This is a genomic window from Polyangium spumosum, assembly GCF_009649845.1.
GTDB classification, from domain to species: Bacteria; Myxococcota_A; Polyangia; order Polyangiales; family Polyangiaceae; genus Polyangium; species Polyangium spumosum.
Window position 1 is genome coordinate 284870 of sequence record NZ_WJIE01000010.1, and the last position, 43190, is coordinate 328059.

The 43190-nt window shown below is 70.2% G+C and carries 36 protein-coding genes and 1 rRNA gene (1 of these 37 cut by a window edge); 18 read left to right on the plus strand and 19 right to left on the minus strand.

Features of this window, described 5'->3' with window-relative positions:
- Positions 1-187, minus strand: partial view of an ATP-binding cassette domain-containing protein gene (locus GF068_RS30580; protein ID WP_153823028.1) — the start only. 1334 nt of this gene lie to the left of the window's left edge; only the first 187 of its 1521 coding nucleotides appear in the window; its start codon is at positions 185-187; the stop codon falls past the left edge of the window.
- A 239-nt stretch (positions 188-426) separates the two neighbouring features.
- Here GF068_RS30580 and GF068_RS46535 point away from each other — a divergent pair, with 239 nt between their 5' ends.
- Complete coding sequence (locus tag GF068_RS46535) at positions 427-1323, plus strand: fibro-slime domain-containing protein (protein WP_153823029.1); 897 nt, start codon at positions 427-429, stop codon at positions 1321-1323.
- On the opposite strand, the gene GF068_RS30590 is transcribed toward GF068_RS46535, so the two are convergent.
- Positions 1310-1792, minus strand: coding sequence for an STAS/SEC14 domain-containing protein (locus tag GF068_RS30590; protein WP_153823030.1), 483 nt, complete (start codon positions 1790-1792; stop codon positions 1310-1312). The two genes, GF068_RS46535 and GF068_RS30590, sit on opposite strands and share 14 nt — an antisense overlap.
- 136 nt (positions 1793-1928) lie before the next feature.
- Here GF068_RS30590 and GF068_RS30595 point away from each other — a divergent pair, with 136 nt between their 5' ends.
- Together GF068_RS30595 and GF068_RS30600 are read left to right on the plus strand one after the other, a co-directional pair.
- Positions 1929-3197: a PAS domain-containing protein gene (locus GF068_RS30595; protein ID WP_153823031.1), complete on the plus strand. Its 1269-nt coding sequence runs from the start codon at positions 1929-1931 to the stop codon at positions 3195-3197.
- A 69-nt stretch (positions 3198-3266) separates the two neighbouring features.
- Positions 3267-4343, plus strand: a complete 1077-nt coding sequence (locus GF068_RS30600) for a hypothetical protein (protein ID WP_153823032.1) — start codon at positions 3267-3269, stop codon at positions 4341-4343.
- Here the strand turns inward: GF068_RS30600 and GF068_RS30605 are convergent.
- On the minus strand, positions 4309-4809 hold the full coding sequence (locus GF068_RS30605) for a DUF2243 domain-containing protein (protein ID WP_153823033.1): 501 nt from the start codon (positions 4807-4809) through the stop codon (positions 4309-4311). The two genes, GF068_RS30600 and GF068_RS30605, sit on opposite strands and share 35 nt — an antisense overlap.
- A 5-nt stretch (positions 4810-4814) precedes the next feature.
- Positions 4815-5153 carry a hypothetical protein gene (locus GF068_RS30610; RefSeq protein WP_153823034.1) on the minus strand — a complete coding sequence of 113 codons (339 nt, stop codon included), beginning with the start codon at positions 5151-5153 and terminating at the stop codon, positions 4815-4817.
- Between GF068_RS30610 and GF068_RS30615 the strand changes: the two genes are divergently transcribed.
- Complete coding sequence (locus GF068_RS30615; protein WP_153823035.1) at positions 5136-5795, plus strand: hypothetical protein; 660 nt, start codon at positions 5136-5138, stop codon at positions 5793-5795. The genes GF068_RS30610 and GF068_RS30615 overlap by 18 nt on opposite strands.
- Positions 5796-5810: 15 nt before the next feature.
- Here GF068_RS30615 and GF068_RS30620 read toward each other — a convergent pair whose 3' ends face one another.
- The gene (locus GF068_RS30620; protein ID WP_153823036.1) at positions 5811-9830 is read right to left on the minus strand and encodes a serine/threonine-protein kinase; all 4020 of its coding nucleotides are present in this window, start codon (positions 9828-9830) and stop codon (positions 5811-5813) included.
- A gap of 204 nt (positions 9831-10034) precedes the next feature.
- A complete protein-coding gene (locus tag GF068_RS30625; RefSeq protein ID WP_240807605.1) occupies positions 10035-10826 on the minus strand; it encodes a TetR/AcrR family transcriptional regulator in 792 nt (263 codons plus the stop codon).
- Between the two features lie 97 nt (positions 10827-10923).
- On the opposite strand from GF068_RS30625, the gene GF068_RS30630 reads away from it, so the two are divergent.
- Positions 10924-11319 (plus strand): VOC family protein, encoded by a 396-nt coding sequence (locus tag GF068_RS30630; RefSeq protein ID WP_153823037.1) that lies wholly within the window; start codon positions 10924-10926, stop codon positions 11317-11319.
- A 2-nt stretch (positions 11320-11321) separates the two neighbouring features.
- On the opposite strand, the gene GF068_RS30635 is transcribed toward GF068_RS30630, so the two are convergent.
- Positions 11322-11888 (minus strand): hypothetical protein, encoded by a 567-nt coding sequence (locus tag GF068_RS30635; RefSeq protein ID WP_153823038.1) that lies wholly within the window; start codon positions 11886-11888, stop codon positions 11322-11324.
- A 37-nt stretch (positions 11889-11925) separates the two neighbouring features.
- A complete protein-coding gene (locus GF068_RS30640; RefSeq protein WP_153823039.1) occupies positions 11926-12792 on the minus strand; it encodes a LysR family transcriptional regulator in 867 nt (288 codons plus the stop codon).
- Between the two features lie 76 nt (positions 12793-12868).
- Between GF068_RS30640 and GF068_RS30645 the strand changes: the two genes are divergently transcribed.
- Entirely contained in the window at positions 12869-13471 is a 603-nt protein-coding gene (locus GF068_RS30645) for an RNA 2'-phosphotransferase (RefSeq protein WP_153823040.1), read from the plus strand.
- A 27-nt stretch (positions 13472-13498) separates the two neighbouring features.
- On the opposite strand, the gene GF068_RS30650 is transcribed toward GF068_RS30645, so the two are convergent.
- Positions 13499-14593, minus strand: coding sequence for a multiheme c-type cytochrome (locus tag GF068_RS30650; RefSeq protein ID WP_153823041.1), 1095 nt, complete (start codon positions 14591-14593; stop codon positions 13499-13501).
- A 307-nt stretch (positions 14594-14900) separates the two neighbouring features.
- Here GF068_RS30650 and GF068_RS30655 point away from each other — a divergent pair, with 307 nt between their 5' ends.
- The 3 genes from GF068_RS30655 to GF068_RS30665 all read left to right on the plus strand — a co-directional run bounded on the left by GF068_RS30655 (position 14901) and on the right by GF068_RS30665 (position 18791).
- A complete protein-coding gene (locus tag GF068_RS30655; protein WP_153823042.1) occupies positions 14901-16283 on the plus strand; it encodes a hypothetical protein in 1383 nt (460 codons plus the stop codon).
- Positions 16284-16467: 184 nt separating this feature from the next.
- Positions 16468-17043: a hypothetical protein gene (locus GF068_RS30660; RefSeq protein ID WP_153823043.1), complete on the plus strand. Its 576-nt coding sequence runs from the start codon at positions 16468-16470 to the stop codon at positions 17041-17043.
- Between the two features lie 143 nt (positions 17044-17186).
- A complete protein-coding gene (locus tag GF068_RS30665; protein ID WP_153823044.1) occupies positions 17187-18791 on the plus strand; it encodes a S53 family peptidase in 1605 nt (534 codons plus the stop codon).
- A 21-nt stretch (positions 18792-18812) separates the two neighbouring features.
- On the opposite strand, the gene GF068_RS30670 is transcribed toward GF068_RS30665, so the two are convergent.
- The gene (locus GF068_RS30670; RefSeq protein WP_153823045.1) at positions 18813-20087 is read right to left on the minus strand and encodes an efflux RND transporter periplasmic adaptor subunit; all 1275 of its coding nucleotides are present in this window, start codon (positions 20085-20087) and stop codon (positions 18813-18815) included.
- On the minus strand, positions 20084-23254 hold the full coding sequence (locus tag GF068_RS30675) for an efflux RND transporter permease subunit (RefSeq protein ID WP_153823046.1): 3171 nt from the start codon (positions 23252-23254) through the stop codon (positions 20084-20086). The genes GF068_RS30670 and GF068_RS30675 overlap by 4 nt, the downstream gene beginning before the upstream one ends.
- 126 nt (positions 23255-23380) lie before the next feature.
- On the opposite strand from GF068_RS30675, the gene GF068_RS30680 reads away from it, so the two are divergent.
- Positions 23381-24271, plus strand: coding sequence for a LysR family transcriptional regulator (locus GF068_RS30680; protein WP_153823047.1), 891 nt, complete (start codon positions 23381-23383; stop codon positions 24269-24271).
- On the opposite strand, the gene GF068_RS30685 is transcribed toward GF068_RS30680, so the two are convergent.
- From GF068_RS30685 to GF068_RS30695, 3 genes are all read right to left on the minus strand, one after another.
- On the minus strand, positions 24268-25815 hold the full coding sequence (locus tag GF068_RS30685) for an alkaline phosphatase D family protein (protein WP_153823048.1): 1548 nt from the start codon (positions 25813-25815) through the stop codon (positions 24268-24270). The genes GF068_RS30680 and GF068_RS30685 overlap by 4 nt on opposite strands.
- Before the next feature lie 73 nt (positions 25816-25888).
- Positions 25889-27136, minus strand: a complete 1248-nt coding sequence (locus GF068_RS30690) for a PAS domain-containing protein (RefSeq protein WP_153823049.1) — start codon at positions 27134-27136, stop codon at positions 25889-25891.
- Positions 27137-27153: 17 nt separating this feature from the next.
- On the minus strand, positions 27154-28761 hold the full coding sequence (locus GF068_RS30695; RefSeq protein WP_153823050.1) for a PAS domain-containing protein: 1608 nt from the start codon (positions 28759-28761) through the stop codon (positions 27154-27156).
- A 110-nt stretch (positions 28762-28871) separates the two neighbouring features.
- On the opposite strand from GF068_RS30695, the gene GF068_RS30700 reads away from it, so the two are divergent.
- From GF068_RS30700 to GF068_RS30725, 6 genes are all read left to right on the plus strand, one after another.
- Positions 28872-30035 carry a hypothetical protein gene (locus tag GF068_RS30700; protein ID WP_153823051.1) on the plus strand — a complete coding sequence of 388 codons (1164 nt, stop codon included), beginning with the start codon at positions 28872-28874 and terminating at the stop codon, positions 30033-30035.
- Complete coding sequence (locus tag GF068_RS44495; RefSeq protein ID WP_206079584.1) at positions 30016-31047, plus strand: hypothetical protein; 1032 nt, start codon at positions 30016-30018, stop codon at positions 31045-31047. The genes GF068_RS30700 and GF068_RS44495 overlap by 20 nt, the downstream gene beginning before the upstream one ends.
- A 379-nt stretch (positions 31048-31426) precedes the next feature.
- Entirely contained in the window at positions 31427-32053 is a 627-nt protein-coding gene (locus GF068_RS30710; RefSeq protein WP_153823052.1) for an RNA polymerase sigma factor, read from the plus strand.
- Entirely contained in the window at positions 32050-32826 is a 777-nt protein-coding gene (locus GF068_RS30715) for an outer membrane protein assembly factor BamD (protein ID WP_153823053.1), read from the plus strand. The genes GF068_RS30710 and GF068_RS30715 overlap by 4 nt, the downstream gene beginning before the upstream one ends.
- A gap of 59 nt (positions 32827-32885) precedes the next feature.
- Positions 32886-34037: a choice-of-anchor L domain-containing protein gene (locus tag GF068_RS46540; RefSeq protein WP_206079585.1), complete on the plus strand. Its 1152-nt coding sequence runs from the start codon at positions 32886-32888 to the stop codon at positions 34035-34037.
- A gap of 12 nt (positions 34038-34049) precedes the next feature.
- The gene (locus GF068_RS30725) at positions 34050-35225 is read left to right on the plus strand and encodes a choice-of-anchor L domain-containing protein (protein WP_153823054.1); all 1176 of its coding nucleotides are present in this window, start codon (positions 34050-34052) and stop codon (positions 35223-35225) included.
- Between the two features lie 16 nt (positions 35226-35241).
- Here the strand turns inward: GF068_RS30725 and GF068_RS30730 are convergent, their stop codons facing one another.
- Positions 35242-35544, minus strand: coding sequence for a hypothetical protein (locus tag GF068_RS30730; RefSeq protein WP_153823055.1), 303 nt, complete (start codon positions 35542-35544; stop codon positions 35242-35244).
- Between the two features lie 216 nt (positions 35545-35760).
- Here GF068_RS30730 and GF068_RS30735 point away from each other — a divergent pair, with 216 nt between their 5' ends.
- Positions 35761-39120: a protein kinase domain-containing protein gene (locus GF068_RS30735; protein WP_153823056.1), complete on the plus strand. Its 3360-nt coding sequence runs from the start codon at positions 35761-35763 to the stop codon at positions 39118-39120.
- A gap of 185 nt (positions 39121-39305) precedes the next feature.
- Positions 39306-40583, plus strand: coding sequence for a cytochrome P450 family protein (locus GF068_RS30740; protein WP_170319764.1), 1278 nt, complete (start codon positions 39306-39308; stop codon positions 40581-40583).
- 8 nt (positions 40584-40591) lie between these two features.
- Here GF068_RS30740 and GF068_RS30745 read toward each other — a convergent pair whose 3' ends face one another.
- The 4 genes from GF068_RS30745 to GF068_RS30760 form a co-directional block, all read right to left on the minus strand.
- Positions 40592-40990, minus strand: a complete 399-nt coding sequence (locus tag GF068_RS30745) for a group II truncated hemoglobin (protein WP_153823058.1) — start codon at positions 40988-40990, stop codon at positions 40592-40594.
- A 116-nt stretch (positions 40991-41106) separates the two neighbouring features.
- The gene (locus tag GF068_RS30750; protein ID WP_153823059.1) at positions 41107-41523 is read right to left on the minus strand and encodes a VOC family protein; all 417 of its coding nucleotides are present in this window, start codon (positions 41521-41523) and stop codon (positions 41107-41109) included.
- A 96-nt stretch (positions 41524-41619) separates the two neighbouring features.
- On the minus strand, positions 41620-42618 hold the full coding sequence (locus GF068_RS30755; RefSeq protein ID WP_153823060.1) for a sigma-70 family RNA polymerase sigma factor: 999 nt from the start codon (positions 42616-42618) through the stop codon (positions 41620-41622).
- 449 nt (positions 42619-43067) lie between these two features.
- Positions 43068-43190, minus strand: a 23S ribosomal RNA gene (locus GF068_RS30760); the annotation flags it as partial.

A 43190-nucleotide genomic window follows, 5' to 3' on the forward strand; every position in this document is an offset into this window, starting at 1 on the left:
CACGCCGCACGTGGCCGCGCTCGGGCTTCAGCGTGCCCGCGAAGAGGCCGAGCAGCGTGGTCTTCCCCGCGCCGTTTTCGCCGACGATCCCGGTCCAACCCGGGCCGAGGTGCAGCTCGACGTCCTCGAGGAGCGACACGGCGCTCCCATGGGAAAACGCCACGCGCAGCGCATGAAGCGATATCATATGTTCTCCTGAATCTGGGCCGGCGCTCCCGATGCGGTTTCCGCATTTCGTCGGGCAGGGCGCCGGGCGTCACGGCACGTTCACGGACGGCTGGATTCAGGAAAACAGGCGCAAGGGCGTGGTCCTCCGGAGGGGCGAGCAGGTTAGCAGCCTGCTTCTCCCTCGCAAGAATGAATTTCCGGCTGTACGCTCGCGTTCGTCCGCCAGCGCGGACACATCTGCTTCATCGAGGAGGAAAGATGCTCTTACGATCCACGGCCCTGACACTCACCCTGACCACATCGCTCCTTTTGACCGGCGCCACGATCGGCTGCAGCGGAGGCGGCGGAGATCCCAGCGGCAGCGCGGGGAACGGGAGCTCGTCCTCCGGAGGGCAGGGCGGGATGGGCCAGGGCGGGATGGGCCAGGGCGGGATGGGCCAGGGCGGCGAGGGTGGCATCATCTTCGTCGGCTCGGGCGGCTCGGGCGGCGGCGGAGGCGCGGGCGGCAACTGCACGCCGGAGCTCGTGGGTATCGTGCGCGATTTCAGGGGCTACCCGAACGGTCACCCCGATTTCGAGCATTTCGGCGGCGACGGGTACAAGGGCCTCGTGAAGTTCGACCTCGGGCCCGACAAGAAGCCCGTCTACGCCCCGGAGGGGCCCACGCCGCACTCGACGGGCGCGGCCGAGTTCGACCAGTGGTACCGCGACGTGGAGGGCGTGAACATGTCGATGCCCTTCCAGGTCACGCTGACCGAGGACCCGGCGACGGGCATCGCGACCTTCGAGAGCAACGCGTTTTTCCCGATCGACGACCAGCTCTTCGGCAACGAGGGCTTCGACCACAACTACGGGTTCACGTACGAGCTGCACATGACCTTCAAGTACCAGGGCGGCGAGACGTTCGCGTTCAGCGGCGACGACGACCTCTGGGTCTTCGTGAACAACCGCCTCGCCATCGATCTCGGCGGCCTGCACCCGCCGCAGAGCGACACGCTGAACCTGGACGCGAAGGCCGCAGAGCTCGGGATCGTCCCCGGCAACGAGTACGCGCTCGACTTCTTCCACGCCGAGCGCCACAGCACGGGGTCGAACTTCAAGATCCAGTCGACTCTGAGCTTCACGAACTGCGATCCGATCATCATCCCGAAGTGACGCGCGCCCGGGGCCTCGCCTGCGACGCGGGGCCGAGCTCGGCCCGCGTGGCATTCACCCACGCGAGGGCCTCGGCCTCCTCGTCGAAGAAGGCCGCCCGGAACTTGTCCTCGCCATAAAAGAGCCCGAGCGCCTTCGTGAAGAGCACCATGAGCGCGCGCATGTAGGCGCTCGCGCCGACGAACGCGATACCCGCGATATGGATCGACCTCGTATCCGCCGCCGCCGCCTTGCGCGTGGCCGGGCCCACGGCGTCGAGGTTCGTCACGTCGGCGATGACGAAATACCGCGCGTCGCCGACGAGCTCGTCCGACCACTGGAAGAGCGCGTCGATCACCTCGGCGCTCGCCGTGCCCACCCACCGGACGCGGACGAGGTCCGGAGGAAAGAAGCGCGCGTGGTGAGGGCCGATTTCCAGGGTCAGCTTTTGCTCGATGTCCATCATGTCCGGGCTCCAGAGGGCGCGCATCCTCGCACATCTCGGCCCCTCGGGTCCTCGAATGAGAACGCGCGTGATCGGCCCTCAGGAATCCCCCTACGGACATCCCCTGACGTCGCGGGAACCATGGTAGAGTCCCCCGAACGTACCTCCAGGGACCCTGCGGATGAACGTCGACCCCATCATCGGTGAGCTCCGGGACGAGAACGAGGCGCTCCGGCAGCGTGTGGCGCGCCTCGAGCGGGAGCGCGACGCGGCGAAGCTTTCGCTCGACGCGCAGAGGAAGGAGGCCACGACCGTCAACGCGATTTTCCGCGTCCTGCCGGACCTCTTCTTCCGGATGGAGAAGGACACGACGATCGTCGATTACCGGGCCCGGTCGGACAGCTCCCTGTACGTCCCCCCCGAGACGTTCCTCGGCAAGCGGATGACGGACCTGTTACCGCCGGAGGTGAGCGCCCACCTGGAGCGCGTTTTCCAGGAGGCGCTGGAGAGCGGGAAAGTGCGGGAGACCGAGTATTCACTCCCGATGGGCCCATCCGTGGAATGGTACGAGGCGCGTGTCGTCCCGCTGGAGGGTGAGCAGCTCGTGATGCTGGTACGCCAGACGACGGAGCAGCACCGCAACCGGGAGGCATTGAAGCGGCGAACCGACGAGCTGGAAGAATCGCTGCGCTCCGTCCGGCTCTTCCGCGCGCTCGCCGACAATGCGCCGACCGCCATCGCGGTGACGCAGGTGGGGAAGGAGCCGGTGTATTCGAACGACGCCTGGCGCGCGCTCTTCGGCGCGGCCGATGGTTATGCCGGCGTCGACGTCGCCGCATTCGTGGCCGAGGGCCGCGCGGCCGTGCAGCGCGAGCGAGGCCCAGGGGAGTGCGGCGCGCTCGGGGCGTTCCGGCGGGCCGACGGCTCGATCTTCCACGGGCACCTGACGGAGTTCACCTTGCACGAGGACGGCGGGCCGTCCCACGAGGCGTTCATCCTCACCGACGTGACGGCCACGCTCGCCGCCGAGGAGGAGCGGCGGGCGCTCGCAGAGCAGGTCATCGCGGCCCAACGCGAGGCGCTACGCGCGCTCTCCACGCCGCTCGTGCCGATCGCCCGGCACGTCGTCGCGGTCCCGCTGATCGGCAGCGTGAACGCCGAGCGCGCCGAGCGGCTGCTCGAGGTGTTGCTCGACGGCGTCGCGCAGCGCGGCGCCTCGGTGGTGCTGCTCGACGTGACCGGCGTCCCGCACGTGGACAACGACGCCGCCGACGCCATCACCCGCGCCGCGCGCGCCGTCGGCCTGCTCGGGGCCGAGCTCGTGTTGACCGGCGTGGGCCGCGACGTCGCGCGGACCCTCGTCGAGCTCGGCGCGGATCTCCGCGGGCTCGTGACGCTCGGCAGCCTCGAGCAGGGCATCGCGTACGGGATCGGCAAGAAGAAGCGCTGACGCCCGGCGCGCGGGGCGCGTGGTGGGGCTTCCCGCCGGGCGCGGCTCTGGTACAAGGTTTTTCCCGTGATGAACCGCTCTTCTCTGCTCACCGTCGCCGCGACGCTGGCCTCCTTCACCGCCGCGGGCTGCTTCTTCAACCCCTACGCAGGCATGACCGGGCTCGATCCCGAGGCGATCCAGGCGCAACAAGCGCAGGCGATGGCCGAAGCGCAGGCGCAAAACGACGCGCAGATCCTCGCGCAGCTCGAGGAGTCACGCGCGGCCGTGAAGGCGAGCCCGGGCGACATGAACGCGGCGCGGGTGCTCGCCCAGCGCGTGGGGGCCTGTTTCCTCCTCGGGCTCGTCGAGCGAAAGAAGGTCGACGGCGAGGCGGCGATCGCCGAGGTGGACGCGGCGCTCGAAGAGGCGACCCGGAAGCACCCCGACCAGAAGGCCGAGGCGCTCTCGTCGAAGGGGATCCTGTTCGTCCACGCGAAGCGCAACAAGGAGGCGATCGAGACGCTCGAAGCCTCGATGGCGGCGCGGCCGACGGTGCTCGCGTGCGTGCCGCTCATCAAGGAGCTCGACGACGCCGGGCGATCGAGCGAGGTCGTCGGCCATTGCAAGAAGGCGCGGCCGGCGGCGCGGGACGACGAGGATCGTTACACGCTGCTCGATAGCTGCCTCCGGCACTCGCACGGCGGCGCGGCGGAGCAGGGGCTCGCGTGGGCCGGCAAGGCGGACATCGATTTCTACAACCAGAGGACGGACGAGATCGTCCAGCAAAACGCGGCGCACCGGGCCGAGCAGGAGGCGCACTCGGCGCAGATGCGCGCGGACTTCGACGCGAGCCGGAGGCGCGCAGAGGAGGAGCGCGCCGCGCGGGCGGGGGCGCCGAGCTCGGGAGGCGGCGGCGGTACGTACTCGCTCCGGCTGCACAATAGCTGCTCGCGGACGGTGAAATTGTTCTTCGGGGACAACCCGAAGTTCGGCAGCGGGACGCGGACGTCGCTCGGCTCGAACACGACGTCGTCGTACTCGGGCGGAGCGCCGAAGACGGTATGGATCGTGGACGATCGGGATCAGGGTATCTCGAGCTTCGTGGCGAGCGGATCACAATCGATGCAGATCACGTCGAGCTGCTCCGGGTTCTCGACGTACTGAGCGCGCGCCGCCCCATTCGAATCAGCAGCCATCCGAGGCCGCCGAGCACGAGGCCCGAGACCAGAAAGCCGATGTCCCAGGCGAGCTCGTTCGGGCCCGGCTTGACGTGGTGGATGCCGAAGAGCTGATGGTCGATGAGGCCCTCCACGAAATTGAAGAGCCCCCAGCCGAGCGACAGCGCGCCCACGAAGGTCGGCGTCGATCGGGGCGCGGTGTCCTCCTTGAAGCCACGCCAGAGAAGGCCGAGGCCGATCGCGGTCGTCACCCAGGTGACGGCGTGGAAGACGCCGTCGAAGACCATGTTCACCTTCATGTCCCGGAGGTTCGTCGGCGGCAGGATCGACGAGAGCATGTTGTGCCATTGCAGGATCTGGTGGAAGACGATGCCGTCCACGAACCCGCCGAGCCCGACGCCGAGGAGGACCCCCGCCGCGACGAGGCCCCCGTCTTTTTGAACTCGTTCCATGTGGTTCACCCGTCCTTTCCGATTCCCGCGTTTCGCCCGCGCCCGTGAAAAAGGAACGCCACGAGCCAGACGACCAGGAAGGGGAGGAGCAGGAGAGCGAGGTGGGCCAACGTGTCCGGATCCTCCCGGATGAACGCGCGCGTCCGCCGCGCGAGCGGGCAGTCGGGGCACGCGATCACGAGGGCAGGGCGCGCTGTGACGAGGCAGGCGAGCACGAGGGCCACGGTCGCTGGCATGCGCCCCGAGGTTGCAACGGCGGTGCCCGCCCCGCCGTCGCCGGAGCCGGAAAGGAGCGCGAGGCCCGAGACCTCGTGTACAATCAGCGCATGCTTTTCCCGATCCATCGAGCTTTTTATCTGATCCTCCCCGTCCTCGTGGCCTGCAGCGGAAAGGTCGACGTGGAGCCGACCCCGTCGGGCGGCGGCGGCGGGCAGGGCGGGCAGGGCGGCGGCCAGACCGGCAGTTGCCCCGCGGAGCCGCCCGCTGACGGCGCGCCGTGTGACGTGCCGGCGGAAAAGCCGTGCTCTTACGGCGAATGTTGTCCGCAGACGTTCAACTGCGAGGCGGGGAAGTGGATCGAGCTGCTCGTCGGTTGCGCGCCGCCCGCGCCGTGCCCCGGGTCTCCGCCGCTCGACGGCGCGCCCTGCGCCGGCGGCCCGTGTGGGCAAACCTCGCCGTGCACGTATACCTGTGTGCCGGACGGCGCGGAGATGTTCACCATGACGTGCGGGGACGACAATCTCTGGCACAGCGATACGCCGGACCTCTGCGACGGCGCGTCGACGTGCGGCGGCATGCTGCAATGCCTCCCGGGGTTCGTCTGCGTCGAGAAGCAGGCCTTCGGGACCCAGTACGAATGCGTCTCCAATCCTTGTTTCCCCGATTCGCTCTCGTGCGCCTGCGCGGAGCCGGCCTGCGGGGACGGCTTCACCTGCATCCAGGCCTCGGAGAGCAACGTGCTCTGCGAGTGCCCGGCCTGCAAATGAAGGAGGGGGCCGCGCTCAGGGCCCCTCGGCGTCGGGCGCACGCGCGAGGTCCCGGAGGCGTACGTGCTCCGGGAGATCGTGGTGAAGCGCCCGCAATGTGGGGTCCTCGATCCTCTCAAGCCGCCATTCGAGCCTGCGATGGGCCTCGGCGAGGGCCTCTCGGGCGGCGGGCATGTCCCCGGTCGCCACGCGCGCCTCGATGATGGCGAGCCGCAGCGGCATCTCCGCGTAACCCGCGCAGCCGCCTTGCGTCTCCATCCAGCGAACGACCTCCTCCGCGACCTGCCGCGCTTCGTCCGGACGACCTTCCCCGAGCAGGGCCAGGATCAACGTCCGCTCGATGGCCGGACGCCAGCCGCGGACGTATTGCAGGATCTCGATCGCCTGCTCGGCGGCCTCCCGGGCCTCGACGAACCGCCCCGCGGCGAGGAAGACCCGCGCGAGCGCGCCGTACGCGACGCCGATGGTGTCCTCCATCGCGCGCTGATCGATGAGAAACCTCGCGAGGTCCTCGATCTCCGCCCAGTCCTCCGGCGCGCACCGCTCGGCGAGCACGAGCATTCGATAAAAACGGGTCGTGGACAGGAGGAACTCATCATTCCGGCGGAGGGCGGTCTCCAGGCCTTCGCGCAACCTTCGTGCTGCCGTGTCTTCGTCCCCGAGCGCCGCGAGCGCCGCGACGAGCAGGCACAACGACATGCCCCCCCAGCGCGAGGAGCACGCCGCTGCATACACGACCATGCCCTCGCGGCAGAGCTCGAGGACCGCCCCGAGATCCCCCGTGATGAAATAGGCAAAACATGCCCGCGCCAGGCACATGTGCCCGCGGGCGAGCAGCTCCCCCTCCGGGAGGCGCGGCGCGAGCGCCTCCAGCCGGGAAAGGAGCCGCGCCGCGGGCGCGCCGCTCCCCGTCATCCCGAGCGCGATGTTGGCCGAGCCGAGCAACAGGAGGCACGGGGCCACCGCGTCGGGCGCAGGCTCGAGATCCTCGAGGATACGGACGAGCGCGTCGACCTCGTCCCTCATCGACATGTTCACCGCGATGATCAGGAAGGACGATACCGCGTCGCTCCAGGCGACGCTCCCCTCGGGCAGGAGGGCGAGCGCCTCCTTGCCGATCTGGACGCCCCTGTGCCAGTCCAGGCGCCACATGCAAGCCTCGAACTCGAGGGCGAGGAGCTTCCCGCGTAGCTCACCGCGCGGGTCACACGCGAGGCCTCGCTCGGCGCGGATTCGCATGCTGTCGAAATCGTCCTGCTGGTACGATTGCCTCGCGGCGCTGAGATAATGGACGGCGGCCCGATCGAGGTCGCCGCCTGCGCGGGCGTGCTCGGCGAGGACCATCGGATCCATCTCGCCCACCTGCTCGAGATACGAGCACGCGAGCCGGTGCCCGAGCCCCCGATCCGCGTCGGTCAAGAGTCCATGGGCGGCGTCGCGCAAGAGCACGTGGCGGAAGCCGTATTCGGTCTCGCCGGGGAAACGGCTCCGCGCGCGGCGCTCGAGGATCTCGGCCTGGACCAGCTCGAAGAGCCGCTCGTCCGTGGTGATCGTGTCGTGCTGCCGACCGAGGAGCGCGACGAGCCCGCCGCGCCAGAAGGTTTGTCCAAAAATACTCGCCGCCGAGAGCACGCGGCGCGAGGACAGATCGAGGCACGACAGCCTCGCCTGGAGCATGGCCAGCACGGTCTCGGGTTGTCCCTCGGCTTTGCCCTCGGAGGCGGCGCGGATGAGCTCCTCCAGGAACAACACGTTTCCCGCGGACTGCTCGACGATACGCGTCACGGAGGCCGCGGGCACGTCGGGGCCGAGCACGGCCGTGACGAGCTCCTCGGCGGCCCTCGGGCGGAGCCCCGCGAGCCGGATGAGGTGGACGATGCGCCCGCTCCAGAGCTTGGGGAACACCTCGGTGACCTCGGGTCGGGCGAGCGCCAGCACGAAAAAAGGCAGCTCCCGCCGCTCCACGAGGGCCGCGTCGACGAGCTTGACCGTCGCGGGATCTCCCCAGTGGAGATCCTCGAGCACGAGGAGGACGGGTTTTTCCGCGCACTCGGCGGCGAGCAGATCCAGAAAGGCCCGCTGGATCTGCTCGTGCATGATCTTGGGATCACGAAAGGCCGCGCGGAGCAGGGCGCTCGGCGCCTCCGTCACGACGCCGCACATCGTGGCCAAGAACTCGCCCACCCGCCGCTGATCCTCGGGCGCCACGTGGCGCGCCACGCGCGCGCGGATCTTCTCCTCGCGTCGAGCCGGCGGATCCCCCGGGTCCACCTCGCAGAGTCGACGCAATGCCTCGCAGATCAACGCATACGGCGACCCCGCGCTGAGCGGCGCGCCGCTGCCGAGGAGCACCTCGATCGGGCCTCGTCGCGCGCGCAGCCGGCGCAGAAATTCGTGCCGCAGCCTGGATTTGCCCGCGCCGGGCGGCGCGACGACGAGCGCGCCCGCCGGCTCCGCGTGCTCGAAGGCGCCGTCGATCGCGGCGAAGAGCACGGCGAGCTCCCGCTCGCGCCCCACGCACGGCGTCGGCCGCCCGAGCAAGAGGCGCGATTCGTCCGCCCCGCTCGGGCGCTGTCCGCGCAGGATCGGCCCGTCCGCCGTCCTCGTGATGCCGAATCGAGGCTCGAGCAGCTTGGCGGAGAGGTCGTCCAGAAAAACGCCCGCCTCCGTCGCCGGGCGCGGCTCCGGCTCGGGGTCCTCCGGGGCGATCGCGCCGACGCGCGGGGCGACGATCAAGAAGGCGCGCTCGATCGCCTCGCCGACGAGGGTCTTTTCTTTCAGCACGCCGCGGCCCGTGGTCAAGGCGACGTGGGCCTCGGGCCACGACTCCTGCACGGCGAGCGCGCATAACGCGGCCTGTGTCGCTTGATCCACGGCGCTCTGGGCGGGCGTCACCACGACGACGAGGGCGCCGCTGGCCAGCCATTCGACGCGCCCGCCGAGGCGCAGGAGCCGGGCGCGCAAAGCTTCGCGGTGCGAGAGCCACGCGGCGCGCGCCGAGAGCGTGTCCTCCTCGCCCGAGCTCGGCTCGGCGCCCGAGAGTGCCACGACGACGGAGAGCAATTGCAGGGCGTCTCCGCTGAGCGCCATGGAAGCCGAGAGAGGCGCGCCCTCCGAAGCCTCGGAGGTGTCGTCCGCGAGGCGCGCGAGCTCGTCCCGGAGCGCCGCGGCGTCGGCGGGGCGCCGCGACGGATCCTTCTCCAGCATACGCGCGACGAGCGCGGCGAGGCCCGGGGGCGTGCCGGGGCGAAGGGCCGCGACGCTGGGCGCCTCCTCGAAGAGGACCTTCGCGAGGATCACGAGCGCGCTCGACGCGAAAAAGGGTGGTTGTCCCGTCAAACACTGGAATGCGACGCAGCCGAGCGCGAACACGTCGGCGCTCGGGCCGATCTCGTCCTCGCCGCGCGCCTGCTCGGGGGCCATGTAGCCGGGTGTCCCGAGGAGGGCGCCGGGGCGCGTGAGGGCCGTCGTGGAGAGCGAGCTCCGCGCGATCCCGAAATCGAGGAGCGTGACGCCCTCGACGCGCCCGTCCCGCAGGAAGAGGTTGCTCGGCTTGATGTCGCGGTGGAGGATCCCGCGCGCGTGCGCGGCCGCGAGCGCGTCCGCGACCTTCCGGAGTAGCGTGACGCAATCGCTTGGATCGAGCGGACCCTCCGCGAGGCGCTGGCCGAGGTCCTGCCCGGCGAGCCATTCGAGGGCGAGGTACGGACGGCCGTCCTCGGCCGCGCCGTGCGCGAGGTACGACACGATCCCCGGATGCCCGAGCTGCGACAGGAGCCTCGCCTCCCGATCGAACCGCTCGGAGAGCTCGCGGCTGATCGTGTCCTCGTGCAGAAGCTTGAGGGCGACATCTCGGCCGATCTGCACGTCGCGGGCGCGGAACACCTCGCCCATTCCGCCGCGTCCGGCGGTCCGCTCGAGGAGGAAACGACCGGCGACGAGGGAACCTGGGCCGAGGCGGGTGCCCCCGGGCCCGTCACGTCGAGGCCCCTCCATCGGCGGGTGCGTGGGCGTCTCATTTTTCGTTGGGGGCATGATGTCCACGATTGCGGTCGAACCACCACAATGTGCACACGACTCCCGGTGACGCCAGACCGATTGCGATTTTATCCGCTGCGTTCGCCCCTCTCTTCGATCCGAGGAGTCATGGGCTTGACGCCCTGCTCGTGAAAACCAACATTGGTAGAATGGGCGTTGTATCGCGTGGCCACCGGCGATCGAGCGTGGCCTGACCGCGGTTCAAGCCTTCCGATTTCGCTCGACCAGCCGAGCGAGCCCATCGAGCACGCGATCCATCCCGAATCGATACGCCGCGTCGGCCTGATAGGCCCCGCCCTGGGCCGCCCCCGCCGCTTCGCCGATTCGCGTGGCCCGGGGGAATTTCTCCGGGTCGACCACGCGGCGCAGGAGGTCGGCCTGGGCCTCCCACCACGCCTCGTCCGTCATACCCGTGGCCTCGGGGAGCGCGGCGGCCCCCTCGGCGCTCCGGGCGTTCGCCTGCACGAAGCCGAGGACGAACGTCAACGCGGCGTCAATCTCCACGTCGGACAAACCAAGGCCGTCGAACGCCGACAGCTCGTACTCGTACTTCGTGATCACGCCGGGTCCGAGGGGAGGGCGGCTCGTGCTCGCGTGGACCAGCCACGGATGCGCGGCGTGGAGGGCGCGGTTCTGGTCCGCGATGGAGAGGATCCGCTCGCGAAAGCCGAGCGGATCGAGCGCGGGCCTCTCGGCGCGGAGGTACACCTGATCGATCATCAGCTCGATCAGCTCGGTCTTTCCTCCCGGCACGTAGGTGTAGATGGACATGGGGGACGCGCCCACGGCCTGCGCCACCGAGCGCACGGTGACCGCGTCGAGCCCTCGTTCATCGGCGATCGTGAGGGCCGCCTCGACCACCCGATCCACGGTGAGCGACTGCCGCGGGCCCCGCGTCTTCAGCGGCGAGAGGTGGTGCCGCCACAGGAGCGCGAGCGTTCGCGCAGGATCCGGGGTCGCGGGTTTGTTCGGCGCCATGAAATCGGTCTCCATCCCCTTGACGGAAACAACGTACTCCGTACACTGTACGTCGTACGAAGTTTTGGTTCACCTTCACGAGGGGCTCGCCCCAGGATCGAGGAACACCCGCATGCAAGCAACCACCGCGTCGGCGATTTCGCTCAACGTCAAGGATGTGGAGGCGTCGCGCGACTTCTTCGCCCGGCACCTCGGGTTCGCCGCGAAGATGGCCGCGGACGGCTTCGTCTCGATGGCGCGCGGCGACGTCGGATTCCACGTCATCTTCCTGCGGCAAGGGCTCGCGTCGCTGCAGCCGGAGTCGTTGAAGCACACGCACGCCGGCGGCTTGATCGTAGCGTTCGTCGTGGGCGACGTGGACGCCGAGGAGGCGCGGCTGCGCGCCGAGGGGGTGCCCATCACGACGCCGCTCCAGACCGAGCCGTGGGGCGAGCGGTTTTTCCAGGTCACGGACCCGAACGGCCTCGTCGTGCAGTTCGTCCAGTGGATGACGCCGCCGGAGGCGTGATCTCAGCGCAGCACGTGCACCACGATCCGTGACGAGAGGCCGCCGAACCTCGCGAGCACCTGCCCCTCGCCCTCGTCGAAGGCCCCCGCGAAGCCGGCGTTCTCCGGCGGGCACTTGGCCTCGTCGCCGGCGCACGGCTCGGGCCTGCGCGGCGCGAGGGCGCCGGTGAACGACCACGCGACGGGCGCGCGGCCGATCGAGAGGCGTTGCCCGGTCTCGTCGAAGGCTTCGAGGCGCATCACGAGCGCGTCGCCGCGCTTGACGGCGCGGGTCGCGTCGACGTGGACCCGGCTCGGGCGGCGCACGTCGAGCACCACGACGCCGTGCTCGCAAGGGATACGCACCTGGCCCGGGTCGAGGGCCTCGTAGGTCACGCCCGAGGGATCGAACTGGATCTTCGAACGCGGCCGGGCCTCCGCGACCCGACAAGCGCCGCGGGCCTTCGGTACGTCGTCGCGCGCGCCCACGGCCACGAAAAACACGGTCTCCGCCGGCTTCGCGCAGCTCGGCAGCGCCGCGACCATCGTCAGGAGCAGGGCGGCGTGGGAGAGCGTCTCGTCGCGGCGCATGGGGCGCGCGGAGTATCCCTCGGCAAAGGCCCGGGGATCAACGTCGCGCCGCGGCGAGCAGGCGCTTCCAGACGCGCTCGGCGGCGCCTTCGAGGGGCGCGTCGGCGAGGCGGACGGCCGCGTAGGTTTGGCTCGGCAAGCCGGCGATCGGGCGGCCCACGAGGCCGGGCGGCAGGCGGCAGAAGTCGTTGACGACGGCGAGCCCGGCCCCGAGCCGCGCGAGCTGCAGGGTGAGCGGCCAGCCGCGCACCTCGACGGCCACCTCCCAGCCCACGCGCGCCGCCCGCAGCGCCTCCTCCAGCACCACGCGTTGCGGCTGGCCCTCGGGCGGCACGACGAGCGAGGCGCCTTCGAGATCGGAGAGCTCCACGCGCGGCTTTCCGGCGAGCGGGTGCGCCTCCGGCAACACGAGCATCTGCCCGACGCTCGCGAGCGTCTCCACCACGAGCCGCGGCGGCCGCGTCTCCAGCGGGAGCACGCCGAGGTGCGCCTCGCCCGTGCGCACGGCCGCGAGCGTGCCTGCCGCGTCCCGCACGAGCAGCGAAAGCGGCGTGCGCGCGTCGCGCACCGAGCGCTGCACGGCCTCGCCGATGAGGTAGAGGTACGCGCCTTCGCCCGCCGCGAGCACCACGCGCGTGCGCGGGCGACCCGCGCGCAAGCCCTCGACGAACTCGACCTGCTGCGCGAGCGTCCTCCGGGCGTACGCGGCGACGCGCTCGCCGCCGTCGGTGAGCACGAGGGCGCGGCCGACGCGGCGGTAGAGCGGCGCGCCGACGACCTCCGCGAGCCTCTGGACCTGCGCGTGCAACGCGGGTTGCGAGAGGCCGAGGGCGCGGGCGGCGTGGGTGAAGTTCTTGTGCTCGGCGAAGGCGGCGAAGGCGTAGAGCCAGGAGGTCTCCAGCATGACTATCACCGGAGAGGATAGCTCATCTGAAAAGACGACTTCCGCCGATGACAGGTCCCGCTACCCTCGGGGCCTCATGAACATCGTAGAGCTTAGCAAGAAACTCTCCTGGCTCCTTCGCCACGGGGCGCGTGAGGCCGGCGTATCGATGGATGCGGCCGGCTGGGTGCCCGTGCCCGAGGTGCTGCGTTACCTCCGCATGAGCCGCGCCACGCTCGAGGAGGTGGTCGCGACCAACAACAAGAGCCGCCTCGAGCTCGTCGGCGAGCGCGTGCGGGCCTGCCAGGGCCACTCGACCGAAGACATGCCCATCACGGCCGAGGCGCTGGAGGCGTCGTGGCGGCCGTTCGCGGCCGGCGGGAGCCTCTGGCACGGGACCACCGTCGAGGCGACGGTCCCGATCGCGCAGGAAGGCCTCTGGCCGCAGAAGCGCACCCACGTGCACCTGGCGCCGAGCCTCGAGAGCAAGGTCGGCAAGCGCTCGGCGACCCCGGTCGTGCTCGAGGTCTCGACCGCGCGATTGCGGGAGGCGGGGCAGGGCGTGTGGGAGGCGCAGAATGGCGTCGTGCTCGTGCGGCACGTCCCGGTGTCCTGCATCGTCGACCTGGTCTGCACGACGCGCGCGGCGAGGCAGGTCGAGGCCACGCTGCGGGCCCGCTTCGGCTTTCGGAGGTCGTGATCGAAACGAGGGCGAACGAACCGGCCGTCAATTCGCTCCCCATGGCAATTCCCCCGAATGAAGCAAGACCTCGGACTCGATCTCCGCTTCGGCCGGGTCCGTCCCGTGCAAGGCGGTGGCGACACGTTGATAACGCACCCAATAGGACACGGTCCCGCGCTCGGGGGGCGGTGAGGGGGGCGTGATGTCGAGCTCGACGACCCTGGGATCACGGCCCACGCGATCGTCGCGCGCGAGGTGCCTGCCGGGTCGTCCCGGGACGATCTGGAAATGGCGGGCCAGGTGGCGGACGTCGCGGCGGAGGACGACGCCGCGCTCATTTTTGAGCTCGCAGCCGACCTCGAGGCGGCGGAACAGGTCCCCCGTCGGATAATCGTGCCCCGGCGCGGGCTGGACGAGGGTGACGCGTAGCGTGTCGTCCCCGGCGCGTTCGGCGGTGACCTGGAGGTTCTGGCGCAACCAGGCGGGATCACGGACCTCGGCGAATGCGTGCGAGCGGCGCCCCCCGACGCGGGGCATGTGGCAATCGGCGCAGGGCCTCGCCGACGCGGGCGAGCGCTGGTGCTCGCGCACGGTGGTCTGCATGAATTGCCCGTCGTCGTCGCCGGATCCCAGCGGGAAACGGAATTCATGGCAATACGCGCAGCCGCCCGTCTGGCTGAACGTGGCCGAGCGGCGCAGCGGGTGGGGCGCGCGGACGGCCTGGACTTCCGGAGGCGCCGCGGCCAGGACGACCCCCTCCTCGATCACGTGGCAGGTCACGCAGCCGACCCCGAGCTCGCTCACGGCCGCGGGCGGCTCGACCCTGGGATCCGCCTCCGGGGCGTGACAGCCGCGGCAAAACGGGGTGGGCTCGAGGGCGAACGCCTTGCGATAGGCGGGGTTCGTGTTCGATTGCTGGTGGTGCGAGCCGCGCCATTGCTCGGCCTCGTCGGGATGGCAACCGATACACGTCGCATTGAGCGCCACGGCCGCGTCGAGCCGCATGCGATACGGCCTCGGCATCGGGGAGTCGGGCGCGGCGGGCGCCGAGGTCGCTTGCCCATCCATGACGACGTCGCCGCGGATGCACCCGACGAGGCAACAAACGGACATCAGCAGGGAGAAGGATCCGCGCAGCATGGGGCGAACGGCCAGGGCCGTTTCCCACGTACCACTTTTTTCGAGGGATCGGAACGCTCAGTTCGCGCCCACGTGTATCGGCAGGCGGTCGAGGTACGGGCTCTGGTGGCCCTTTCGCTCGAGCTGTGCGACGAGCTTTTTCCAGGTCGGCTCGGACATGGCGCAGGATGCAATGCAGCGGCGGCGTCGGCGATCGGTGTGGGGCCCCGCTCGTCTTTGGCAAGGGGAGGCGTGCTTCTGTCCCCGGGCCCGACCGAGCGGTCGTGCTTGACAGACGAGCCCCCGTCGGTCTCTCATTGCGACAAACATGGGCAAACGTCATCCGCTCTTTTTCACGGGGGCTTTCGTCACTTTTTGCCTCGCGGCGTGCGGGGACGAGCCCCCGCCTGCGCCGCTCGAGGGCTGCGAGGCGGCCGTCGAGATGGCGGATCCTGCGACGGTCGAGGGGAGCACGAAGCGCGGCGAGCACCTGACCGAGGGGAGCTGCATCACGGGCAAGGGCCCGGAGGTCCGTTATCGGATCCTGCCCACGACGACGGGGATGCTCGATCTCACCCTCACGTCGGACGCCGATCTCGGCATGTACGTGCGTACGACCTGCGAGGAGGCCCAGAGCGAGATTGGCTGCGCGGACCTCGTGAAGGCGGGCGAGCCGGAGAAGCTCAGCGTGCCGGTCGAGGAAGGCGCGGCCGTGTGGGTCGTGATCGACGGGTACGATTCGTCGAGCGCCGGCGCGTTCACCCTCGCGGCCGCGAGCCGGCCCATCACCTGTGGCGACAGCCGCGTCGAGGGCGGGGAGGAATGTGATCCGCCCGATGCGGGCAAGACCTGCACGGCCGATTGCAAGAAGGTCCCGGAGGCGTGCGGCGACGGCGTCGACAACGACGTCGACGGCTTCACCGATTGCGAGGACGCCGCCGACTGCGGGGGCGACGCCGCTTGTCCGCTCGCGATGGCTTGCGGCGCGGCGACGTCGGCCGGGGCAACCCAGAACGGGAGCACGTCGAGCGGCTCCACCGATTTCGCGGGGAGCTGCACCGGCGGCAGCCTGAGCCCCGAGGCGCTCTTCTCGTACGTCCCGCCGTCCGACGGCGCGCTGCTCGTCACCCTGCAATCGGCGACCAACCAGGGCGTGTACGTGCGCGAGAGCTGCGAGGATCCGGCGTCAGAGCTCGGCTGCCTCGACGATCAGCCCGGCGGCGCCGAGGAAGTGCTCGTCGTGCCGGTCGACGCGGGGACGTCGCTCACGATTTTCGTGGACGGGTCGAAGCCGGCGGAGGCAGGCGCGTTCACGCTGCAGACCGCGCTCGAACCTTCGACCGAGGTCGAGCCGAACGACACGTCGGCGAACGCCTCGGCCTACGGCGCCGCGACGTTCGTGGGCACGTTGAGCCCTGCCGGGGATCAGGACTACGTGAAGATCGACGTTCCGGCCGCGGGCGCGACGCTGCGCGCCACGATCGAGGACTTCGGCAATGGTGATTGCGCGAACTTCAAGCTCGACACGGTGGTCGAGGTGTATGGTCCCGACGGCGCGACGAGCCTGGGGCTGAACGACGATTCCGGCAACTTCTGTTCGCTCGCGGAGGCCAAGGCGCTGTCAGCCGGCACGCATTACGTACGGATCGCCGCCTCCGCCAACGCGAAGACCCCCGTCTTTGCGTATCGGCTCACATTGCAAATCCAGTAATCCAAACCCTGGTAACTCGATATTCCAGGAGCGGATTTTTCCGATTCCGAGACAAGTTCGCTTGACAGGACATCACGTCCGAGGGCAGCTTGGTCGTGGAGCATTTTTTCCTTTTGAAATGCTCCACGCTCGGTCGTCCCGAGTCGCCCTCCCTCGAGGCCCCTTCCAGACAGCGGAGAAGCCAATGATGCGTCACGTCATTCCCTCGGTCATCGTCGCGATGTCCTTCACCATGGTTGCAGGTTGTGTCACCTCGATCGAGGAGCCGACCGACGAGGCCTCCCAAGGCGTCGTGCAGTGCGAGGACAACCCCCCGCTCGTCACCCGGACCCAGGGGTTCTGGCAGAACCATAGCTGCGTCGTGAAGGGTGATGCGACGGGCGTCCCGCTCGTGCCGATCGCGCTCGGCGCGAGCGTCTCGCTCGACAAACCGTCGGCGGTGTATGCCTACCTGGACGCGCCCACGCAGGGCAACAAGCAGCTCATCCTCGGCCACCAGCTCGTCGCCTCGAAGCTCAACGCGAAGGCGTTCGGCATCGGCAACGTCGAGTTCGCCGACTATAACGCCGACGGCGTTCTGGAGACCGTGAACCAGCTCCTCGACATCGCCGACGGGCTGTACGATGCGGGCTCCAGCACGGATCGCGTGAAGATGGCGACCATCCTCGACAAGCTCAACAACACGGGCACCGAAGAGGAGCTTTATTTCGATCCGACCTGCAAGTCCGCGCCCGTCTTGCCGCCCCCGGCCTGCGAGTGACAGACCCGCGGGCTCGCATCGCGGCGACGTGATCGAGCTCCTCCCGACGCCCCGGCTTCGCGCGCTCGCGAGGCCGGGGCGTTCGTGTTTTTCGTCCCCGCATCGTCCGCCCCGTCCGCGCGCGGGCATGATATCCTCCTGCAATGCGTACCTCGGCGGTGGTTTGCACTTCCCTGACGCTCGTCCTCGGCTCCGGATGCGGCGAAGAGCCGCTCGTCGGCAACATCGGGAGCGGTTTGCCCGCGCCGATGGAGGGCGTTTACTGGGACCAGGGCGAGTCGGATCCGAAGGCTGGTTTCCGCGCGCTGATGGGGTTTCCCACGCGCGACGTCGAGCGGCTCGAGCTCGCGATCCAGGCCATGTACGATCCGACGAGCGCGAGCTTCCGGCAAACCATGTCGGTCGACGACTGGATGGCCAAGCACGCGCCGGCGGCGGAGGACGTGGAGAAGGTCGCCGCCTGGCTCACGTCGCAAGGTATGACCGTGCAGGTGCGCGGGACGAACCGGCTCCTCCTGGAGTTCACGGGCACGGTGGGCCAGTTCAACGCGGCGTTCCAGACGACGCTCCATGATTACGAACGGAAAAACCCCTCCGCGGGCCGGCCGCCGATCCCGGTGTATGGCTCGCTCTCGCCGCTCATCGCGCCGCCGGAGATCGCGCCGCTCGTGACCGGCGTGGTGACGGTCGACGTGCCGCCCGACGACAAGAAGCTGCCGGGGGAAGGCGGCGAGATCGTCATCGCGACGCCGGAGAACGTCGCGGAGTCGATGTCGGTCGCGCAGGTGGCGCACGCATACGACGTCGACGGCCTGTATGCGCTCGGGGAGGACGGCGCCGGCGTCAAGCTCGGGCTCGTCGTGGGCGCGACGTTCAAGTTCAAGGATTTGCAATCGTTCTGGCGTTCGTTCGGCGTGAACCGCGCCGATCCGATCGTGGTGCAGACGATGGAGCCCATCGCCACGCGGTACCTGGAGACCACGCTCGACACGGAGTGGGCAGGCGCGCTCGCGCCGGGCGCCGAGCTTGTCGTTTATTCGGGGCCCGACGCGCGGAACACTTCGATCGTGTACACCTTCAACGAGGCCGTCGGCCGCGGGGAGGTCTCGGTCCTGTCGAGCTCGTTCGCGCACCGGGAGGAGACCGAGGCGCCCATCATCCACGACCATTTCAACGCCGCGGCGCGGATGGGCGCGGCGATCGGGATGACCATCGCGGTCGCCTCGGGCGACTCCGCGCGGCCGGACATCCCCTCGACGAGCCCTTACGTGACCTGCGTCGGCGGGACGCGGATCACCCTGGGGACCGACCACGAGATCCTGGCCGAGGCCGCGTGGAGCCACGCGGGCTCGGGCAAGGCGCGCCATTTCCCCATTCCCTGGTACCAGGAGGGGGTCGTCACCGATTCGGAGGGGCGACGTGCGGTCTCGGATCTCGCCGTCCAGGGCTCGGCGACGCCCGGCTACTGGGTGTATTACCTTGCCAAGTGGGACCATTACGGCGGCACGTCGTTCTCCGCGCCCGTCTTCGCGGGCATGATGGCGGTGGTGAACCAGCACCGAGCCAAGCAGGGCAAGCCCCCGGTCGGCTTGTTGAACCCGCTCCTGTACCAGTCGACCGAGGTGCAAAAGACCTTCCGCGACATCGTCACCGGAGAAACGGACCTCTTCAGCGCCGGCCCCGGATGGGATTACCCGACCGGCTGGGGCGCGCCCGATATCGCGCTTCTGGCAGAGGCGTTGCCGTGACGCCGACGGCCTGAACGTAGGTCACTTCGGAGGGGGCGCGGCGGTGGGCAGGAGCTCGACCGTCGTGCCCTCGGCGAGCTGCATGTTCGCGAGCTTCACGACGCGCTCGCTGCCTTCGAGCCCGGTCGAGATCAGGATCGTCGCGCCCGTGTCGCGCTCGATCGTGATGGGCACGAAGCGGACCTTGCTCTCCGCGTCGACGACGGCCACGCGTAGCCCCTTCGCGTCGTTGTAGAGCGCGGTCGCCGGGATCTCGAGCACCCGGTGCGGCAAGGGCAAGGTGAGCGAGGCCTCGGCGTACATGCCCGCGAGCAGCTTGTTGTCGGGGTTCGGCACGCGCACCTCCGTGTTCATCGTCCGCGTCGCCGCGTCGAGCGCGCCGGACGTGCGCGCGACCGTGCCCTCGAACGAGACGCCCGGGAACTCCCGCACCGACACCGCGGCCTTCGCGCCCACCTTCACGCTCGGCGCGACGTCCTGCGGCACGCCCACGAAGACGCGCACGGGATCGGTCGCGGCGATGCGGAAGAGCGGCGTGCCGTTGCCCGACGAGACGAGCGCGCCACGCTCGATCGTCCGGGAGACGACCGTGCCCGCGAAGGGCGCGACGATCTTCGCAAAACCCCTCAGATCCCGGATGCGCTGGATCTTCGCCGCCGCCCCCGTGATGGCCGCCTGCGCGACCGTGACGCCCGCCGCGTCGACGCGCGCCTGCCCCTGCCGCTGATCGAGCTCCTGCTGCGTCGCCACGCCCGCGGGCACGAGTTTCTCGTACCGATCGAGGTTCGTCTTCGAGAGATCGCGGCTCGCCTCGGCCCGGACGAGCGCGGCCTTGGCCTGCGTGAGCTCGGCGCTGGCCTGCGTGAGCTCGCGATCGAGCTCGGGCGTATCGATCTCGGCGAGGACCTGCCCCTCCTCGACCTTGTCGCCGATGTCGACGTTCCACTTGCGCACGTACCCGCTGACGCGCGGGTAGACGACCGTCTCCTCGAGCGGCCGGATGCTGCCCGGCAGCACGAGCGAGCGATCACTCGACGTGACCTTGGGCGTCACGACCTCCACGCGCGGCGCGGTGGTCTCGGCGGACCTCACGCTCGCCTCGAGCGCGGCGCGGGCATCACGCTTGGGCAGGTAGGTCGCGGCGAAGACGGCCCCGAGCACGACGACGAGGGCCGCGCACGCGAGGGCCACCTGCGTCCGTGAGAGCGCGGCGGGCGGCGGCAGATCGAAGCCGAGATCGTCGGCCTTCGGGGCGGACGTCTCCTCGGGGCTCGAACGCAGATCGTTGGTGCTCATAGCGACTCCGTGAGCGGATCCGTCATCGGCGGCTTCTTGCGGAGGATGCTGTACATCACCGGCACGAAGAAGAGCGTGGTGACCGTGGCGAGGAGCAGGCCGCCGATGACAGCGCGGCCGAGAGGTGCGTTCTGCTCGCCGCCCTCGCCGAGGCCCGTCGACATGGGGAGCATGCCGATGATCATGGCGAGCGCGGTCATGAGCACGGGCCGCAGGCGCGTCATGCCGGCGGCGAGGGCCGCGGACGTGGCGTCTCGGCCGACCTTGCGTTGATCGTTGGCGAACGTGACGACGAGGATGCTGTTCGCCGTGGCGACGCCGACGCACATGATCGAGCCCATCAGCGCGGGCACGCTCAGCGTCGTCCGCGTGAGGAAGAGCATCCACGCGATCCCCGCGATGGCGCCCGGCAGGGCCATCAGGATGACGAAGGGATCGAGCCACGACTGGAAGTTCACGACCATGAGCAGGTACACGAGCACGATCGCGAAGAGCAGGCCGAAGGCGAGGCCGCGGAACGACGACTCCATGCTCTCGACCTGCCCCGTGACCGTCACCTTCGTCCCGCGCGGCAGCTCGGGCTGCATCCCGTCGACGAGGCGCGAGACCGCGCTCGCGACCGAGCCGAGATCGGTGCCCTCGACGTTCGCCTGCACGTCGTAGGTCCGCGCGACGTTGTAGTGCGTGATGTTCACCGGCCCTGCACCACGCTCGACCTCCGCGACGTTCGAGAGGAGCTGCGGCCGGCCGTCGCGGGTGGCGAGCGGCGTCGCGTTGAGGGCGTCGACCGAGTTCATGGCGTACTGCGGCGTCTGCACGGCGACGAGGTACTGCACGCCGCGTTTGTCGAGCCAGTAGCTCGGCGAGACCTGGCCGCTCGACGAGAGCGAGACGAGCACGTCGCTCGCGACGTCACGCTGCGTGAGGCCCATCTGATCGGCCATCGTGCGATCGACCTCGATGCGGAGCTCGGGCCTCTTCGCGACCTGCGCGAGGTGAACGTCGACCGCGCCCGGGATCTGCTTCATGCGCGCGGCGATCTTCTCCGCGACGCCGTACGTCTCCTCCTCCTTGCCGATCGGGCCGACCACGCGGACGTTGATGGGGGCGGGGAGGCCGAAGTTCAGGACCTGCGTGGTGATGTCGGGGGCGAGGAAAAAGAAGGTCGCGTCGGGGTAGGTCGCGTTGAGCTTCCGGCGGAGCTCCTGGACGTAGCCCTCGGTCGGCTGGTGGCCCTTCTTCAGCGAGATCAGGATCTGCCCGTCGGCCGAGGAGATGAGCGCGCCCTCGCTCAGCGAGAGGTTGATGCCGCTCGCCGGGATGCCGAGGTTGTCGATCATCGTGTCGATCTCGGCGGGCGGGATGACCTCGCGGATCGTGTCCTCGATGCGGGCGAAGCGGTGCTCGCTCTCCTCGAGGCGCGTGCCCGGCGCGCCGCGGACGTGGAGCTTGATGAGGCCCGCGTCGACGCGCGGGAAGAAGTCGCGGCCGAGCAGGGGAAAGAGCGAGGCCGAGGCCGCGACGAAGACGAGGAAGCCGCCCACGAACGCGGCGCGGTGCACGAGCGCCCACGCGAGAAGCTTCCCGTACGACGTACGCAGCCGATCGAAGCCGTGGTTGAAGCGCACGAAGATCCGCCCGAAGACGCCCTTCGGCGCGGCGTGGTGCTCTCCGGCGTGCTCCTCGGCCTCGCGCTGGAGCAGGAGCCGCACGAGCGTGGGGACGAGCGTCCGGGAGAGGACGTACGACATGAGCATCGCGAAGACGACCGCGAGCGCGAGCGGCACGAAGAGCGACTTCGCGGCGCCCGTGATGAACACGACGGGCACGAACACGATGCAGATGCAGAGCGTCGAGACGAGCGCGGGGACCGCGATCTCCTGCGCGCCGTCGACGATCGCGCGGATGAACGTCTTCTTCTGCCCGAGGTTCCTGTGGATGTTCTCGATCGCGACCGTGGCGTCGTCGACGAGGATGCCGACGGCGAGCGCCATCCCGCCGAGGGTCATGGTGTTCAGCGTGTGGCCGAGCGCGTTCAGGATGATGATCGAGACCAGGATCGAGAGCGGGATCGAGAGCACGACGATGAGCGTGCTGCGCCAGCTCCCGAGGAAGAGCAGGATCATCAGCGCCGTGAGCACCGCGGCGATCACGGCCTCGTGCACGACGCCCTCGACCGCGGCGCGCACGAAGAGCGACTGATCGAAGAGCAGCGTGGCCCGGAGCTCCTTGGGCAGCTTCTCCATCGTCGCCGGCAGCATGTTCCGGATGCGCGCGGCGACGTCGAGCGTGCTCGCGTTGCCGTTCTTCAGGATGGTCATGAGCACGCTGCGCTGGCCGTCGACGTGGACCATGCTCTGCTGCGGCGCGTTGCCGTCGCGGATGTTCGCGACGTCGCGCACGTAGATGGTCTTGCCGTCGACGGTCTTGAGCGGCAGGTTGCCGAGCTCCTCGAGCGCGGCGGGGCTCGAGTTCATGACGATGGGGTACTCGTTCACCCCCATCTTGGCCGTGCCCGAGGGCAGGATGACGTTTTGCAGGCCGATGGCGGCGTTGACGTCGCGCGGCGACAGGCCCCAGGCGTAGAGGCGCGCCGGATCGATGTCGACCATGATCTGGCGCTGCTTGCCGCCGTAGGGCCAGGGGATCTGCGCGCCCTTGATGGTCGCGATGTCGGCGCGGATGAAGTTGACGCCGTAATCGAAGAGCTGCTGCTCGCTGAACGACTCGCTCTCCAGCGCGACCTGCATGATGGGCACGCTGGAGGCGCTGTAACGGATGATCAGCGGCGGCGTCATGCCCGGCGGCATCTGGCGGATCGAGGTCTGCGAAGCCGCGGTGATCTGCGCCGTCGCCGCCTCCACGCTCGCGCCGGGCTGGAGGTAGACCTTCACGATCGCGATGCCCGTGAGCGATTGGCTCTCGACGTGATCGATGTCGTTGACGACGGTCGTGAGGAAACGCTCGTAGTTGTTGACGACGCGCTTCTCCATCTCCGCCGGCGGCAAACCGCCGTAGTTGAAGATCACGGAGATCACCGGGATGTCGATCTCCGGGAAGATGTCCGTCGGCATCCGGAGGATGGTGAACACCCCCGTGAGCACGATGAGCATCGACATCACGATGAAGGTGTACGGACGCTTGAGCGCGGTGACGACGAGCCACATGAGCGAATCCAGAGCCCGCCGAGAGCTCGCCCGGAAAAACGGGACGAGCGGAGGGCCCGGGAAGCTTTCGGGGGCGGCTCGCTATCGTCCAATGCATTCCCAGGCATCGCCTGATACCTTCTGGGCATGGAACTGCGTCACCTGCGCTACTTCGTCGCGATCGCGGAGGAGAGGCACTTCGGGCGCGCCGCGCGGCGGCTGCGCATGACGCAACCCCCGCTGAGCCGGCAAATCCAGGAGCTCGAGGCCGAGCTCGGGTTTTCGCTCTTCGACCGCGCGCGGCGGCGGGTGGAGCTCACGCCGGCCGGCGTGGTGCTCCTCGCGCGCGTCAGGAACCTGCTCGAAGGGCTCGATTTCGCCGTGCACGAGGCGCGGCGCGCGAGCGTCGGGGAGATCGGGCGGGTCGCCGTGGGGTACATCTCGTCGCTCGCGTACAGCGGCATCACCGACCTCCTGCGCGCCTTCCACGAGCGTTTTCCCAAGGTGGAGATCGCCCTGCGCGAGATGAGCCCGCAGGCGCAGCTCGACGCGCTCAAGGAGGGCCTGATCGACGTCGGCCTCGTGCGTGGCTCGGTCGACGACGCGTCGCTCGCGTCCGCGTGCGTGAAGCGAGATCCGCTGGTCGTGGCCCTGCCGGCGGGGCACGCGCTGACGGCGCACAAGCGGCTGCCGCTCGAGCTGCTCGCGCGCGAGCCGTTCGTGCTCTTCCCGCGGCAACGGGGGCCGGCGTTTTTTGATCAGATCATGTCGCTCTGCCGGGACGCGGGCTTCACGCCGCGTATCGTGCAGGAGGCGCCGCACCTCGACATCCTGAGCCTGGTCGCGGCGGGCTTCGGCGTGGCCATCCTGCCGCGCTCGATCCGCCGCGCGGGGCGCAGGGGCTTCGTCATCCGGCCCATCGTGGGCTCGCCGCGCGCGGATCTGTTCATTGCGTGGCGCGCCGACGACACGTCCCCGGCCTTGCGGGAGTTCGTCGGGTTCGTGCGGAGCACGTTCGTGGAGAAGGGTGCCGATTAACGCCGCACGGCGAGCGTGGAGAGCGCGATCGGCTGGTCGAAGAGCACATCCCCTCGCTCGTCCTTGCAGACGAGCACCACCTCGGAGCCCGCGCGATCGAGATCGACGTCGACGATCCCGTAATTGCAGCGGTCGATGATCTCGGTGACGAGGTATCGATCTTTGCCGGCGATCGGCTCCATCCAGGGATCGTTCGCGAGCGGGCTCGTCGTGAGCTCCCACCATTCGGGCCCGCGGCGCCCGTGCAGATCGCGGCCCTCCTGGTGGAAGAGGTTCGCCATGTGCAGATCGCCGCTGACGAAGACCACGCCGCGGATGTCGCGCGCCTCGATCTCGCCGAGCAGCCCCTCGAGCTCGCGGGGCGCGTCGCGGCGGAAGCACTCCCATTCCTTCGCGACGGCGGCGTCCGCGAGCACCTGCGTCGGCGAGGCGATGATCTTGACGGGCGCCGTGCTCCGGGCGAGGGCCTCGACGAGCCAGACGAGCTGCGCCTCGCCGAGAAGGGTGTGATTGGGCTGGTTCCTGTGCCAGCGGCTGTCGAGGAGGAAGATCTCGGCCGGGCCCACGCGCGCCGAGGAGAAGATACCCTCGATCCCCTGCGCGCCCCAGTTCGCGTTCGCCCACATGCGCCGGAAGGCGCGCAGGGCCATCTGTTTGCCGGAGAAACGATTGTCGGCGTCATTGGGGCCAAAATCATGATCGTCCCAGACGCCGAGCGTGGGCACGGCGGAGACGAGGCGCCGGAACGCGTCGTTGTTCCGGGCGCGGAGCTGGGCGAGCATCATCGTGTGCTCGCTCTGCCAGTCGAAGCCGTAATAATAGGTGTTGTCGCCGATCATCGCGAGGCAAGCCGGCGCGTCGCGCGTGATCGCGTCGAGGATCGGCAGCTCGTTCTGATGGTAGAAGCAGAGGCACGAGCCGAAGGCGATCCGCGCGGCGCGCGCCTCGCGGGGCGGCGCGAGGGGCAGGGGACGGGCCTTCGTCCGGCCGTGCGTGCTCTCGAACCAATACGTGTACGGGACGCCCGGGCGCAGGCCCTCGACGTGATAGGTCTGGCAGAGCCATTCACTCCACGCGGGCGTCTTCTGCATCCGACAGACCTCGCCGTCGGGCGTCGCGACCACGAGGGAGACGGGGGAGGTGCAGCGGGCCTGGACCCAGAGGCGCGCGTCGCGCTCGGAGACCTCGCCGATCATCGGGCCGGCGAGCAGCGGGCCCTCCGGGTAGCTGTTCCATCCGCCGGGGAAACCGCCCCGATCCACGGGCGCGAGCTCGAGCCGCACGCCGTCCCAGGCGCCGCTGCCGCCGCCCTCCCAGGTGCCGCGGAAGCCATTGGCGCCGCGATGGAACTCCCACGTGAACGTCCCTTCGCTCGAATTGCCCTTTTGCGCCCACGTGCCGCGCACGGTGCTGCCGTGTAATGTGCCCGAGACGGAGCCGTCCTGATGGGTATACTTGCCCGTGACCCGCGCGCCGCGCGCCTCGAGGTGCAACGTGCCGAAGGTCGTGAAATAGGCGCCCGAAATGGGAAGCGGTGCATCCATACGTAAAGCCCTCCCCTCCGCGCGGCAGTCTATCACCTCTCCGCGATACGCGCCGCACTTCGGCGCGGGGACGTCAGCGGGCGCGGGCGCGAGATCGCGTGATCGCGTAGGTCACGCCCTGCTGCAGCGTGCTCAGCGTCTTGAGGCCACGCATGTCGACGCCGAGCTCGATGAGCGCGCGCGCCGCCGCCGGCCGCACGCCCGTGAGCACCACCTCCGCGCCGAGCAGCGCCGCGGCCTGCGCCGCCTGCACGATGCCGCTCGCCACGTCCGCGTCGACCTCGCGCAGGCCCGTGATGTCGAGGATCGCGACCTCGGCCTGATGCGCGCCCACGCCGTCGAGCAACGTCTCCAGAACGAGCGCCGCCCGCGTCGCGTCGATGGCCCCGATGAGCGGCATCAGGACGACCCCGCGCGCGATCGGCAGGAGCGGCGTCGAGAGCGCCCGCAGCGCCACGTGTTGCGCGTCGATGATGTCCTTGGCGAGCTGCGCCCGCTCCTCCTCGGCCTGCTTGCGCGCGGTGATGTCGAGGGAAACACCGCAGACGGCGTACGGCTCCCCGTTCGTATTGAAGAGCGGGAACTTCGAGACCATGTAGATGCGGGTGCCCTCCGCGGTGGGGATGATCTCCTCACTCTCGAGCGGTCGGCCCGCCGCGAGGGCCAACGCGTCGTTGTCGCGGTTCTGCTTCACGGTCTCGGGCGGGAGGAAATCCCCGTCCCGCTTGCCGAGGATCCACCCGCGGGGGAGGTTGCAGTTCTCGTCGAACTGGCGGTTCGAGAAGGTGAACACGCCGTCGAGGTCCTTGACGAAGACGACGATGGGCGCGTTGTCGAGGATGGCCTGCACCTCGGCGCGGCTCCGCTCGAGCCGGTCGAGGTTCTGCCGGTGCACGGTGGCGTCGTGGCCGCTCGTGGCGAGCGCGGCGTAGTGCTGGAGGAGGGCCTCGGAGGCCACGTCGAAGCACGCGGAGAGGCGCTCGATCCCCTCGGCCGCGCCGGGGACCTCGGGCAGGGCTCGCACGCAAGCGCGCAGGAAATGGCGACGGCAGAGGGCGAGGGCGCGGCCGACCTCCTCGGCCGGGGCGCCCTTCGCCGCGAGGGAGAGGACATGCGCCCCGAGCGCCTCGAGCCCCGCCGCGCCGTCGAGCGCGCGCAGGGCCACGCCGACGGCCGCCTCGGCCCACGCCGCGGCCTCGGCCGCCCCTGCCTTCGCGAGCATCGGGAGCTCGTCCAGGGCGTCCCGCGTGATCGCGGCGCTCATCTCGGGCGCCCTGCTCGAAAGAAAAACGAAGGGCCCGGGGACCGTGGAATTGCTCATGGGATTGCCACTCCGGATCAAGACGAACGAGCGGGCGGGCGCGCGCGGGATGACCGCGTGATCGCGTAGGTCACGCCCTGCTGCAGGGAGCTCAGGGTCTTGATGCCGCGCATGTCGACGCCGAGCTCGATGAGCGTACGCGCCGCCGCCGGCCGCACGCCCGTCAGCACCACCTCCGCGCCGAGCAGCGCCGCGGCCTGCGCCGCCTGCACGAGGCCCGTCGCCACCTCGGCGTCGATCTCGTGCAGGCCCGTGATGTCGAGGATCGCGGCCTCCGCCCGGTGCGCGCCCACGCCGTCGAGCAACGTCTCCAGCACGAGCGCCGCCCGCGCCGCGTCCATGGCCCCGATGAGCGGCATGAGCACGACCCCACGCGCGATCGGCAAGAGCGGCGTCGACAGGGCCCGCAGCGCCACGTGTTGCGCGTCGATGATGTCCCGGGCGAGCCGCGCCCGGTCCTCCTCGGCCTGCTTGCGCGCGGTGATGTCGAGGGCGATCCCGCAGACGGCGTACGGAGCCCCGCCCGCGTCGACGAGGGGGAACTTCGAGACCATGTAGATGCGGGAGCCGTCCGTGGTGGGGATGAGCTCCTCACTCTCGACCGCTCGTCCCGCCGCGAGGGCCGCCGCGTCATTGTCGCGGTTTTGCTTCACGGTCTCGGGCGGGAGGAAATCGGCGTCGCGTTTTCCGACCATCCACCTCGGCTCGAAGCCGAAGAGCGCGTCGCACAGGTAGTTCGAGAAGGTGTAGACCCCCTCGAGGTCCTTGACGAACACGACGATGGGCGCGTTGTCGAGGATGGCCTGGACCTCGCCGCGGCTCTGCTCGAGCCGGTCGCGGTTCTGCCGGTGCTCGGTGATGTCGTATCCGCTCGCCACGAACGCCGCGGGCCGGCCCTCGCCGTCGAGGATACGATCGACGTTCCATTGCAGGAGCCGCACCGTCCCGTCGCGCGAGACGACCGGGTTCTCGAAGTTCTTCGTCGGCTCGCCCGCGAGCACCTTGTGCATGTCGGCCCGCACGGCCTCGTGGGCCTCGGGCGGCAGGAAGGCCTCGAAATAATCCTTGCCGAGCGCCTCCTCGCGGGGGACGCCGTACACGCGCTCGGCGTCGCCATTCCAGTCGATGACCTTGCCGTCCACGTCGATGACCACGATGACGCTGCCGATCGCGTTCACCAGGCCGCGGAAGCGCGCCGACCCGTCCCGGCACCGCGCCGCGGCGAGGGCGGCGTAGTACCTCCCGACGGCCTCGTAGGCCGCGTCGAAGCTCGCGGAGAGGCGCTCGATCTCCTCGGCGGCGCCCGCGACCTCGGGCAGGGCGCGCAGCGAAGCGCGCAGCAGATGGCGCCGGCAGAGGGTGACGGCGCGGAGGACCTCGTCGGCCGCGGCGCCTTCATCCCCGAAGGCCACGAAATGGGCGACGAGCGCCTCGGCCCCTGCCTCGCCCGAGACCACGCGCAGGGCTGCGGCGACGGCCGCCTCGGACCACGCCGCCACCTCCGCCGTCCCGGCCCTCGCGAGCCGCGGGATCTGCTCCGCGGCGTCCTGGCAAATGGCGACGCTGATCTCGCGCGCCTGACCCGAGAGGGACGCGAGATACCCGGTGGCCGTACGGTCACGCATCGTCGTAGGGGCTCCAGATGACGAGGCAACCAAACTGCTCACGTTACGTCAAGGGCGAAAGGCCATTCAAGTGGGCCTCGCGGGCGCGAGGGATGGTAGCGTCTCTGCCCATGAGCACGCCCGTGGCGCCGCCGTGGCCCCTCGACCCGCCTGCTGCTCGAGGCTCCTCGCGTCGCCTGGTCGAGTTCCTCCTCGTGGGGGGCGTGACCCCGTTCCTGTTTGCGCTCTCTTTTCTGCTGCGGCGCGCCTTCGGGCTCGATCCCGCCGAATACGCGGTGGGCTTCCTGATGTTCCACGCGGCGTTCGTCATCAACGACCCGCACTTCGCGGTCACGTACCTCCTGTTCTACAAGGACACGAAGGCGCGCGTGTTGGGGGATCGTTTTCCCCGGCCCCAGCGGATTCGATACCTCGTCGCCGGCTTCGTGGCCCCCGCGCTCCTCGGCGCGCTCGTGATCGTGGGGCTCGTGATGAAGTCCGCGTTCGTCCTGAGCTTGCTCGTACGGCTGATGTTTTTCCTCGTCGGCTGGCACTACGTGAAGCAGGGGTTCGGGGTCTTCACGGTGCTCGCGGCGCGGCGCGGGGTCCGCTTCGCCCCGCGCGAGCGGCTCGTGGTCCTGGCGCATTGTTTTGCCGGCTGGGCCTATGCCTGGGCGAGCCCCGCGGATCCCGGCCGGGACGTCGAGGAGAAGGGCCTCGTGTACACGACGCTCGCGACCCCGCTCTGGCTCGAGCACCTCACGCACGTCGTCTTTTTATCGACGCTGATCCCCCTCGCGTGGGTGCTCGTCCGGAAATGGCGCCGCGACGGGCGCCTGCCGATCCTGACCCCGCTCACGGCGCTGCTTTGCAGCATCTGGTCGTGGTCGATCTACTCCAGCGTCGACCCGCTCGTGCGGTACGTGATCCCGGCGCTGCACTCGGTGCAATACCTGTATTTCGTCTGGCTCTTGAAAGGCAACGAGGCGCGGGAGCGCGAGGGGCCGCCCTGGTTCGAGCGCTCGGCGCGGACGCGGCTCGGCATCCTCGCCGTGTCGGCCCTCGGCCTCGGCTGGTTCTTGTTCCACGGGGCGCCTTCGGCGTTCGACGAGGCGCTCGGGCCGCGCGGCGGGGTCACGAGCGAGGCGCTCGGGCCCACGCCGTATTTCGTGGCGATCTTCGCGTTCGTGAACATCCACCACTACCTGATGGACACCGTCATCTGGCGTCGCGAGAACCCGGAGACGCGGTACCTGCAAGAGCCGGCCCTCGGCGATGCGCGGCGCGCGTCCTGACCAAACGCCGCGCCGGCTCGCCGCCGCCGGCGCCGCGGCCGCCCTGCTCCTCGCGGGCCGGGCCTCCCCGGGCGAGGCCGCTCCGGTCCGCATCCTCTACACCGCCCCCGCCCATTGCCCCGGCGCCGAGGACTTCCTCGCCGCCGTGCGGGCCGAGGTGCCGGACCTGCACGTGGCCGAGGAGGGGGAGGTCGCGCGGACGCTGACGGCGAGCCTGTTCGAGGAGAACGGAGGCCGGCTCCGCGGCGAGCTGCGGATCGAGGTGCCCGAGGGGCCGAGCTCGCTGCGGGAGGTATCGGGCGAGAGCTGCGAGGAGGTGATGGGGGCGCTCTCGCTGGTGACGGCGCTGGCGATCGAGGGAGGGCTGAACCAGCCGGCGCCGCCGCCGCCGCCACCACCACCACCGCCACCGCCACCGCCACCGCCGCCACCGCCACCGCCACCGCCACCGCCACCGCCGCCACCGCCGCCGCCGCCGTCGCGGGCCTCGCAACACGTCCAGGTGGGCGCTCAGGGGGCGTTCTGGAGCGCGCTCGCCCCGGATCCCGCCTTTGGCCTCGTCCTGTTCGCCGAGCGTGCCTCCTTTGGCCACGCGGGCCTCGCGCCGGCCTTCCGCCTCGGCGTGGCCTTCGCCCAGAGCCCGACCGCGCAGACCGAAGGGGGCGCGGCTCGTTTCCGCTGGCTCGCGGCCCGCCTCTCGGGTTGCCCCGTCGCGGCCGTCGTGGGCCCTTTCACCCTGCGACCCTGCGCGGGCCTCGACCTCGGCGCGCTCCTGGGCGAGGGCCTCTCCGTGGTGAACCCCCAGCAGGCGACGCGGCCCTGGCTCGCGGCGAGCCTCACGGGCCGGCTCCAGGTGCGGCCCCTGCCGTCCCTGTCGCTGGAGGCCGAGGCGGGGCTCGTGGTGCCGCTGATCCGCGAGGTGTTCGGCTTCGAGGACCCGCGGCGCGTGATCCACGTGGTGCCGGCGCTCGGGGGATCCGCCGCGATCGGGGCAGGGTGGGTGTTCTGGTGAGGCTGGGCCGACGAGGCTGTCCACGTCCTCCTGGCAGGCTGTCCTCATCCTCGACGAGGCTGTCCACGTCCTCCCGGAAGGTGAGCTCACCCTCGATCGAAGCTGTCCACGTCCTCCTGGCAGGCTGTCCTCATCCTCGACGAGGCTGTCCACGTCCTCCCGGAAGGTGAGCTCACCCTCGATCGAAGCTGTCCACGTCGTCCTGGCAGGCTGTCCTCATCCTCGACGAGGCTGCCGACGTCCTCCTGGAAGGTGAGCTCATCCTCGCTCGAAGCTGCCGACGTCCTCCTGGAAGGTGCCATCACCCACGATCGACGGTGACCTCAGCCATGACGTTTTCGTGATCGAAACGCTCGCAACGGGACATCGTGGGGGGAACATGACGACCGTGGGGACCACGCAGGAAGGCGGCGAGGGGGTCGAGTGGTCCCTCGCGTCGCCCCTCGAGGTCGACCCGCCCTCCTCCGAGGCCGCCGCGCGCTTCCGGGCCATCCGGGACGAGCACTTCGAGTTCGTCTGGCGATCGGTCCGCCGCCTCGGCGTGCCCGACGCCGACGTGGACGACGCCGCGCAGCAGGTCTTCATCGTGGCGAGCCGGCGGCTCGACGAGATCGCCGCGGGCAGCGAGCGGTCCTTCCTCTTCGGGACGGCGATGCGCGTCGCCATGCAGGTCCGGCGGACCCTGCGGCGCCGGAGCGAGGTCTCGCTCTCCGACGACGCCGCCGAGGGCCCGCCGCTCGACCCGCCCGACGCCGGTCCCGACGCCGAGGAGCTGCTCGCGCAGCGCCGCGCGCGCGCGCTGCTCGACGAGGTGCTGGAGACGTTGCCGCTCGACGTGCGCGCGGTCTTCGTCCTCTTCGAGCTCGAAGAGATGAGGGTCCCCGAGATCGCGAGCCTGCTCGGGATCCCGCTCGGGACGGCGGCTTCCCGGCTGCGCCGCGGACGCGAGCTCTTCCAGGAGGGGCTCGCGCGTGTGCAGGCGCGCAAGAAACGGAGCATTCGATGATGGATCCCGAGCGACTCGTCGACGGCGACGACCTGGGGGCCGAGCTCTTGCGCTCGGCCCGCGCGCTCGACGCGACACGCGCCCGCGAGCGCAGAGCCGCCTTGATCGGCGCCGCCGCAGGCCTCGGCGCGATCGCCGCGACGAAGGCCACCTCGGCCGGGACGACCGGCGCGGCCGCGAAGGGTCTCCTGCAAGGCGCGTTCGCCAAATGGCTCGTGCTCACGATCGGCGCCTCCGCGCTGGGCATCGGCGTCGTGCTCGGCGTCGCGGGCGGCGACGGGCGCGTCCCCGTGGGCGCGAGCCGCTTCGCGCCGGCCCTCGGCGAACGCAGGCTCCCGGCCGCCGCGGAGCCGATCCCCGAACGAGCCGTCGAAACCGAGGCCATCGTCGAGGTGCAGGTGGACCCGGAGCCCACGCCCGCCGCGGCGACACCTCCCGCCAGGGGAAAACGCGCCCCGAGGGCGCCCGCCCCGAGCGCGTCGGCCGACCGCGCCGCGCGCCTCGCCGCGGAGCTCCAGGCGCTCCGGGTGGCGCGGGAAGCGCTCGCCTCCGGCGACGGCGCCCGCGCCCTCGGCGCGCTCGACGACTACGACGCGCGTTTCCCCCGCGGCCACCTCGCCCTCGAGGCCGAGGTCCTCCGCATCGAGGCCCTCTCGCGCGCGGGGGACGTCTCGGCCGCCGCCCGCGCCCGCCGCTTCCTCGAGGCGCACCCGCAGAGCCCTTATGCCGAACGCCTGCGCGCCCTCGCGGGAGAGGGCGCGTCGATTCCGTGATCGATCCGGTCGTCGCCGGCCATGAATCGCGTCCGGTTCATTTCTTCAGGAGACCCCCCATGCAAAATCGATTGCCTCTTTCCTCCCTCGCGCTCTCCTTCGCCTCCTTGCTCGCGCTCGCCGCATGCGGCGGCACCGTCGCGGGCGGCGGCGGCGACGGTGCCGGCGGCACCGGCAATACCCCCGATCCCGACACCTCCAGCAGCAGCTCGGGCAGCCCGACCTCGGGCCCCGGCGGAAATGGTGGCGCGGGTGGCGCGGGCGGCGCGGGTGGCGCGGGCGGAGACGGCGGCAGCAGCAGCAGCACGGGCGGCAGCGGCGGCGCGGGCGGTGTTCCCGTCGACGATTTCGGCCCGCCCCAATGCGACGCGAACCTCGTCCTCGACGACGCCGATCCGTACAGCGCCGCCAAGGCCATCGAGCTCTGCAAGACGGCGTCCGACCCGAATGGATGGGGCCTCATGGAAGCCAAGTGGGTCCTGCCCGACGGCTCGCCCATCACGGAGGGCTTCGAGCAAGTCTATGCGCTCGGCCACGGCATCTTCGACTCGTTCGGCCCGAACGTGGGCACGCGCAAGGGCGACCGCATGCTCGGCCTCTCCACCGGCGCCGCCCGACGCCCGAACGATCCCGACCACCATTCCCCGTACAGCGGCTTCGCCAAGAGCTACGGGCACGGCGCGCCCGAGGGCTTCCCCAAGCCCTCGCCGGCTTGCTCCGGCGTCACCACCGGCGATCCCTACGACGGCGTCGCCCTCGAGGTGACGGTCCGCGCGCCAAACGCCGCGCATGCCTTCGCCTTCGACTTCACCTACTACACCGCCGAGTACCCGGCCTTCACCTGCACGACCTTCAACGACGCCTTCGTCGCCCTGCTCTCGCCGACGCCCGCGGGCCAGAGCGACGACAACATCTCGTTCGACAACCTCGGCAACATCATCAGCGTGAACAACGTCTTCCTCGAGGTCTGCAACAACAACTGCCCGCTCGGCGGCGGCGCGCTCGTGGGCACGGGCTTCGACGTCCAGAACAACGGCGCCACGGGCTGGCTCACCACGACCGCGCCCGTGAACGGCGGCGACGTCTTCACCTTGCGCTTCGCCACGTACGACTCGGGCGACGCGATCCTCGACAGCACCACGCTGGTCGACAACTTCCGCTGGACCGTCGTGCCCAACAGCGCGGTGAACACCTCCCGCCCGACGGAGTGACACGCTCGTCCCATGCGCCTCGGCCCCGCTCTGCTCTCCCTCCTGCCTCCGCTCGTCGCCGTCGCGGCGGCCTGCGGCAATTTCGTGTCGCTCGGCGGCGGCGCAGGCAGCGGGGGAGCGGGCGGCGGACCGGATCCGGGGGACACGGCGACGAGCAGCAGCGGCGAGCCCGTGACCACGAGCTCCACGGCCAGCACGGCCAGCACGGGCGCCGGCGGCAGCGGCGCAGGCGGCGAGGGAGGCGCGCTGCCGGACGGAGGCGATCCGCCGGACGCAGGCAGCGGCGGCGCGACCTCGCCTTGTGACGAGGAGCTCGCGAACGACGACGCGGATCCTTTTCACGCGGCGCGCGCCATCGAGTTGTGCACCGTGGCCGAGAGCCCGGACGACCCGGGCCTGCACGAGGCTCGGTGGGTGCTGCCCGACGGCGCGCCGATCCCCACGGGGTACGACGTGCAATACGCGCTCGGTCACGGCCTCTACGAGGCCTTCGGCCCGAACGTGTCGCCACGCGCCGGCAAGCGAATGCTCGCCCTCTCGAGCGGCGCAGCCCGCCGCCCGGGGGAGCCCGGCTACCTGCCCCCGAACGCCGGTTATGCCAAGGGGTACGCGCACGCCGCGCCGGAGGGGTTTCCCAAGCCCTCGCCGGCCTGCCCCGGCAGCACCACCGGCCAGCCCCACGACGGCGTGGCCCTCGAGGTGACATTACGCGCGCCAAACGGCGCCGTCGGCTTCGCATTCGAGTTCAGCTATTACACGGCCGAATTCCCGATCTTCGCCTGCACGACCTTCAACGACGCCTTCGTCGCCCTGCTCTCGCCGACGCCGCCCGGGCAGACCGACGGCAACATCTCGTTCGACGGCGTGGGCAACGTCATCAGCGTCAACAACGTGTTCCTGGAGGTCTGCACCTGCCAGGACGGCCCGCCCTGCAGCGCCGGCGGCACGCTTTATCCGTGCAGCCTCGGCCCGAGCGCGCTCCTCGGGACGGGTTACGAGACGCAGCACGGCGCCACGGGCTGGCTCACGACCCGAGCGCCGATGCAGGGCGGAGAGCTGTTCACCTTGCGGTTTGCCGTGTACGACTCCGGCGACGCCGTCCTCGACAGCGCCACGCTCGTCGACCATTTCCGCTGGATCAGCACGGGAGAGCCGGTCGTCGAGACGTACCGGCCCGTGCCCCCTTGATTCGCGCTTTTTACGCCTAGTCCTGGAAGAGCTGGTCGTCGTCCACGAGGCTCTCCTGCGTCCCGAGATCCTCCTCGAGCTCGAGGGCGCCCTGGCCCACGAGATCATCCTCCAGGTCGACCTCCTCCTGGATCACGCGCGCTCCCTGCATCCCGCGCGGCGCCTGCAGGCCACGCGTCACCTGCGCCCCGCGCGCCTTGCTCACGCCGGGCTGCTGCTGGCCGTACAGACCGCCGGGCGTCCCCGCGAACGCCGCGCCGGCCGCGAGCGTCAACACCGCCACGATCACCATTCCGAGCCCCATACGCACCTTGCTCATGGTCGCCTCCCTCTCCATCGAGGCCGCCGCGAACCACCTCGCGGCCGCGCCTCGGTTCGCCCGGTTTGCAACGGATATGCCGAGGGCGCCCGGCACCCCACGGCACGCGCAGATCCCGTCTTCCTCGTCCAGCGCCGGCCGTCCGTGGATTCCTGTCCTCTCGTGTCCTGCCCGGAGCAGATCCGAAAAGTCGGGCGTCGTGGTACCGTCGCAGGCGTGAAGGGCGACACGGCGCGCGACGAGAGCCTGGGCCGCGAGGACGTGCCGACCGTGGTCGAGATGCCGCGTGGTGTCCGGCCGAGCGCGCCGCCGCCCGGGTCGCCGGCCTCGGCCGGGGCCACCATTGCCGGGCGATATCGCCTCGAGCGTCAGCTCGGCGTGGGCGGGATGGGCGAGGTCTTCCTCGCCCGCGACGCCTGGAAGAACCTCCGCGTCGCGGTGAAGATCCTGCACCGGCGCATGGCGGACAACCTCACGGTCGTGAACCGCTTCCGCCGCGAGGCGCGTATCATGCGCGAGCTCTCGAGCCCCCACGCGGCCGTCATTCACGATTTCGGGCAGACCGACGACGGCGCGCTGTACCTCGTGATGGAGTACCTCGAGGGCGAGACGCTCGGCGGCCTCCTCGAGCGGGAGGCGCCCCTCGCGGCCCCGCGCGTGACGCGTATCGCCCTCGATTTGCTCGACGTCCTCGCCGACGCCCACCGCCGCGGCGTCGTGCACCGCGACATCAAGCCACAAAACGTCTTCCTCGCCCGCGCCCCCGGCAAGGACGACGAGCCCGTCGTAAAGCTCCTCGATTTTGGTATTGCCAAGCTCGAGGATCACGAGTCCACCGAGCTCACCGAGGCCGGCGCCGTCTGGGGGACGCCGCGCTACATGAGCCCGGAGCAGGCGAGGGGAGAGGTCATCGATCGCCGGAGCGATCTGTATTCGCTCGGGGCCATGATGTACCGGGCGCTCACGGGCGAGCACGCGCTGCCGGCCGGCAGCGCCGCCGAGCTCACGTACGCGCTCGCGCACAAGGCGCCCGTCCCGCCGGAGAAGCGGCGCCCGGAGCTCGGGATCCCCGTCGAGCTCGGGCGTATCGTGATGCGCGCGCTCGAGAAGGACCCGAACGCGCGGTACACGACCGCCGCCGAGATGGCCGAGGATCTGCGCGCCCTCCAGAGCGAGCCGAGCCCCGCGCCCGTCGCCGAGCCGGGCCGCGCCGAGGTCCTCGTGATGCGCGCCTGGATCGTCGCGACCTTGCTCTTTTCGCTCGTCGCCGTCGCCGAGCTGCCCCGGGTCGCGCGCGCGACGTTCCCCGGGTTCACGGTGGAGGCGGGGCGGCTCGTGTCCGCCGTCGTGGAGCCGACCTGGCCCGGGATCGAGCGGGGTATCGAGCCGTACGACGCCGTGCTCGCCGTGGACGGCGCGCCCGTTCGTCGCGGCAGGGACGTGCACGACCACGTCCACCGGCTCGCCCCGGGCACGCCCGTCACGTACACGCTGCGCCGCGGGGATCACACGTTCGACGTGGCCGTGCCGGTGACGACGTTCGGCTGGTCCTCGCTGGTGAAGCAATATGCCCCGGGGTTCGTCGCGGCCCTCTTGTTTTTCCTCGTGGGCGGCGTGGCCGGCTGGAAGCGGCCCACCTTGCGCCCCGTGCAGGCGCTCGTGGCCTTCACGAGCGCCGTCGGCCTCCTCCTCATGGGCTCCGTCGATTACGACCTCGTCGACGGCCCGCTCGCCCTCGCGTTTCCCCTGGGATGCTCGGCGACCGGCGCGGCCGAGCTCCACCTCGCGCTCACGTTCTCCGGCCTCGGCCGCGCCACGCGTCGGCGGCCCTGGTTGCTCTGGCTGCCTTACCTGCCTGCGCTCGCCCTCTTCCTCACGTGGGTGACGCTCGGCGGGAGCCCCGCCGTGAACCTCGCCTGCACCCGCGTCAGCGCCGGGATGATCTTCCTCGGCTTCATCTTGCTGCTCGGCTCCTTCCTCCACGCGCGTTTCCGGGGCCGGACGCTCTCCGCGCGGCAATCCGGCCGCTTCATGCTCTGGGCCGGCTGCCTGTCCGTGCTGCCGAGCCTGCTCCTGCAGCTCTTGCCCATCACCATCGGCCTCCACACCGCCACCGTGGGCAGCCTGGGCTGGATCGCGATGGCGCCCCTCGCGGGTTTCCCGGCAGCCTTCGCGCACCAGATCCAGCGCCGGCAGATGTTCGACGTCGACGTCGCGCTCCGCGAGGTCGCCCGCGTCGTCGCCATGCTCTTGCTGCTCGGCGTGGTGTTCGCCGCCGCGGCCTTCTCCTTCGGCGGGATCGCCTGGGCCCTCGCCGGCCCCGAGGGCATGTACCTCGGCCTCGGCGCCTTCGCGGGCGTCGCCGCCGTCGTGGCGGCCGTGGAGCCCGTCTCGCAGAGGCTCCGCCGGCTCTTCGAGCGTCGCGCGGACGTCGACGCGGCCTCCGCGCTCGACGAGATGGCCGGCGCCGCGGCCAGCGCCGCCACCGAGGACGAGGTGGTCACGATGCTCGTCGACGCGATCCGACGCGCATTCTCCCCGCGCCATACGCGGCTCCTCGAGCGCGGCGACGGCGGCATTTACTGGGCGCGTGCCCCTGGCACGGCGCCCCCGCACTCCCTGACCGGGCCCCGCTCCGCGACCGGCCCACGCGCGGACATCGACGGCGATTTCAGCGGCGCGACCCGCGAGCCTTCCCACGGCACGCCCGCCGACGAGGTCCGCCGGCGCCTGACGCGGCTCGGCCATTTCGACGCCCATACATTTCTGGTCCTGCCGCTCGACGGGGCCGACGGCGCCGCGGGGGCGCCTCAACGCGTGGTCGTCGTCGGCGCGCGGTCCGACGGCAAGGCGTATTCTTCGTACGACGCCGCGCTCGTCGCGGGGCTCGTGCGGATCGCGGCGCTGCGCTTGCACGCGCTCGCCGAGCGCGCCGAGGCCGAGGCGCGCCTCCTGCACGAGCGTTGCTTCGGCCCCGGTCGCGGCGAGACGGCCGTCTCGGGGGCGGAGCTCGCCGCGGGCGCGCCGGCGCGGGGCCTCGCCACCGCCCTCGTGCTCCGGCTCTCCGGGCTCGATATGGCCGCGGACCGCTTGCCGCCGCGGCGATTCAAGGTGCTCGTCGACGAGCTCTCCGAGGCCGCGGCGGCGGCGGCGTTCACGATGGATGGCACGATGCACGCGTCACGCGGCGACGAGATGCTCTTTGGATTCGGGGCGCTCGGCGACGATCGGCGCGCGGTCGAGCTCGCCTCGATCCACGCGGCGCTCCTGCAAATCGAGCGCACGGCCGAGATCGCGGCCCGGCACGGCGCGCCCTTCGTCCGCGCCCGCGTGGGCGTGGCGCGTGGGCTCTTGACGGTGGGGACCTTCGGCGCGCCGTTTCACGCGCAATGCATGATCCTCGGGGCGGCGGTGCAGGAGGCCACCGAGCTCGCGAGCGCAGCGAAGGACGGCGAGGTCCTCGTCGACGAGGGCGTGGCGAGGGCGGCCGAGGAGGCCGATACGATGAAGATCGAGCCCATCCCCACGCACCGAGGCGTCCGGGCCGCCCGCGTGGCGCGGCGCGAGGGGGATTGACGGGGTTTTCGTTGCCCGTCCATCCCGAATTTCCTGCGTGACGACGTCCTTGTGAATCTCGCCCCCACGCGTGGACGAGCCCTGCGCCTCCCCTAGAATGCGAGGGCCACGCGAGCGCACGCGCGGCGGGGGAGGGCGTCATGCAGGATGGAGCGAACGGAGAAAACGAAGAGGCGACGGGTGTCGTGCCGTTGTCCCTGGACCCGGATCGCGCCGACGCGGACTACGCGAAAGCGCGCGCGAAGGGCCGCGTCGTCACCGTCTCGTTCACCGACACGGACCCGGACGGCGACGGGGCCGAGGCGTCCGAGCTCCAGGCCTTCCTCGAGCGCGAGCACCTCTTCGTCGCGCATTACGACGAGGTGCTGTCCGCCCTGGTCGACAATCGATTCTCATCCGATCCGCGGACCACGATGACGCCGGAGCAACGAGAGAAATTGCCCCCCGTCATCGAGGAGCTGCGCTTGCTCTCCGAGAGCCTGCTCTCCAGGGATCCCCCGGATCACACCCGGCTCCGCAAGCTGATCCAGCCGAGCTTCTCGCCCCGCGTCATGGAGGTGATGCGCCCGCGCATCCAGAAGATCACGGACGACCTCCTCGATATGGCCGAACGCGCGGCCGAGGCGCGCGGCGAGTCCGCGCCCGAGCGGCGCATGGACCTGATCTCGGCCTTCGCCTACCCGATGCCCGTCGCGGTGATCTCGGACATGCTCGGCATTCCGCTCGAGGATCGCGGGCAGGTGAAGCAATGGACCGAGAACCTGATGAAGGCCGACCGGCGCCGCGGGGGGCTGGATGACGAGACGATCGCCGGCCTGAACAGGTTCTCGTCCTACCTGCGGGATCTCTTCGCAAAGAAGCGCGGGAGAGGCGCCGAGGACATGATCACCGAGCTGCTCGCGGCCGAGGAGGCGGGCGACAAGCTGAGCGAGGACGAGGTGCTCACGACCGTCTTTTTGCTGTACCTCGCGGGGCACGTGACCACCGTGAATTTGATCGGCAACGGGGCGTTCGCGCTCTTTCAGCATCCGACGGAGCTCGCGAAGGTGAAGGCGGATCCGGGCGGCCGCGCGAAGGGGGTCGTCGAGGAGACGCTCCGGTACTGGGGGCCGGTCGATTTCATCGCGGGCCGGATCGCCAAACAAGACATGGAGCTCGCCGGGACGCATATCCCGAAGGGCGAGCCCGTCATGGTGGGGCTGGCCTCGGCGAACCGCGACGCCGCGCGATTCCCGGATCCCGATCGATTCGACGTCACGCGCGAGGGCGCCGAGCGTCACGTGGCCTTCGGCAAGGGGATCCACCTCTGCGTGGGCGCGCCGCTGGCGCGGGTCGAGGGCCAGATCGCGTTCGAGACCCTGTTCCGCCGGTTCCCCGCGATGCGCCTCGCCGTGCCGCCCGAGGAGGTGCGCTGGAGCAAATCGTTTTTGAGAGGTCTCGTGGAGCTGCCGGTGCTCTTCTAGCGAAAAGGTCAGCCCGGCCGGTTGCGCATGAAGTCGGCGACGTCGGCCAGGCGGCCGAGCAAAAAGGCGCGGATCTCTCCCTGGACGCCGACCTCGTCCATGGCCGTGGTCATGGCGCGCATCCAGGCGTCACGCATGGCGATGTCGACGGGCACCTGGGCGTGGCGCATGCGGAGGCGAGGGTGGCCGTTCTGCGCGATGTAGTCCTGCGGGCCGCCGAGCCAGCCGATGAGGAAAAGCGCGAAGCGGTCGCGGCTGCGGCGGGAGACGCGGCCCTGGTCGTCGAGCTCGTGGAGCTTGGCGAGCGCGGGTTCGTCGCGATCCATGGCGTCGTAGAAGTGTTCGCAGAGGTTCCGGACGGCGGCCTCTCCGCCGAGGATCTCGAAGGGGGTCGGCTGATCGGGCATCGAGGGGCGATGTAGCACGGACGGGGGGACGAGGGAGCCAAGGCGGGGAGGGGGGAGGGCCTCCCGCGTCCCAAACGTTGGGGCGTTCGGAAGGGTCGAGTGTTACGCGGCGAGGGTCACTTCTGGACCGCGGCCGGATCCATCCACATGACCTCCCAGTGGTGGCCGTCGATGTCGTAGAAGCTCGCGAAGTACATGAAGCCGTGATCCTGGGGCGGCATCGCGCGCGAGCCGCCGTTCGCCAGCGCGATCTCGACCATCCGATCGACCTCCTCGCGGCTCTCGCAGGAGAAGCAGATGGCGGCCTCGTTGGACGTGCTCGTGTCGCAGATCTGCTTCTTCGTGAAGCCCTGGAACTTCGACTCGACGAGCAGCATGACGCACGCCTGCTCGTTCACGATCATACACGTGGCGGTCTCGTCGGTGAACTGCTGGTTGAACGTGAACCCGAGCTTCGTGAAGAAGCCGACGGAGCGGTCGAGGTTCTTGACGGCGATATTGACGAAGAGCATGCGAGAACGAGTCGTGGTCATGTGCGCGCCTCCTTGCCGGTAGGTTTGGCGTATGGACCCGGCGAGGGGTCCAGACTCATCGGTCCGCGAAAAAAATCGTTCGAGGGGAGGGGAGCGTTACGGAGCGAGCTCGAGGGGCAGGCCGAACCGAGGGAAAAGCGTCGCAGTGTCGAGGAACGCGTTCCACGCCGTGATGTGATCCCCCGAGGTCTCGAGCACGATGAGCGCCCACGGCTTGTAACTGCCCCCAGGCTCCGCGGGTGGTCGGTACTGCCCGAACGCCGGCGAGCCCGACGCCTCGGTCCGCACGAGCCGGGAGCCGCGACACCCGCAGCCCTTCCCGAGCAACCAGGCGAGGATCGAGTCGTGCCCCTTGAGCCAGAGCGAATACGGCGGCATCGAAAGGGTCGCTTCCTCGTGGAGCAGCGCCGCGAACGCGTCCATGTCGTACCGCTCGAACGCCTGCACGTAACGTTCGAGCAAGGCGGACTGGCCATCCGCGAGCGCACGCGGCTCGCTGAGGTCGCGGGCCGAGAGCGTGGCGCGGGCCCGCTGGAGCGCGCTGTTGACCGCCGCGACCGAGGTGCCGAGGCTCTCGGCGACCTCGGCCGCCGCCCAGCCGAGGACCTCGGTCAGGAGCAGGACCGCCCGTTGCTTCGGCGGCAAGTGCTGGAGCGCAGCCACGAACGCGAGGCGAATGCTCTGCCGGAGCGACACGAGCTCGGACGGGCTCGCGTCCTCAGGCAAGGCCATGGTGTCCGGAATCGGCTCGACCCAGCTCGAAGCAGGCAGCGTGGTGAGGCTGTCGTCGACCGTGCCGACCGGACCCACCTCCATCGGGCGGATGCGCCGCGAGCGGTCGGAGAGCGCGTCGAGGCAAACGTTGGTGGCGATGCGATAGAGCCACGTGCGCAGGGAGGAGCGCCCGTCGAACTGGCCGAGGCTGCGAAAAGCGCGCAGCATCGTCTCCTGGACGGCGTCCTCGGCCTCGGTGACCGAACCGAGCATGCGGTAACAATGGCCCGTGAGCGCAGCGCGATGCTCCTCGAGCTGGCGCGCAGCACGCGCGACGTCGACACCAGCGGCGAGGTTCGTGGGAGGCGAGAGTTCAGCCATCGGGGCCGTGTCTAACAGGTTCGCCGCGCGGGGACAAACCCCCATCGGTGAGCAAAGCACGATTCACGCGGCGGCCGAGGGAACGTCGGCAGCGGAACGAGCGGCGGCGCGGAGCTGGGGCGCCGAGCTGGGGCGCCGCCCCAGACCCCGGCAGGGGCTGTCCGCCCCTGCACCCGGACCAGGCACGGCCTGGACCGAATGGGGAAGAACTGCGCGATGCGCAGCTCTTCCCGTGGGCCCATGGCAAGACCGACGACGAGAGCGCCCGTCGAGAGGCACGCGCAGGGCTGAATGGAAAAGAAAAAGCCCGCGTGAGAAAACCCTCACGCGGGCTCGAAGATCTCCGACGAACGGAATGTAGAGCGTCGTCCCCGTAGTCTGCTGCAGTCCGCGCGCGCCGGCTCGTCAAGCGAGCTCCGGACGCGAATCACGACGTTTGCCTCAAAGGTATGGTCAAGCCGCACGACCGATTAGTACCGGTTAGCTCCGCGAATTACTCCGCTTCCACACCCGGCCTATCAACCTCGTAGTCTACGAGGGGTCTTTAGGAGCCTTGCGGCTCGGGACACCTA

Coding starts and splice junctions, on each gene's coding strand:
- GF068_RS30670 (WP_153823045.1), bottom strand. CDS start 20,087: ATGAGCACCAACGATCTGCGTTCGAGCCCCGAGGAGACGTCCGCCCCG.
- GF068_RS30665 (WP_153823044.1), top strand. CDS start 17,187: ATGCGTACCTCGGCGGTGGTTTGCACTTCCCTGACGCTCGTCCTCGGC.
- GF068_RS30755 (WP_153823060.1), bottom strand. CDS start 42,618: ATGGCTGAACTCTCGCCTCCCACGAACCTCGCCGCTGGTGTCGACGTC.
- GF068_RS30730 (WP_153823055.1), bottom strand. CDS start 35,544: ATGAGCAAGGTGCGTATGGGGCTCGGAATGGTGATCGTGGCGGTGTTG.
- GF068_RS30695 (WP_153823050.1), bottom strand. CDS start 28,761: ATGCGTGACCGTACGGCCACCGGGTATCTCGCGTCCCTCTCGGGTCAG.
- GF068_RS30685 (WP_153823048.1), bottom strand. CDS start 25,815: ATGGATGCACCGCTTCCCATTTCGGGCGCCTATTTCACGACCTTCGGC.
- GF068_RS30605 (WP_153823033.1), bottom strand. CDS start 4,809: ATGGAACGAGTTCAAAAAGACGGGGGCCTCGTCGCGGCGGGGGTCCTC.
- GF068_RS30630 (WP_153823037.1), top strand. CDS start 10,924: ATGCAAGCAACCACCGCGTCGGCGATTTCGCTCAACGTCAAGGATGTG.
- GF068_RS46540 (WP_206079585.1), top strand. CDS start 32,886: ATGCAAAATCGATTGCCTCTTTCCTCCCTCGCGCTCTCCTTCGCCTCC.
- GF068_RS30655 (WP_153823042.1), top strand. CDS start 14,901: ATGGGCAAACGTCATCCGCTCTTTTTCACGGGGGCTTTCGTCACTTTT.
- GF068_RS30675 (WP_153823046.1), bottom strand. CDS start 23,254: ATGTGGCTCGTCGTCACCGCGCTCAAGCGTCCGTACACCTTCATCGTG.
- GF068_RS30700 (WP_153823051.1), top strand. CDS start 28,872: ATGAGCACGCCCGTGGCGCCGCCGTGGCCCCTCGACCCGCCTGCTGCT.
- GF068_RS30745 (WP_153823058.1), bottom strand. CDS start 40,990: ATGCCCGATCAGCCGACCCCCTTCGAGATCCTCGGCGGAGAGGCCGCC.
- GF068_RS30610 (WP_153823034.1), bottom strand. CDS start 5,153: ATGGATCGGGAAAAGCATGCGCTGATTGTACACGAGGTCTCGGGCCTC.
- GF068_RS30640 (WP_153823039.1), bottom strand. CDS start 12,792: ATGCTGGAGACCTCCTGGCTCTACGCCTTCGCCGCCTTCGCCGAGCAC.
- GF068_RS30635 (WP_153823038.1), bottom strand. CDS start 11,888: ATGCGCCGCGACGAGACGCTCTCCCACGCCGCCCTGCTCCTGACGATG.
- GF068_RS30725 (WP_153823054.1), top strand. CDS start 34,050: ATGCGCCTCGGCCCCGCTCTGCTCTCCCTCCTGCCTCCGCTCGTCGCC.
- GF068_RS30750 (WP_153823059.1), bottom strand. CDS start 41,523: ATGACCACGACTCGTTCTCGCATGCTCTTCGTCAATATCGCCGTCAAG.
- GF068_RS30620 (WP_153823036.1), bottom strand. CDS start 9,830: ATGCCCCCAACGAAAAATGAGACGCCCACGCACCCGCCGATGGAGGGG.
- GF068_RS30710 (WP_153823052.1), top strand. CDS start 31,427: ATGACGACCGTGGGGACCACGCAGGAAGGCGGCGAGGGGGTCGAGTGG.
- GF068_RS30615 (WP_153823035.1), top strand. CDS start 5,136: ATGCTTTTCCCGATCCATCGAGCTTTTTATCTGATCCTCCCCGTCCTC.
- GF068_RS30600 (WP_153823032.1), top strand. CDS start 3,267: ATGAACCGCTCTTCTCTGCTCACCGTCGCCGCGACGCTGGCCTCCTTC.
- GF068_RS44495 (WP_206079584.1), top strand. CDS start 30,016: ATGCGCGGCGCGCGTCCTGACCAAACGCCGCGCCGGCTCGCCGCCGCC.
- GF068_RS46535 (WP_153823029.1), top strand. CDS start 427: ATGCTCTTACGATCCACGGCCCTGACACTCACCCTGACCACATCGCTC.
- GF068_RS30595 (WP_153823031.1), top strand. CDS start 1,929: ATGAACGTCGACCCCATCATCGGTGAGCTCCGGGACGAGAACGAGGCG.
- GF068_RS30625 (WP_240807605.1), bottom strand. CDS start 10,826: ATGGAGACCGATTTCATGGCGCCGAACAAACCCGCGACCCCGGATCCT.
- GF068_RS30590 (WP_153823030.1), bottom strand. CDS start 1,792: ATGCGCGCCCTCTGGAGCCCGGACATGATGGACATCGAGCAAAAGCTG.
- GF068_RS30645 (WP_153823040.1), top strand. CDS start 12,869: ATGAACATCGTAGAGCTTAGCAAGAAACTCTCCTGGCTCCTTCGCCAC.
- GF068_RS30650 (WP_153823041.1), bottom strand. CDS start 14,593: ATGCTGCGCGGATCCTTCTCCCTGCTGATGTCCGTTTGTTGCCTCGTC.
- GF068_RS30660 (WP_153823043.1), top strand. CDS start 16,468: ATGATGCGTCACGTCATTCCCTCGGTCATCGTCGCGATGTCCTTCACC.
- GF068_RS30715 (WP_153823053.1), top strand. CDS start 32,050: ATGATGGATCCCGAGCGACTCGTCGACGGCGACGACCTGGGGGCCGAG.
- GF068_RS30680 (WP_153823047.1), top strand. CDS start 23,381: ATGGAACTGCGTCACCTGCGCTACTTCGTCGCGATCGCGGAGGAGAGG.
- GF068_RS30690 (WP_153823049.1), bottom strand. CDS start 27,136: ATGAGCAATTCCACGGTCCCCGGGCCCTTCGTTTTTCTTTCGAGCAGG.